We start from the raw sequence: 57,671 nt of genomic DNA on the forward strand, positions 1-57,671 counted from the left end.
ACAGAGGGGATGATCATTGCGGTATTGTTGAGCAAAAAAATCTGTTTTTAGCTCATCAGCGACTTTCGATCACCGATACACCCTCGCGTTCTCATCAGCCGATGAGAAGGGGAGAGGTTATTATCAGTTTTAACGGAGAGATTTACAATCATCATGTGCTTCGAAAAGAGCTAGGGGCTCAAAAATGGGAGACGGAGAGTGATACTGAAGTGATCTTGAGAGCCTATGAAACATGGGGAATCGGGTGTGTTGAGCGTTTTGAGGGGATGTTTTCTTTTGCCCTGATTGATGGGAATAAATGCTATTTGGTTCGAGATCGTTTTGGAAAAAAGCCCCTTTTTTATCATCAGGCTAAAGAGGCGTTTATTTTTGCCTCAGAGATCAAAGCGATCAAACCCTATTTAGCTTCAGTCCAAATGAATAATGAAGCACTGCATTCGTATCTCTCGTTTTTAGCACCGGCTCCACCTCATACGTTTTATCAAGGGATTGAGAAAGTGGAAAGCGGCGAGTGGCTCTGTGTAGAACACGGCACTATCACCAAGCACCGCTATTATGATTTGCTCAATACTCCCTCTTCGGTGATTACCGACCGCGATGATGCACTTGAACGGATCGAAAAAGAGCTGCATCGTTCCATCGCAATGCGGCTCGATACCGAAGCGCCGATAGCCGCACTTCTCTCAGGCGGTTTGGATAGTGCTATGATTTGTGCGATAGCCTCAGCTCGGGGGAAAAAACTCCCCGTTTTTACCCTCGGATACGATGAATACGGTGCCTATGACGAGAGGGCGAATGCCGCAATAACCGCAAAGTATTTGGGATTAGATCATACTGAAGTCATTATTTCACAAAACAATTTTGATGAGTACTTAGATGATTTGCTAATTCATATGGATGAACCGCTTAACGATCCTGCCGCACTGCCGCTGTATCTGCTGATGAAAAAAATCGCTTCGGAAGGGTATAAAGTCGTCCTTAGCGGTGAAGGTTCGGATGAACTTTTTTTAGGATATCGGCAGTATTTTGAATACCTCGACATTGAAAAAGCAGCCTCCTTGCACCACAAAAACTGGCTTAAAAAATATTTTCACAGCCATTTTTCGATGAACCGCGAATGGGAATGGTACAAACGGGTGTTTGACGAGTCGTTGCTTTTTCGAACATCGGGGGAAAAATTTACCGATTTACAGCAAAATAAACTTTTTCGTCGTAATGTTCGAGATAACGAATCGCTCCGATTTTTACAAAAATATCGAGACGAGTTTGAGCAAAGTGGACATACTGACCCGAGCCTATGGTACAGCATGATTGATCTGAAACTCTTCGTCGGGGAGCATTTTCTCACCAAGCTCGATCGGGTTTCTATGGCGCATACTCTCGAAGCGCGTACCCCGTTTTTGGATCATACTCTAGCTGAAACGGTACTCTCTGTTGACCCGCGTCTGCGTATCGGCGGTGGCGAGAGTAAAACACTTCTTAAACAGATCGCCCGAAACTATTTGAGTGACGAGATAATCGATCGAAAGAAAAAAGGGTTTGCCAACCCCTATATGGAGTGGTTGATTACATCGGGGCGCTTAGAGCTAATACGGGAAGTGAATGATAAGACGGGGCTTTTTTATCCCGAAGTGATCGAAGAGTATTTAGAATTAGCGCGTCGAGGAAAATTTAAACAACACGTATGGGGACTTTATGTCCTCAGCCACTGGATCAATAGAGAGTTATTGTAATGTTTATGCAAAGCAATATTAAGCGTTAAGAAAAATGAGTGTGAGAAAAGAATATCCCCTCCGTTAGAGGGGGAAGATTAGAGGCTGTGTGTTTTTTTGTATTCGACGATCATTGCATATGCTTCGTCTTTGAGTAACAATTTCTCTTTTTTAAGTTTTTCAAGTTCGAGATCAGACATCGGCACTTCACCGTTTTCAGCTTTTGTGATTTGGTTGTCAAGATCGTTATGACGATCAAAAATTTTCAAAAAGTGGGCATTAGCCGCATCATTTTGTTTCATATGGGTGATAACATCGCGGTATTCGTGCAACATAGAGAGTCCTTGCGTGGAAATTTATCGCAATTGTACCACTAGTTATTTTAAAATCCGTGGAAGAGTGATCCCTTCTTGTCCTTGATACTTGCCGCTTTTATCCTTATAAGAGGTTTCACACATTTCATCTCCTTGTAAAAAGAGCACTTGCGCAATCCCTTCGTTAGCATAAATTTTTGCGGGAAGAGGGGTCGTATTGGAAATCTCAATCGTAATATGTCCTTCGAATTCAGGCTCGAAAGGGGTAACATTAACGATGATGCCGCAACGTGCATAGGTTGATTTTCCCAAACAAATTGCCAAAACGTCACGAGGAATCTTAAAAAATTCTACGGTACGCGCCAACGCAAACGAGTTGGGAGGGACAATACAAACATCTCCGACGAAATCAACAACATTCATATCATCGAAATGTTTCGGGTCCACCACGGTAGAATTGAGATTAGTAAAAATTTTAAATTCATTGGTCACACGGATATCGTACCCGTACGAACTAAGGCCGTAGCTTACGACTCCGACTCCCACCTGATCTTCGCAAAATGGGGATATCATCCCCTCATTTAATGCTTTTTCTCGAATCCATCCGTCACTTTTGAGACCCATAGTCAATCCATTGTTAATTTTATTTATGGTAGTATAACACATCTATTAACCTACTTTTAGGAGCATTTTCCGATGGATATGAAACAAATTAAAGCCCTTTTGCAAGAGTTTGATGCGAGTACTCTTTCAAAATTAAAAATTACTCAAGACGCTTTTTCAATTGAGCTTGAAAAAAATATCGGTGTGGTTGCCGCACCGGTTATGGCGGCACCCGTAGCGGTTACAGCTACCCCAATGGCAGTATCTGAAGCTCCGGCACCTGCCGCGGCTGTTCATACAGGTGACATGATTGTTTCCCCTATGGTAGGGACATTTTATGGTTCTCCGTCACCGGATTCAGCACCGTTTGTAAAAGTGGGTGATCGTGTGAAAAAAGGTCAAGTTATCGGTATCCTTGAAGCGATGAAAATTATGAATGAACTTGAAGCGGAATTTGATTGCAAAATTGTAAGTATTCTTGTCTCTGACTCTCAGGCTGTCGAATATGATATGCCTCTTTTTGCGGTTGAGAAGCTCTAATCATGGCGGAAATCAAACGTATTTTAGTCGCGAATCGGGGTGAAATCGCTCTGCGCGCTATCCGAACGATTAAAGAGATGGGTAAAGAGGCGGTAGCCGTTTATTCGACTGCGGATAAAGAGGCTTCGTATCTTAAACTTGCGGATGCGGCGATTTGTATCGGTGCGGCTCCGAGTTCTCAAAGTTACCTTAATATTCCTGCTATTATCGCTGCATGTGAAATCAGCGGATGCGATGCCGTTTTTCCTGGATATGGATTTTTATCTGAAAATCAACATTTTGTAGAGATTTGTACGCATCATGGGATTAAGTTTATAGGTCCTACTCCTGAAGTAATGGTGATGATGTCGGATAAATCGAAAGCGAAAGATGTCATGATCGCGGCAGGTGTTCCGGTAGTTCCCGGCTCTGATGGTGCGATCAAAGATATCGCGGAAGCCAAAGTTCGCGCTAAAGAGGTCGGTTATCCGGTTATTCTTAAAGCGGCAGCCGGCGGCGGTGGACGCGGGATGCGCGTTGTCGAAGACGAAAGTTACATTGAAAATGCCTTTTTAGCGGCAGAAGCTGAAGCGATCGGTGCGTTTGGTGACGGCACGATTTATATGGAAAAATTCATTAAAAATCCTCGCCATATCGAAGTACAAGTAATCGCCGATTCTCATGGAAATGTATTACATATCGGTGAGCGTGACTGTTCAATGCAACGCCGTCACCAAAAATTGATCGAAGAGTCTCCTGCTGTGGCGTTGACTCCTGAAATCCGCGCTGAATTACACGCTTCGGCGGTTCGTGCGACCAAATACATCAAATACGAAGGGGCGGGTACCTTCGAATATCTTCTCGACGCGGATAAAAAATTCTATTTTATGGAGATGAATACCCGTCTTCAGGTAGAACACTGTGTCTCCGAGATGGTAAGCGGTTTGGATTTGATTGAGATGATGATACGTGTTGCGGAGGGGGAAGCGTTACCTGCACAAGATAGCGTCGTCCTTACCGGGCACTCGATTGAATGTCGTATTACGGCGGAAGATCCGATCAAGTTTTTACCGAGTCCCGGAAAAATAACACAATGGATTGCACCGGGCGGACGTAATATCCGTATCGATACTCATGCGCATGCAGGGTATATTGTACCGCCGACCTATGATTCGATGATCGGAAAACTGATTGTATACGGTAAAGATCGTGATGAAGCGATTGCACGTATGCACCGAGCACTGAGTGAATTTACAATTACAGGGATAAAAACAACGATCCCTTTCCATTTGAAAATGATGAAGAACCCTGATTTCATCAACAACCACTTCGATACTAAATACCTCGAAAAGTACAACGGCTAATTGCCGTTGTACTCTACACTTTTTCTACTCTCTTTAAATTTTTTCTTAGTGAAATAGCAATATACTTGATGGTATAACGAAGTTATAACTTTATGCTATACATAGCACATCAAGGGGTTGAGTTGAAAAATATGACTATTGCGCAAAAAGTGCATGTTCCGCTTATTGCATCGATTGTAATCGGATTTATCGTTGTTTTGATTAATTATTGGATGTCAGTGGATCAAATTCGTGAAGATATTTATGCCAGCCAATCCAAAGAGATGGCAACGGTTTTTGATGAAGCAATTGAAGCTAAAAACAGCGTAGGTATTACCAATGCAATCGGTATTTCAAAAAACAGTGCCGTAGTAAACGGGCTTATAAGCGGAGATCGTGAGGGGACATTAAAAAGCCTGAAATCACTCTCTAAAGAGTATAAAGAACATACCAAATTTGGCAATATCAAAATTCATGTTCATGATAAAGAGGTTCATAGCTTTATTCGTGTATGGAAGCCGGAGAAATTCGGAGATGATCTTAGCAGTTTTCGTAAAACTATTCTTGCTGTGAAGGAGACTAAAAAACCTTTAGTAGCTATCGAAATCGGTGTTGCAGGATTGGAATTACGGGGGATTGCTCCTATTATTTCAGGGGGAGAATATGTAGGGTCGGTTGAGTTCATGCAAGGACTTAATTCTGTTGTTAAAGATATGAGAAAGAATTTTGGTACAGAGTTGGTTATTGCTTTGGATAATCGCTTTTTAGAGAATGCCAAAGAACTGATTGATGCACCTAAAATCGGCAAAAATTTTACCCTTGCCGTAAAAGAAGATGTGGTTGATAAAGGGTATGTGTCTGAATTAAATTTGGCCCACTTTGATCCGAAAGCGGGTCCATTTACAACAGAAAATTATTACGTTAAACCGATTGCCATTAAGGATTTTTCGGGGGAAGTAGTTGGATATGCCTTTTCAGCCAAAAAACTTGAAACCGTCGAAAATCTGATTAATCAGTCTGAAGATTCATTGCTGCGTCAAGTGGTAATTATGACGGTCATGGATGCTATTATTCTCATTTTACTGATTGTGATTGTACGTCGAGCGGTGACTGAACCGATTGAAAATCTTGATACTATCGCTAAAGAGTTAGCAAGTGGTGATGCCGATATGAGCAAACGGCTCCATGTCTCATCCAATGATGAAATCGGTAAAGCGGCAATGAGCTTCAATATATTTATAGAAAAAGTTCAAAATATTGCCAGAATGGCTGAAGATCGGGCACAAGAGGCAATGACTGCCAAGGCAAAATCTGAAGAACAGATGGAAAAAAATGAAATGTCATTGACCCTTGCCCGCCAAATGATTCAAGGCTCTATACATAATGCCGGAAGTCTTAGAAGTTCCCTTCAGAACAATATGACAAATTTGAGAGATGTCAATACGCTTAATCATGAGACAGGTCAAGTAGTTGACAGTGTAAGCAGTCAAACGGAAGAAATTATGAGCAGTATGACGAAGATTACGGAGATGATTAATGATTCACGTGCCAATTCGGAACAGCTTAATCATAACGTGAGTGAGATTTCAAACGTCATTACATTAATTAAAGATATTTCGGATCAAACGAATCTCTTAGCTCTTAATGCAGCTATTGAAGCGGCACGTGCCGGTGAACACGGTAGAGGCTTTGCGGTCGTTGCCGATGAAGTTCGGAAGCTGGCTGAACGAACGCAAAAGGCGACGAGTGAAGTGGAAGCAAATATTAGTGTACTCAAACAAAATTCGGTAGGGATGTTAGAAAACAGCGAACGGGTTGAAGAATATGCGCTTGACTCGGTAGAAAAGTTGGATCAATTTAAAATGGTGATGGAAAAACTGATCCAAAATGTTGAGCAGATTAAAGAGGATTCTCAGTCAATCAGCTATGAGATATTTACCAATATGGCAAAAATTGACCATATGATATTTAAAAATAATGCCTATGCTGCTGGATTCGAAGGAAAAGTAGAGCATGAATTTAGTGATCATCATGCATGTGCACTCGGCCAATGGTATGAAAAAGGTGATGGGAAATCGGTGTTCTCTTCCAGTCCTGCATATGGGAAATTATTAGAGCCGCATAAAAAAGTGCATGACGAGGTGAAAAAAGCGATTCATTTGTTGAATGATGACCCGTTAGGGCATGCAAAAGCAATTGCAGGGTGTTTCGAGGCCGCTGAGAAAGCGAGTATTGAACTCTTTGATATCCTCAACGAGATGGTGGCTTCATAAGCCGCCATTCAACTTTTACGGTAGTCGTAAAACTTTTATATCCGCACTGAGGCGCAGTCGCGTAAAGTAATCATTCAATACTTGATTTCGTTTTTCACCTAAAATGGCATTTGCAATCTGAGGGCGAAGGGTTTCAATATTCTCAGTGACGACATTTACTTTATCCCGCATGTAAAAAGACATAAAACCGTTTTGTCCGTTAGGGAGGATAGCACTGAAACTTCCTTCCGGAATTTTGTTGAGGATTTGTGCCAGTTGAGGGTTGATTTTTCCAAAAGGGATATTTTCCTCTTTCATTTGGATATTTTCAACATGGCGCATCGGATCGGAAATCTGCATTGCAAGCGCTTCTTTAGATTTGGACGTGTACGTAGTGACGGCAAAACTCTCAGGGCGTGAGAATTCATCCAGATGGAGTTGATAGTATTCATTCTCTTCTTCCGCACTCGGTTGAGCCATTTTTGAAAATGCGATAGCCGAATAGAGTTTTTGCCCTTTGATCGTCTCTTCTACTTTCGCTCTAAGATCTTTTTCGCTGAGACCGCGTACTGTCTGCATCGCATTTAAAAATTGCTCCAAAGAGAGATTGTTTTGAGCCGCCATACGTGCGAGTTCTTCATTGATTTCCGTGGAGGTAACCGTGATCTTTTTTTCGGTTGCTTCAAGCTGTTCAAGCTTTTTTCGAATGAGGGTATCGGCACTCTGGGTAGCATTGGTACCGCTTTGTTTCATCTCTTGTTGTACCTCATAGAGGGTAATAGGGGTATTTTTAACTAAAACACTCACGCCACCGATGGGGGCGCTCCATAAAAAAGTAGATAAAACGACCGAAAGTGTGAGAGAACGCATTCATGCTCCTGAGTCAAAGTTTTCTATTTTACCCGCTTTTAACATAGCCTTAACTAAAATTGCGCAATTGCATCCAATAAAGGATTTTAGACATGGTAGTAACCAGATTTGCCCCAAGCCCTACGGGATATCTTCATATCGGCGGATTACGCACGGCACTCCTTAGCTATCTCTGGGCGCGCCGCAACAACGGAAAGTTTTTGCTCCGCATCGAAGATACCGATTTCAGCCGTAACGATGAAGCCGCCGCATTGGCGATTGTTGAAGCGTTTAAATGGGTCGGATTGGAGCATGATGGGACAATCGAGTACCAATCGAGCCGTTTAGCAATCTACCAAGAGTATGCTCAAAAGCTCCTCGATAGCGGTAAAGCGTACAAATGTTATATGAGCCGCGAAGAACTAGATGCCTTGCGAGAAGAGCAAACCGCCCGCAAAGAACGCCCTAAATATGACAACCGCTACCGTGATTTTACAGGGACACCTCCTGAGAATCGTGAAGCGGTTATCCGTATCAAAGCCCCATTAGAGGGATCGATCACGGTACATGACGGCGTTAAAGGGGATGTTGTTTTCAATGTCGAGGATATTTTGGATGATTTCATTATCGCCCGTGCCGACGGAACCCCGACGTATAACTTCGTCGTTGCTGTTGATGATGCACTGATGGGAGTGACCGACGTTATCCGAGGAGATGATCACCTCTCCAATACCCCAAAACAGATTGTGGTTTATGAGGCGCTCGGCTTTGCAATACCGCATTTTTTCCATGTTCCGATGATCCATAATCATGAGGGGAAAAAGCTCTCCAAGCGTGACGGTGCAACCGATGTCATGATGTACAAAGAGATGGGATATGCCCCTGAAGCGCTTCTCAATTTCCTCGTTCGTTTGGGATGGAGTCACGGCGATCAAGAGATTTTTTCGATGGCAGAGATGTTGGAGCTGTTCGATCCGAGCGATATTAATCGCTCCGCGTCGGTGTACAACGTGGAGAAACTTGACTGGCTCAATGCCCACTATATCAAAAATACCCCGAACGACAAACTGTGTGAACTGTTGGAGTTTCACGGGGTGATGTTGGTGAGTCACGATAAGCGCGAGATTTTGCTCGATGCCCTCAAAGAACGTTCGAAAACATTGGTCGAGATGGCCGCTCAGATCAATGAGATTTTGGTGCGTCCAGCAGGATTCGATGAAGCGGCACTCAAAAAAGGGTACAAAGAGGAGTCCAAAGCGATCCTCCAAGCCTTTGCTGAAGCACTCAAAAACGGAGGTGAACTCCACTTGCCGAGTGACTATCACCATGTTATGGAATCAGTTGTTGCACAATTGGAAATCGGTTTCGGAAAAATCGGTCAACCACTTCGTGTTGCCTTGATGGGGAAACTCTCAGGACCGGGATTGGATACCGTTATGGCGATCATCGGTGTTGATGAGACGTTGGCGCGAATCGATGCACTTTTAAATCACTAATATCTAATCTTTCCGAGAGAGGGATTTAACCCCCTCTTTTTCGCTTCACTCACAAACCGTTTATATCCTCTCTCTTCTTTGACCCCCACCTTATAACTGATAAATTTTAAATAATGGGTGATTTGCGCAGGGCTTAAATTGCTCCGTCGAGAGGCTTCCATCAGTATATAGTAAGGAATTTTCACTTTTTTGGACACAAACGCGCGGCTGAGACGACGAAGCTCGTCAGTGTGATGATGGGTACAGAGAAGGGCAAAGACGAACGGTAACCCTGTTTGTTCATACCAAAGAGCACCTAAATCGGTATGTTCCCCTCCGCTGTAATAGTACCGTAGTGCCTTGTCTCCGATCAGTACCTCTCCGTGGACGTTTAAAATCTGTGCGAGGAGGTTGGAGGTCGCGGAATCGGCATCCGCTTTGTTGGCATTGGGGAGTGAGAGGACGCTGAGTACTTCGCGCTGAGCGACAATTCCGACTCCGAAATGGTGGCAATTTTTGGCGGTGATGCTAGATATAAACGCCGCATCGATTCGGCGAGTGGCAAATTCACGGTTGAGCTCAGAGGGAACACCCTTGTGATAATGGAGGCTTTGTTTAGATTGGGTACTTCTGGCGTAACGTTTCATGAAAACGTGAAAAGGTAAGAGGTTTATAAAATCAATTTTTCCAAAAATCACGCTAAAGACCTTTTCATATAAGAGGTGCTATTATACTAAATAAGAAGTTGATTCAGAGGCAATTTTATGATAACAGTAGAATTTTTAGGGCCAATTCAAAAGGCTCCGTTGACATTGGAAGCAGGATCATTGCGTGATGTTGCTAATGCATTAAAGCAAGATGCTGAAATGGCGCAGTGGCTTGAAACTTGCGCCGTAGCGGTCAATGATCGACTTGTAGCATCTCTTGATACCCTTCTCAATGATGGTGACAAAGTATCTTTACTCCCTCCAGTCTGCGGTGGATGAGGATGGTAGAGCTTTATAACGGTGCTTTGAATGTCCCAGAAATTATTACCCGATGGTATTCTGAAGAAGCAGAGTATAACTACGGTGCTTATATTCCCTTTATCGGTACGGTACGCGAGGAAGACGGAATCGAGGGGTTGAGTTTCGATGTGTATGAGCCAATTTTAAACGGATGGTTTGACGTATGGCAAGCAAAAGCGAAAGCTCTTGGGGCAAAGCTCAAAATGGCGCATAGTCGAGGGGATGTGCTGGTACATGAAAGCTCGTATATCGCAGCGGTATTTTCTCCGAAACGGCGTGTTGCATTGGAGATGATCGAGACATTTGTTGAGGATTTCAAAGCTTCAGCTCCCATCTGGAAATACGATCTCAAAAACGGCCAGCGTCTTTATGCACGTGATCGCTCTACCGCGATTGCGGGGGCGGGCATTTTGGGAGAGAAGTAATGATATCTTACGAGACCTCTCAAAATATGATCAGCCTCCTCAGTATAGGCACTGTTCGAAGCGAACGGATTTTTCTCTCTTCAGCGTTAGGGCGAATTTTAGCCGAAGATATTGTTGCGGATAGCGATTATCCTCTCCATCCCACCTCGGCAATGGACGGGTATGCGATACTTCAGCGCGATTTAGAAGAGTATAAATCACTCGAAATTTTAGGAGATAATCCTGCGGGAGCGGGGGAGATCGGCAGTGTAATAAGCGGAGCCTGTATCAAGACCTTTACCGGTTCATTGATGCCGCAAGGCTCCGATACCCTTATCCCGATTGAAAATGTTCGTGTTGAGGGATCACGCATTATCATCGAAAAGCCGGTTCCGCTCGGTTTTGCCGTCCGTCCGGTCGGTGAGAGTTACCGTGAGGGTGAGGTTTTAATTACGGGTGGAACCAAAATAGGATTTGCAGAGATCGGTGTGTTGGCAGGAATTAATCGGGTGATGATCCGTGTGGCACAGCGTCCCCGTGTGGCGATCATTGCAACGGGAAGCGAGATTCTCGACATCGGAGAAGTTGCGCGCCATGCGGGACAGATCCGAAGTTCTAACAGCTACACCCTCCAAGCCCTCGTCGATGCTCTTGGAGGTGAGAGTGTTCAAATGGGAATTGTCGGAGACGATAAAGTGGCGATTATGGAGCGGTTCGAAGAGGCGATTAGATCGTGTGATATCGTGGTGAGTACGGGAGGGGTGAGTGTCGGAGATTACGATTTCGTCAAACATATCGTCCCTCATCTCGGTGCCGAAGTGATCTTTAAAGGGGTGAACATCAAACCCGGTCAGCACGTCATGGTGGCTCAGCAGGGAGCGAAATTTATCGTCTCACTTCCGGGATTTGCTTACTCATCAACGGTCACCTTTATCCTCTATGCCGCACCTCTGATCGCTCGGATGTTGGGGGTTGAAAATCCTTACGACGTGATCGAAGCGACCCTCAAAGTACCGTTCGCCAAACGCTCGAACAAAAGTGAATTCACGGCGTGTAATCTGACATTTGAAGAGGGGCGTTATTGGGTCGATTTCGATGGGAAAAAGACAGGGAGTTCAGCAATATTGACCAATTTGCTCGGAAATACGGGATTGATGATTTGCGGTGAAGAGGATGGGGATTTGGAAGCAGGAACGCTCGTTAGAGTTATTAAACTCTAACGTCATTATTTCACAATTTTTGCTTTAATCGCTTCTTCTTCAACCATATCTTTACGATATTTTACCGCAACAATATTTTCAGTTTCGTTGATATACCACTCCGCAATATGTTCATGTTCCAAGTTATTTAATTTTTCCATATCGACATGATCTAGCGAGATATACAGATGCGAATAGCGATGCGGATTCGACATTTTAAATGTCCACAAAAGCCATAACGTTGTTATGATGATAAGTCCAATAGCAAGTGTCTCGCGGTTAGAATATTGCAATGCGATACCGGCAACAGCCCCGCCGATAAAAGTCATAAAATAGGCGACCCCGTTGGCGATCCCCAGAGCCGCCCCTTTTTGATGAACACGAGCGTATTTACTGATCATTGATTGAACGAGCGGCTCCATCATGTTAAATGCCATAAAAAAGGCGATGACACCGAGGACAAACTCCCAGCTTTTTGTCGCAAATCCCATGAGGGTGAATGAGACAATAAACAAGACGATAGAGAGCAAAAATATTTCGCGCGGTTTGTTATATTTTTCACCGAACACTGCCGCTGGTCCCATGGCGATAAGCCCCATAAACATTGCCGGAACATACACCTGCCACAGCTCTTTGGCTTCCCATTTGAAAACACCCGCACTGTCTAAGAGCAAGATCGGGATGAGGACAAACGCGACCGTCATCAACCCTTTTTGCATTCCGTTGGTGATGATCATACTGAGGAGATTCGGATCTTTTAGAATATCAGCCGTCGTAGTGGTCGAGTGGTAAATATGACGAATGCGCGGAGGGGTAGGGACTTTGGTAAAGAGTACCAACATCGCTAAAATTGAGAGTACCGCAGTGATCCAAAAGAGGGATGCAACACCTGCGTATGCACTGATGACGGGACCCGCTGCCATGGCAAGGGCAAAACTGATTGCAATGGTTCCCCCCATCAGCGCCATCGCTTTACCGCGTGACTCTTCGCTCACGAGATCGCTGATCATAGCGGGGATAACCGCACCGATGGCTCCCGCACCTTGTAAAAAACGTCCCGCCATAAGGGTATAAATATCGGTACTTACTGCACAGATGATGGAACCGACCAAGAAAATAACGAGTCCGACGAGGAGTGTCGGTTTACGGCCGATACGATCGCTCATAACCCCGAACGGAACTTGGAAGATCGCTTGAGTGAGGGCATATCCGCCGACGATAACACCCACTAAAAATGGAGTTGAACTCTCAAGTCCAAGAGCATAAGCTGAAAGTACCGGAAGAACAAGAAAGAGACCGAAGAATCGGAGCGATAGAATCGCGGAGAGTGGGAGAACTGTTTTAAACACGTTGTCACCTTAGATAAGCTAAAATTTTCGTCATTATAGTACATTCACTTTTGAGGCGGATGGCTGAGAAAATATTGCTAAGACTAATCTAAGGAATGAAATGAAAGTTGTACTGGCCACTTCCAACAAAGGAAAAGTACGTGAGATTATCGATCTTCTCCATGATCGGGAGGTTTTTCCCTACACCGAGGTGATAGAGGGATTTGAGATTATCGAAGACGGCGATACGTTTAAAGAAAATGCACTTATTAAAGCCCGTGTCGTTTATGCGGCATTGGGTGATTCCGATGTGATCGTCATTGCCGATGATAGCGGTATCAGCGTCGATGCACTTGAAGGGGCTCCTGGGATTTACAGCGCCCGTTACGGCGGAGAGGGTGCGAGTGATCGAGACAATCTTCTGAAACTGGTAGAGGCGCTAAAAGAAAAAAGGTTAAATACTTCTCCGGCTCACTATACGGCGGCAATAGCGATTGTTTCACGGGAAGGGGAGAACTGTGTTCACGGATGGATGCACGGGGATGTGATTAGTGAGTTACGAGGGGAAAATGGATTCGGATACGATCCGATCTTTATTCCTGATGGATATAAACAAACGCTCGGAGAACTGCCGAATGATGTGAAAAAAGGGCTTTCGCACCGCTCCAAAGCATTGGAACTGGCAAAAATTTTGATTGATCAGATTAAGTTTTTACGCTCTCATGCCGGAAGTGCGGTTATCAGATAAAAGAAAATGACCCCTACAGCGATTCGATAGATCGCAAACGGGGTAAAGGTATGACGGCTGACAAAGGAGACGAAGAGTTTGACCGTTGCGAGGGCAAATACAAATGCCGTTATAAATGCTACCGAGAGCATGAAATAGTCATCCACCACCATTTCGTTACGATGTTTGAGAAGATCGTATGCGGTAGCAATAATCATCGTAGGGATGGCGAGGAGAAACGAAAACTCCGCCGCACTTTTACGACTAAGCCCCATTACTAATCCGCCGATGAGGGTCGCACCGGATCGGCTGGTACCCGGTATCATCGAGAGGCTTTGAAATACCCCGATGGTAAAGGCCTGCTTAAAATTGAGTTCTGAAATATCTTTTCCTGCATCGATGGGTTTGTCGCGACGGAGATACTCAAAAAGTAAGAATACTATTCCCCCCGCGATGAGCATAATGCTTACCGTTTCGACACCGAAAAGGGCTTTGATCTGTTTATAGAACAAAAATCCCAAAACACCTGCCGGTAAAAAAGCGACACCGATTTTGAGCCACAACATTTTGTCCTGCATTAGCCGTTTGGCATATAGGAATAAGACGGCGAGGATACTTCCGAGTTGGATGGAGACCTCGAATGCTTTGTGGGCATTGGTTTGTTCTAAGCCAAGCATGTGCGAAGCAAGAATCAGGTGCCCTGTTGAAGAAATCGGTAAAAATTCGGTTATTCCCTCGAGTGCTCCGAGGATGAGTGCGTCAAATAAGGTCATAATTGAGCTCTTTTTTTGGTGCAATTGTACCATAGCCTCACCCCTTAAACCTCCGCTAACCTCACATAGGATAAAATGCGCGGATTTATGACACTTTCCCTCAAGGAATTTTTGAATGTTACTTTTTACCCCCGGACCAACCCCGGTACCTGAGTCGGTACGTATCGCTATGGCAGGTGAGACGCTGCACCACCGTACACCGGAATTTGAAGCGATTTTTGAGCGAACCCGCACATTGTTATTCGAACTTCTTGGAATGGATGAGGTGTTGATGCTCGCTTCATCGGGTACCGGAGCGATGGAGGGGGCAGTGATCAACCTTGCTCACTCCAAACTCCTCTCGATCAATTCGGGAAAATTCGGTGAGCGTTTCGGTAAAATCGCCGTAGCTCACTCTATTGCCAATGTAGAGATCAAACACGAATGGGACACTCCGGCAACCGTAGAGGAAGTCCAAGCGGCACTCGATGCAAACCCTGATGTCGATGCGATCGCGATCCAAATCTGTGAAAGTGCAGGGGGATTGCGCCACAGTGTCGAAGCAATTGCGAGCGCGGTTAAAGCGCATAATCCAGCCATTATGGTGATTGCGGACGGTATCACGGCGGTGGGCGTTGAGAAAATCGACGTCACCAATATCGATTGTCTGATCTCAGGGAGCCAAAAAGCGTTAATGCTCCCTCCGGGACTCGCGATTATGGGTCTAAGCAACGCAGCGATTGAGAAAATCGGAAGCGGCAAAGGGTATTATTTCAACCTCGCTACCGAGATCAAAAATCAGCGTAAAAACACGACCGCATGGACGGCGGCAACGACGATTACTATCGGGTTGGAGTCGGTACTCAACCGTATCAAAGCCGAAGGCGGTTTGGATAAACTCTACGTCGATACGGCGCGCCGTGCGAAAGCAACTCGAGAAGCGATGATGGCAATCGGTCTTTCCATCTATCCGACAAGCCCAGCCGATTCGATGACGACGGTAGGGGACGTCGAAGCGAAAAAAATCCGCTCAACCCTCAAAGCGTTCGATATAAACGTTGCCGGTGGACAAGATCACATCAAAGATTCGATTTTCCGTATCAACCATATGGGGCTCATCGCTCCGTATGAAGCGTGTTGGGCGGCTAACGCGGTGGAATTGGCTCTCGATAAAATGGGACGCCGTGCCTATGACGGAACCGCTAACCGCGTGTTTAATACCGTCTATTTTGGACTCTAAAACAATGGTTTTTGAACACGAAATTCCCGAAGGCTCAAAGCTTTACTTCGCGGGAGCGGCAAAGACAAAGCGTGAAATCGAAACCAAAGCGAGCACATTGCTGAGCGATGCCGGATTTGAAGAAATTTTAACCCCGCTTTTTTCGTATCACCAGCATATGAGTGTTTGCGATCAGCGTGAACTGATTCGTGTGAATGACAGCGAAAATCATCCGATCAGCCTCCGTGCCGATTCGACGATTGACGTGGTTCGTATCATTAATAAACGTCTTGGCGGAAACACTGAACATAAGAAATGGTTTTATATCCAACCGGTCTACCGTTATCCTGCGCATGAACAGTATCAAATCGGAGTAGAGATTATCGATGAGCCGAATTTATCGGTGGCTCTTATTCAAGCAACACGAATTTTAAAAGAGTTGAAAATTGCGCCGTTATTACAGATCTCAAATATTAATATTCCCCGTCTCCTTTCGGAGATGTTAGGACTTCATTTAGATGATTTCCGCCACGTGAATATCGAGAAATTTTTATCGCTTAAAATCGATTGGCTGACACGATTGGTTTATATGCAGCACGCACATGAGATTGATGAAGTTGCCGCAATTGTTCCTGAGGTTATTAAACCCGAGCTTGTTAAAATAAAAGAGCTTTGCGAGGGATTAGAATATCCGAATACCGTCATAGCACCCCTTTATTACGCTAAAATGCTCTATTATGATGAGCTTTTTTTCCGTGTTATTGAAGGCAATGAAGTTTATGCCATGGGCGGACGTTATAAAAGCGATGAAACCGTTTCGGTCGGATTCGCCATTTACACCGATGCGTTGATTGACGCATTACACCAATAACTAAAGTAGGATTATTTATGAAAGCAGATTTGATTGTCGGTATCCAGTGGGGTGACGAAGGAAAAGGGAAAATCGTCGATTTACTCGCGCAAAAGTACGATTGTGTTGCCCGTTATCAGGGGGGGCACAATGCCGGACATACGATTGTTGTGGATGGAAAAACGCATGCCCTACACCTAATTCCATCGGGGATTTTGAACCCAAAAGCGATCAATATAATCGGTAACGGTGTCGTTGTCTCTCCCGAAGCCTTGATCAAAGAGATGAAGCAGTTTGATAATCTTCTCGGACGTTTGTTCGTCTCTGAATCGGCACACATGATCTTGACGTTTCACACGTTGATCGATCAAGCCAAAGAGAAACTTCGCGGTGAGAAAGCGATCGGTACGACAGGTCGCGGTATCGGACCTGCGTACAGTGAAAAAATCGCCCGTGCGGGATTCCGCCTCGGAGAGCTTCGAGACGTTGCAGCCCTCACCAACCGTGTTATGGAGTATTTTGAGCAAAACAGTGCAATCTTTCAAGCGTTGGAAATTGCTTTACCAACCAAAGAAGAATTAACCGTTGAATTAACAACCTTTTCAGACGCGTTGGTACCGTTTTTGGCGAACACGACGCAGATGGCGTGGAAACTGATGGATGAGGATAAAAAAATTCTCCTAGAGGGTGCTCAGGGGACGATGCTCGATATCGATCACGGAACCTATCCGTACGTTACTAGTTCATCGACGATTTCAGCGGGTGCGTGTACGGGTCTTGGGGTCAATCCTAAAGATATCGGCAAAGTAACGGGGATCGTCAAAGCGTACTGTACCCGCGTTGGAAACGGCCCTTTCCCGAGTGAAGATCATGGTGAGATTGGGGAGCGTTTGCGAAAGCAAGGGCATGAGTTTGGAACCACTACGGGCCGTCCTCGTCGTTGTGGATGGTTTGACGCGGTAGCATGTCGCTATGCAAGCCGTTTGAACGGGTGTGATGATCTCTCCATTATGAAACTTGATGTCCTTGATGGTTTCGAGACGATCGAAGTGTGTGTTGCCTATGAAGTGAACGGTGAAGTGATCGATTATATGCCGCTTGATCTTGAGAACGTGAAACCGGTCTATAAAACGTTTGCCGGATGGGACAAAACCGAGGGTGTTCGCCGCTTTGAAGATCTTCCAGCTACGGCACAAGAATATCTCCGTGCGATTGAAGAGTTGACACAGACTAAAATCGGTATGATTTCTACATCACCGGATCGAAACGACACAATAACATTGTAATCTTACCCTCAAGGAGCGCTTATGAGCAAATCGCGTTACGCCCCGCTGGTTAAACTCAAAAAAAAGAGTTTAGACACTGCTGAACGTGCGCTTATAGCTGCTAATAACGCTCTTTCCTCCGCGACCGATAAACTTTCTCAAGCTTACGAAGAACTTTCCCGAATGGGTTTACCGACGCACGGCGCTATCGGAGAATTTACTCAAGCTGCTGCTATGATACATGCACAGCATCTTACGATAGAAGAGTGTCAAAATGCATTGCAATCCGCACAACAACGCCAATACCAGATGCGAGAACGCTTCAAAGCGGCGATGATGGATTATGAGAAATTTAAATATTTAGAAGTTCAAGAGATGAAGCTACACCTTAAAAATCTTAAAGCACAAGAGGCTAAAATGCTTGATGAGATCGGGACTATGAGTTATAAAAGAGAGATTTTATGAAAATATTTGGATTATTAGCGTTAGTGATAATGAGTTTACTGCACGGAGCACCCGCTACCAAATCGTATGAGTGTACTAAAATTTTTGAAGATCGCAAAAATGAGCTGTTGGTAGAATTGGAGCGGATTGACGAGCAAAAGCAATCCCTTGATTCACTAAAAAGGGCAACGGAAGATCTATTACGTAAAAAAGAGGCGTTGTTACAAGGAAAAGATACCAAAGTCGATCAAAAGCTAAACGAGATCAAGGCGAAAGAAGCATCGATTAAAAAAATGTTAGAAGAGAACAAAAAAATACTGGATCAAATCAAACAGCTTAAATCGGATAAAGTTTCTCAGACGTTTGCGAAAATGAAGCCTTCCGCATCGGCACAAATTCTCTCTCAGATGCCCTCCTCAGATGCCGCGGATATCATGAGTACCCTCAACAGCAAGGTAGTAGGGCAAATATTGGCCAAAATGGATCCGAAAAAAGGGTCTGAAATTACCGATAAATTACGCAAACTTCCTGAACCGCCAAAATAACGCTTCATTTCCTCTAAGCGATTTAAGAGGTATTTTAGGCTAAAATGCAGAAAATTTCACTCAGGGCTGGCAATGAAGGTTTCACTGACACACGTACCCCATATCGCGACACGAATTGCTGTCGATCTTAGCCGTAGCGGATTGGTCACGATGACCAAAGGGCTTGAGAGTACCGCCAAAGAGGCTGAGGGCGTTCTAACCGCCAATATTAAAAAAGAGATGGCACTCGAAGAGAAGGTCAAAGAGATCGTTAATGCGAATGAAGAGCAGATCGATTTCTATCTTGCCGATGAGCGACAACTCTTTTTCATGATCAAAAAGAAATTGGCACCTGAATATGGGGTCGTATTATCGTATGAAGACCGCTATTCTGATATTGCCCATCAGATTTTAGATGTATTGTATGAAGAAGATATGATTAATTATGATGTGAGTGAAAACCGTATCAAAAATATTATTTACGATGCGATTACCGGTTCTATCGCAGATTCGAGTGAAATCGAATCTGCCGTATACCAAAAATTGAAAAGCTACAAACGTAATTTGATTCCGGGTACCGATGAATACGAAATTGTATATGAGAAACTTTATAAAGATGAATTGGTTCGAAGGGGGATGGCATAATGTTGCGTGACGCGTGGATTTATCTTGAAAACGGCACCTATCTGAGTGCCAAAAGTTTTGGTGCCGATACGACAGCGGTAGGCGAGATCGTTTTCAATACCTCAATGAGCGGCTATCAGGAGATTATCACTGACCCTTCGTATGCCGGGCAATTTGTCACTTTTACTATGCCGGAAATCGGGAATGTCGGAGTGAATGATGAAGATATGGAGAGCACAAAAGCTCACTGTAAAGGGATCATTGTTCGTCAGTATCAAAGTGAATATTCGAGTTTCCGTGCCGAAGAAGCGTTACATACCTTTTTAGAAAAACACGGGATTATCGGAATTTGCGACATTGATACCCGCTACATCACTAAAATGCTTCGAACACAGGGAGCGATGATGATGATCGCTTCAACAAAGGTTTCGGATAAAGAAGAACTTAAAAAAATGTTAGAGAGCTCTCCTCGTATTGAAGAGGTTAATTACATTAAAGAGGTGAGCACAAAAACGGCATATACTCATCGTAACGGGATTTATGATCCTTTTCATTTCCGTTATAACGATGCCCCTACACCGAAAGCGAAGATTGCGGCAATCGATTTTGGGGTTAAACGCAATATTTTGAATGAACTCACTGAAGCGGGATTGGAAGTGGAAGTCCTTCCAAATAGCTTTAGTGCCGATGAATTGATCGCGCGCTATGACGCTAAAGAGATTGACGGTGTTTTCCTCTCTAACGGGCCGGGAGATCCTTTGGTGTTGAAACGTGAGCAAGAAGAGATCAAAAAATTGATAGCGCGTAAAATTCCGTTGTTCGGGATCTGCTTAGGGCATCAGCTTCTTAGTATTGCGCACGGATACGATACCCATAAACTCAAATTCGGGCATCACGGCGGAAACCATCCAGTTAAAAACGTTAAAACAGGGATGGTCGAGATTACGGCTCAAAACCATAATTATAATGTTCCAGAATCGGTTCGAGAGATTGCGGAAGTGACCCATATCAATCTTTTCGATAATACGATTGAAGGATTACGCTATAACAGCGGACATGTATTTTCCGTACAACATCATCCGGAATCAAGTCCGGGGCCAAAAGAGAGCCGCTACATTTTCAGTGAATTTCTTCAACTTCTCCAACGATAACCATAAGTAAGGGGAAATTCTTTTCCCCAAGCAATCTTTTTTTCTTCTCAAGTGTTACTTTTCTTCCCCAAAAACTGTAAATAAACTTAAATTTATCGTTAAGTTTCAATAGTGTGAAAAACATTTAATAATTTAAGATTCCTCAAATACTGTGATTGCTATTATTAGAGTGTCTAATAGCCTACTTTTGTTACAAAAGTGTTAAGGGCACTTCTAATTTCACCGGATATTTCAGGTGTGAGATTAGAGGTGCCCTAATAGGCTCTTATGCTTTGAATCTTTAAGGAGGTCGTAAATGGAGAATCGTCCATTGGAGTATGATTACACGGTTGCGAAGTGGTTTATGCTTACAACTGTTGTTCTCGGTATTGTCGGGATGCTTGTCGGCGTTATTTTGGCGTGGCAAATGGCGTTTCCAGCTGTGAATTTGATGGCGGGAGAGGGATTGGCAGAGTACACCAACTTTAGTCGTCTTCGTCCGTTGCATACTGACTCAGTTATCTTTGGTTTTACCCTTAGCGGTATCTGGGCTACTTGGTATTATGTAGGTCAACGCGTATTGAAAGTATCAATGGCGGAATCAAAATTCTTGATGGTCCTTGCTAAATTGCACTTTTTTATCTATCTATTGGTAGTAGTTGCAGTAGTCGGTTCATTGTTACTCGGTATCTCTACCGGTAAAGAATATGCAGATTTCGAATGGCCGATTGATATCGCGGTAGTCGTGGTATGGGTTATTTGGGGTATGTCAATTTTCGGTTTGATCGGTATTCGCCGTGAAAAATCATTGTACATCTCTATTTGGTATTACATTGCTACTTTCTTGGGTATTGCTATGTTGTATCTTTTCAACAATATGGAAATTCCAACGTATTTTGCTTCAGGCGGAATCGGTGCATGGTATCACTCTGTTTCAATGTACTCAGGTACAAATGATGCGTTGGTACAATGGTGGTATGGTCACAATGCGGTTGCATTTGGATTTACCGTACCTATCGTTGCGATGATCTATTACTTCCTTCCAAAAGAATCAGGTCAAGCGGTTTATTCATATAAATTGTCTCTTCTTGCGTTCTGGGGATTGATGTTTGTTTACCTTTGGGCAGGCGGACACCACTTGATCTATTCTACCGTACCGGATTGGATGCAAACTATGGGTTCTGTATTCTCGGTTGTATTGATTCTTCCTTCATGGGGTTCAGCGATCAATATGCTTCTTACGATGAAGGGTGAATGGCAACAAGTTGCTAGCAGTCCATTGATCAAATTCATGATCTTGGCTTCTACATTCTATATGTTCTCTACTCTTGAAGGTCCAATTCAAGCGATCAAATCAGTTAATGCTTTGGCTCACTTTACAGACTGGATCGTTGGTCACGTACATGATGGTGTTCTTGGTTGGGTTGCATTCATGATTATGGCTGCATTGTTCCACATGGCTCCACGTGTATTCAAACGTGAGATTTATTCTAAATCTTTGATGAACACACAATTCTGGATCCAAACTCTTGGTGTTGTTTTGTATTTCACCTCTATGTGGATTGCAGGTATTACACAAGGTATGATGTGGCGTGCGCATGATGAATTCGGTAACTTAGCTTACTCATTCATCGATACAGTTACTGTATTGCATCCGTATTACACTATTCGTGCTGTTGGTGGTACTTTGTACCTCGTAGGTATGTTCTTGTTTGCGTACAATATGTACAAAACAATGACAAGCTCTCGCCGTGTTGAAGAGAGTGAACTTCAAAACGCATCGCCTATGGGCGCTTAATAAGGAGGGGAAAAATGTTTCACTGGTTAGAAAAACACCCGTTCTTTTTCGCGGTAGCAGTATTCTTAACAATCGCGTTTGCTGGTCTCATTGAGATTTTGCCAAACTTTGCGCAAGCGTCTCAACCGGTAGTAGGGACTAAACCTTACACCACGTTGGAACTTGCTGGTCGTCATGTTTATATTAAAAACAACTGTATGGGATGTCACTCTCAGCTCATTCGTCCGTTCAAATCTGAAACGGATCGTTACGGTCACTACAGCTTGAGCGGTGAATATGCGTATGACCGTCCATTCCTTTGGGGCTCAAAACGTACCGGTCCTGACTTGATGCGTGTAGGTAACTACCGTACAACAGACTGGCACGAAAATCACATGAAAGATCCTGCAGCGGTTGTTCCGGGTTCAATCATGCCGGCATATCGCTGGATGTTTAAAAATGCTGCGGATATCGACACTGCTTATGCAGAACAAATAACCGTAAATAAAGTGTTTGCAACACCGTATAACACTGAAATCCCAATGGCAGACGGCACAAAAGTGACTGTACCGTTGGCAGCGACATTAGATGAAGCAAAAGCAGCAGCTTTGGAAGAAGCAAAAGTGATTGCAGCAGATATGAAAGACCAAGACGTTAAAGATGCGGTTGCAGCGGGTCAAGTCCCTGAAATCGTAGCGATGATCGCATATCTTAACAGTCTGAAATAAGGGAGAAAGCGTGGATCTCGGTACACTTCAAGCGTATGCTTACTTTTTCTTCGTTGCGTTTTTAGTGGTGGTGTTGTATTCGTACATTTATCACCTCTACAGCTCGCAATGGAAAGGGAAGCGCGATTATGAAAAGTACGGAAATATCGCGCTCCACGACGATGTTACCGATCAACCGATCGAAACAATCTCGAAAAACGATGATAAAAAAGTAGGAGGCATAAATGAATAAGACAGTACTTGCTGCTATCATAGTTGTAATTGCAATGCTTGGCTTCACCTACGTTGCTGTCGGTGCAGCCGGCGGTATGGGTGGTGAAGGTGACTGGGTTAATAAACTCGCCGTATTGGGCGCAGTTGTTCTCGTCATCGTAACAGCATTCGTAGTTACCAAATATGTTCGACAAATGCAATTCGACAAAGCGAGCGGTAAACTTGCGGATGAGAATTGGGACGGTATCGGAGAATATAAAAACGAACTTCCTTTTGGATGGGCGATTATCTTCTTGGGTCTCACTATTTGGGCGATTTGGTATTTCCTTGCGGGATATCCGGTCAATTCGTATTCACAAATCGGTGAATATAATGAAGAAGTTGCGGCACATGACGCGAAATTTGAAGCTGAACATGCTAATATGGATGAAGCTACTCTTAAAGAGATGGGCGGATCTGTATTTATTGTACAATGTGCTCCGTGTCACGGTTTACAAGCTGACGGTATTGATGGTAAAGCAGCAAACTTGAACGTACGTTTGGAAGAAGCAACGGTTAAACACGTTATCAATAACGGGTCAAACAATCAACTTCTTGGTATGGAAATGCCTATGCCGGATCGTAATGGATTGTTGAACGCTAATACCGGTGCATTGGTTACCGATGCAGAGATCGATGCGGTAGCAAAATATGTTTCAGGCGGAATGAAAGGCACTGTTGGTGCAGATGTATTTGCCGGAACATGTGCTGCATGTCATGGGCCTGACGGTAAAGGTATCGATATGGTAGGACCTAGCATTGCTGAGTTCAATCCGACTTTGGTTGCTAATGTTCTCAAGCATGGTAAAAAAGGTTCAATCGGTGCAATGCCAGCATTTAACAACTTGACAGATGTTCAAGTTAAAGCGCTTGGTGCTTATGTCACCGATCTTAGTAAATAAGGAGAGCCAGAATGGAAAATCGTAGTATTTTTGCATTAGACGGTATCACCGGTATGTTAATTGCGACCGTGTTGCTTCTCTCTATCCTTGCCGGTTTGACCGTGTGGGGATTGGGTGTACAACAAGGGTCTGCGGCTAACTATTACCAAGTTGAAAATGAAAAAGACATCAAGATGTTCAGCACAGAAAATGCTACACATCGTGTTGATGTAAAATAAGGGGTTTAGTATGGCAAGTATCATGGATAAACTCATCACAATCGCATTAGTGGTTTCTGCAGCGGTAACGTTGTGGGCGGTGATAACACCAAATCACCTTTACGTCGGTTAAGGGTAGCTTTTGTTACTCTCACGAGGGCTAGCGGCCCTCACCCTCACCATTTTATTCTCACTCTCTCTTCATGCTGAATATTTATATAAAGATGATGTTGTCAAAAATCCTCAATTTTCTGAGCAGATCAATGCTATCGGTGCGGAACTCAAAGCTAAAACGGGCGTGTCGCTCTATTTGGTAATGGTACGTGATACAGATGAAAATCAGAGTATTGCCGATTTCGAAAAACAGCTCTCAACTGAGCTTAAAGAGCCTGCAGTCATTATGACGTTTATCGAACTTAAACAAAAAGTTGATATTTTGGCGCGTCCCGTCTCTTTATACGAATATTTTAACAAATCTCAGGTCTTAAGTCCGAATGCAACCTTCATGGGCTCAGTAGTGAGTGCCGTAATGTTTGCACGCAGTTTTGATGAAGCTTCAGAATTAATTAGCAACCGTGGCGGGACTATCTTGCCGATTTTGGCAGAACGTGCCAAGGGGGCAGAAATTGTCTCAAAATATTCGGTGGCCATGTTTAACGGCTACAGCGATGTCGCTGAGCAAATTGCGGAACATCACAATGTTACCTTAAGCTCATCAGCGGGTAGCGGAAGTAAAAACTTCATTGATATTTTACGAGTAATCTTTTACGGTATCATTCTTTTTGCAATTTTGAAATATCTACGCGGGAAATTTTTTCGCAAAAAAGAGGAAAAAGAGAATGTTTAAAAACCCCGGAACGAAGTGGCCGATTATTATCGGGCTCTCTATCGTCGGTGTTATCGGCGCATGTGTATGGACGATAAAAGTTGCACTCAATAATCCGGTTGAATTGTCCAATTACGGGATGCAGGGGTATCATGACTATGATGCCAATGCGAATGAAATCATTAATGCTAAGATTGCGTTTGACCAAAATTACACGATTGAATTTTTAACCCCACAAATCACTGAAAAAGGTTCAATCCTTGAGTATAAAGTGAGTGATAAATCGGGTAATGCCGTTAATGATGCAAAAGTCGAAATCATCCTCACTCGTCCGGATCTTAAAGAGTTTGATATGAATCTCAGTAATCCGAGCGTTACAGAGGGGAAATACACCTTTACTCCCGTTGATCTACCAAAAGCGGGTCGATGGGACATCATGGCAAAAGTCTCTGTGGGGACTTTACAACGTTACTACAACCTCAAAGCGGATACTCGTAACCCTATCACTTCCGAATTTTAATCTCTATTCATATATCTTCTCCCCTTTAGGGGAAATTCACTACAATAGCTTTAATAGTAAAAATCATAATATCCTTATGGGGTAGTATGTAGAAAAATTGGGGAAAACTCTGTATGAATAGAGAATGTATCGTTTATCCAACTGCACGGTGTATTCGTGAAGCTGTAGCAAGCTCTTCTGAGAGTTTTATTCCCCACATGATGAGTATGGGAGAATTTCTATCCCGTGCCTACGTTGCGGTGGGAAAAGTTGTACCCGATGAAGATTTACGCCTTTTGGCGATGCATGAAGCGTGTGATTTCTCAGGGTTTATGGCACTCAATATCGAGCGAAACTTTTTCAGTTTTATCCAAAACTCCGAATATCTATTCCGATTTTTCGAAGAGCTTTCCAGTGAGCAGGTCAGTGTCGAAACTCTCCAAGCGGTCGATGTGTACGGCGAGTATGAGGAACATATCGCGATTCTTACAAGACTGCGTGAACGATACGGCGAAATATGCGCTCGCGAGGGGTGGGCGGATAGAATATTTAACTCTAGTCATACGACCATCCAGCACGATTTTTTGCGTAACTTTGATCGTATAACGATTGTTGTCGAGGGGTATCTGAGCCGCTATGAGAGCGCACTCTTGCGAGAGTGTGCTACGCATTTGGAAGTAATACTTCTGTACAACACGACGGCGTATAATCGTAAAATGACGGCTCGTTTAGCGGAGATGGGGTTTGAACTCATCGAGGGTAGAGAGTATCACTTGTCGCTAAGTTCGATACAGATCATTTCGGATAAGCCTCTTTATATGAATCGTGCTATTACGTGCGAAGTATTTCACACCCGACTGGCGCAAATCGGATTTATCAAAGCATCGGTTGAGGCGTTTGTGGAGGAGGGGATCGCACCGGAGAAGATTGCCATCATACTGCCCGATGAAGATGCGGCGCAGATGATAAAAGAGTTCGACACGGAGGGGAATTTTAACTTTGCGATGGGGGAGCCGTTTTCCAATAGCGCCCTCTATCGAGAGATCGAGAGTATTACCCTCTTTTTGGATGAGATGAGCGTGTTGAATCGTGAGCGGGTACGCAATGTCAAAAGTACTACGATAGAGTGGTTCAAAACCCATTATCCCCAAAAGTTTCGCTTAGGCGATCTCGAAGAGCTGATCGTGATGTTCGATGATGCCGATGAAGGCTCACTCGAGATCATCCGCGATGAGATCCAACACATTAGCCATCTCTCCCATGCGCTGGAGCAGATGGAGTTTAGATCGGTATTGCGAATCTTTATGAATCGCTTGCGTCAGCGGAGCATCGACGATGTACGAGGGGGGAAGGTAACGGTGATGGGGCTGTTGGAGACACGTGGGGTCGCATTTGATGGGGTGGTGATCGTCGATTTTAATGAGGGGTATGTTCCGCACAAGAGCGAAAAAGATCTCTTTTTAAACACCAAAACCCGCGAGTACGCCGGATTGCCGAGCGCCCATGATCGCGAATCGCTCCAAAAACATTACTACGCAATGCTATGTAACCGCGCACAAAAAGTGGTAATCGGGTGTGTCCAAAACGCCGAGTCGGTGCCGTCTCGTTTTTTACTCCAATTGGGGATCAAAAGTATCCCTGCCGTATACCGCTATGAAGAGGTTCTTTTTCCGACTCCCCATTTTAATGAGCGGCATGTTGGAGTAATAGAGGGAGAATATGATTTTACTGCTCATCTCCTCTCTGCGAGCGGGATCAAAACCTTTTTGAGCTGTAAACGCTCCTTTTATTATCGCTACATAGAGCATATCCGAGAGCATGAGTTGCCGCGTGATTTGTCGCAGGAGCGCGATATCGGTAATGAGCTTCACAGTGTTTTGGATAAGCTCTATGCCGAGAATGATCGCTACTTGGAACCCTCTGCGATCAAAGACTCTATTAGCAGATTATGGGAAGAGAAACACAGCGATGACCCGCTGGAGCGGTACATGAAACGGTTGTGGATCGATAAGCTGGAAGAATTTTATACATGCGAGGTCTCTCGATTTGCATCAGGGGTAAGGGTACTTCACCGTGAAAAAGAGGTGAGTTGCGAAGTTGAGGGGATACGACTCACAGGTCGGATCGACCGTATCGATGAGAACGAGGGGACTCTCGAAGTGATCGATTATAAAAGCGGCAAGTATCCCGAAACCGATAAAGAACCCAAAGAGAGCGATGTCGATTATCAGCTCAGTGTCTACGCATTACTCGCAGGGGAGTTAGGAGAGGTGAGAGCTTGCGGCTATTACGATTTGGGGAGCGGTGAGGTGAAGTTCGAGCGGTTTTTAGAGGCTAAAATTGCCAAATTACGCGAAATATTGGCCGTGATGGCATCTCAAAAACAATGGAGCTGGGAGATGTGCGAGGATTTGAGCCGATGTCGCCACTGCCCCTACACCTACCTCTGTCATCGGGAGGTGATGCGTGGAGTTTGAACCGTTTTTGGCTTATGAGGCGAGCGCGGGGAGCGGAAAGACGTTTAACCTCGTTGTCCGTTATCTGAGTTTGCTCTTTATGGGGGAGGCTCCCTCGTCGATCGTGGCATTGACCTTTACCAATAAAGCGGCAAACGAGATGTTGGAGCGGATCATCCTCACCCTCGAAGAGTTGCCCTCGCGGAGTGAACTGCCCCAAATCGCCCGTCTTTGTGGAATGAGCGAAGAGGAAATTTTACAAGAGCGCCCTAAAGTTCTATCGAGGTTTCTCCGCTCCGATATTCAAATTTCGACATTGGATAAGTTTTTCGGTCGAATCTTGCGCAAATTTGCCCTCAATGCGGGGTTGATGCCGACGTTTAAAACGGTGCAGAACCATCATGAGAGCGCTTTGTTGGAGCGATTTTTGAATGAAGTGGAGGTGTCACAAGCAACTGGGGCGCTGGTTCATCTCTCACTTTTGAGCGATAAACGGCTCGGGGATCTCTTTACACTCCTCTGCGCCCTCTATTCCAAATACAAAGAGCTCGATATTCAGCGTTACGATGGGGTAGATGCTCCGGAGGAGTCTATAGGGTATGCGTTAGAGTGTGCTCGTGAACTTTCAAAGCTGACTCTCTCAAAACCGCTCAGTGATCGCGCCCGAAAAACGATGGAGTTTGAGAGTTATGAGGAGCTGTTGGAGAAAACGTGGCTTTTTAAACCAAGTATGGAGTACTGGGATTTTAAAAAAACGTATGAGCCTCGAATGGATGAACTGCTCAATGAATTGCAGCGTGCCGTTGCTTCACAAATGCACCGTCGCGAGGTGCTCTATTTCAAAGAACTGTTTACAATCCTCAAACTCTATATCAAAAGCCGACAAAGTATGGCAACGCAGAGTAATGAGCTCAGTTTCGATGATATAACCCTCAACGTCCACACGCTTCTGAGGGAAAAATTGGAGAGCGAATTTCTCTATTTTCGCCTCGATTCTCGCCTCAAGCATCTCCTCCTCGATGAGTTTCAAGACACGAGTGTCATCCAGTTTGACATCCTCCGTCCGTTGATTGAAGAGATCCGCTCCGGCGTGGGGGTGAACGAGGGGGGGAGCTTCTTTTTTGTCGGGGACGTGAAACAGTCGATCTACCGTTTTCGCGGTGGGGTGAGTGCCCTCTTTCATCAAGTGGCACAATTGTTTGATGTGAAGCTCGAACCGCTCAAGGTGAACTACCGCTCCCGCAGTGAGATTGTCCATTTTGTGAATCGTGCCTTCGAGGGGAAAATCAAAGGGTATGTTCCTCAGCAAAGCCCGCAAAGCTACAGCGGAGGGTATGTCGAGGTTCTGTCTAGCGATGATCTGCTCGAATCGCTGAGCGAGAGGGTCGCACTGTTGATCACTCAAGGTGCCGCACCCGAAGAGATCGCTATTTTGACCGCGACCAACAAAGACGGGAGCGCGGTGGAAGAGGTACTCAGTGAACGGGGGTATGACGTCGTGACCGAGACGACCGCACGTCTTATCGCACAGCGAAGTGTCCGCGCTATCATCGAGTATCTGCGCTATTGCTATTTCGGAGAGGAAATGTATCGCTTCAACTGCGCCGCACTGCTGGGGGTAGAGAGCCAAAAGATAGAACGGGTGGCTGTTGATGAGGTGGAGAGTGCCGTGATTACGTTTATCAAACGTTTTCGCATTGCCGATAAGAGCGCATTGATGTTTATCGAAGCGTTGCGAAGCTACCGCGACATCGAAGAGGTGGTGTTCGAGATTGATCGGTTGGAGAGCACTTCGCCACAGAGCGATATGCGGGGGATTCGGATCATGACGGTTCATAAATCCAAAGGGTTGGAGTTTGAGCACGTTATTGTTCTCGATCGTCTAGGGACTTCTCGGAGCCGTAACGATGCGATAGTCTATGAGTATGAGGGGGCGGTGCTTCGCGGAATGCATTATCGGATCAAAGGGCGTGAACTACTCGATCCCCTCTACTCTCGTGCTCTCGAAGCCGAAAAAGAAGCTGCAGGAGAGGATCAGCTCAATGCTCTCTATGTCGCCCTGACCCGCGCGGCGGAATCGCTTAGTGTACTAGCGAAAACCAAAAATTCATGGTTTGATCCTCTCTGCCTTACCCCGTCACATTGGGGTGCGTTGGAGATAAAAACGCATCGCACTGATGTGCCGCTCGTGCAAAAGTCTTTGAATTTTAAAGCCCTCTCATTCGGGCGACAAGAAGAGAAACCGAGTTCTCTTAAAGAGGAAACGTATGATTATGCGGCGGTGCAGTTTGGGTTGGCACTGCACTATACGCTGGAGATGATGGGAGAGTTTAGTCACGAATCGCTGAAGGTTTCTCTCGAATCGACCCGCAACCGTTACGGTGCGTTTCTTCAACCCAGTGCAATGGAGGAGATCGAAAAGCGGATCGGTCGTTTAATAGACAATGAGTACTTTGGTACGCTAATCCAAGGTGATTGTTACAAAGAGCAGATGATACGCCACAAAGGAAACATCGGGGTGATTGATTTGTTAGTGAAGGGTGAAAACGGCTGGAAAATTATCGATTATAAAAGCGGACGTGAAGAGGAGCAAAAGCATCGAGATCAGATTGCACGGTATGTAGAAGCGGTCCGTGTATTTACGGGAGCTAACGTACGGGGATATTTGTGCTATCTCTTAGAAGATCGAATCGAATGGGTAGAGTGCTTATAAAAAACTTAATTTAAGTAAATTATAAGTTTATACTGGTACAATTGCGCCACTATTTATAGAGACTTTAGAAGGAGACTCAAGATGAAATTTACTAAAATTGCTTCACCTGAGCAAATCGACCGTAAATGGGTTTTGATCGATGCAGAAGGGAAAACATTCGGTCGTCTGATGACTGATGTTGCTGCCCGTCTTCGCGGAAAAGACAAACCTTATTTTACCCCAAATGTTGACTGTGGTGACTTTGTTATTATTATCAATGCATCTAAAATCGTCATCAACGGCGGCGGAAAATTGGCTACGAAAGAATATCACACGCACAGCGGTTACTTCGGTAGCGTTAAAAGTGTAAAAATGACAGAGCTTTTGGCGACTAACCCAGAAAAACTCTTTAAACTTGCAGCACGCGGTATGCTTCCTAAAACAAAATTAGGTCGTGCGATGTTGAAAAAACTAAAAATCTATGCAGGTGCTGAGCATCCTCACTCTGCACAGATCGCTAAGTAAGGATAAACGATGGCAAAAACGTATGCAACCGGCAGAAGAAAATCTTCGATCGCTAAAGTATGGCTTGCTCCGGGTACAGGTAAAATCACTGTAAACGGTCTTTCACTCGATGCATGGCTTGGTGGTCTTGAAGCAAAAAAATTGCGTGTTACTCAACCGCTTTCTTTGACAAAGCAAGATACATCAGTTGATATTGTTGCATCTACTACCGGCGGCGGTTTTTCTGGTCAATCAGATGCACTTCGTCACGGTATTTCTCGTGCTCTTTGCACATTTGATCCAGCTTTCCGTGCTGTATTGAAACCGTTTGGTATGCTTACTCGCGATTCACGTATCGTTGAGCGTAAAAAACCGGGTAAACGCAAAGCGCGTCGTTCACCTCAATTCTCAAAACGTTAATCGTTTTCTCCTCAGATTCCTGGGGAGCCTTCTCTTTCTTCATCTTCAAACCGTCCTTTTTAATTTAACAATAAAAAACTTAAAAATTAATTTTTCTTATATTTTAAGCTGTCGCTTATCTATTAGCTTATAAAATCATTACAGTTTTTACTATAAGGAATATGCCTATGTTTTTTGGAAACGGTCAACATCGTGTTGACGTAGAGCCGCTTAATGCCAAGATTGCGGAATATGAACGAGAGAATGAGCGCCTTAAAGATGAAATAGAGCGGCTAAAAGAAGAAAATAGCCGTTACCGTGATAGTGCAACAATGTCGGACCTGATTCGTCATCTAACAGATGAATTAACGAATGCATGCCAGCGTGATCTATCAATCTTGCAAAAAGATCTTGCAGATAATGTGCAAGAACTTGAAGAGATTGAAGTATTGAACAAAGACAATCGAAACAATGCTCAAGACATTAACGATGAGATCAGTGCCCTCTTTCAGACACAAGAGGAGCTTGTAGGCAACATTACCGAAAACTACGGTTCTGTTTCGCAATTGAATGAAAGTGTCGGTTCAATCAGCCAAGTTATTAATCTTATTAAAGATATTTCGGATCAAACTAATCTTCTGGCGCTCAATGCGGCGATTGAAGCGGCACGTGCAGGTGAACACGGACGCGGATTTGCGGTTGTTGCCGATGAGGTGCGAAAGCTTGCGGAACGTACACAAAAAGCAACTCAAGAAGTGGCGATGAGTGTCCAAAGTCTTAAACAAAATGCGGTAGAAATATATGAACGTTCGAGCACAATGGAAACGATTTCAACGGTATCCAGCGAAAAGTTGGAACGATTCCGCATTACATTGCAAGATCTTGGAAGTCGGACGGATACCATACACAACGATTCAACTAATATTTTGTATTCCGTCTTTATGGTACTTGTAAAACTAGATCATCTCCTCTTCAAATCCAAAGGGTACAAAAGTGTCTTTAACCTAAAACTAGAAGGGGAATTTGTCGATCATCACCATTGCCGACTCGGCAAATGGGCTGATGGTGGCAAAGGTGCTGAAATCTTCGGTGCGACATCAAGTTTTAAAAAATTGGAAACACCGCATAAACTTGTTCATGATAATATTTTGGCAGCTATAAACTGTGTTACAACAAATACCTGCATTCAAGAGTCTGCAAATATTCAAAAGTATTTTGCGAACGCCGAAGCGGCAAGCCAAGATGTAATTCAAACTCTTGGTGCAATGTTAATTGAAGAGCGTCAGAACCGAACACGCCATTAATCGATTCAGTATTGAGTACGATAGAGTTTTTTATTGTACATATCATCCATGACGGTTACAAATGCTAACGCATCACGTTCGAGCTCTGTGTTATGAAGAGCCGATACAAGGTGCTCATTTTCATAGTTAAACGTCATGGCCTCTTTATTGGGTTGAATAATTGCGATTTTATTGTGATCTCGTAGTGCAAAGGAATCATTGAACATCATAAGCGCCACCTCTCGTTTTTCATCACTGAAAATAGAGTGACCTAAAATCGGATAGGTGAGATTTACGCCGATGAGATCGAGTGCTGTTGCTAAGACATCGGGTTGGGTAGCGAGAGAATTGCATTTTTGCGGTTTTACCCCATCCGCAATAATGAGTGCGGGAATGTGGAACATAGTGACCGGAACCAGATCATCTCCAAAAACACGGACATTGTGATCCGCTACGATAACAAAAACGGTATCTTTATAGTAGGTCTCTTTTTTGGCTAACTCAAAAAAGCGTCCGATAGCAAAGTCCGCGTATTTAACTGCATTTTCAGTTCCGTATTTGGTTTTTCCCGAAATAAAGTCTATTTTCCCCTCCGGTAGTTCAAACGGTGAATGATTTGAGGATGAGAATATTACACTGACAAATTTTTCCTCTTTGAGGGCGTGCGCTTTAAATTTTTCGTGTGCTTTTAGGACTAAATCTTCATCACTAACCCCCCATGTACTGACGAAATTAGGGTTTTCATAATCTTTTTGTTCGATCACTTCATCAAAGCCGTTTCCCATATACCAGCTGCGCATATTGTCGAAACGTCCCTCTCCGCCGTAGATAAAGCTTGATTTATAGCCAAGTGGTTTGAGAAGAGAAGCAACGGTGAAAAAATCACTTTGAGATTTATTTCGCTTTACAACTTCTTCACCTGCAAGTGGAAGCCATCCTGACGTCATGGCCGAGAGTCCTCGGATGGAACGGGTTCCGTTACTGTAAAGATTACTAAAGGCTATTCCTTCTCGAGAGAGCTTTTCCATATTTGGAGTAATGGTTGCATCCCCTCCGCTAAAGCCGACGAATTGGCTCCCCATTGACTCTTGGATAAAAATAACGAGATTTTTAGGGTTTGAAGAGGGAAAATGGGTTGGTTCGGATCGTATAAAGGGTATTTCTGAAATATAGGAGATATTAAGCTTCTGTGAAACGCGCGAGTAAGCTTCATTTAGGGAGATATTACCGTAGGATAGCACAAGTTTTTCTGATTCTTTTGAAAAACTGTAGTAAGCATAACCGATAGAATAAAGGGAATTCTTGGCGATTTCATTTGCGATACGGTTGGTGCTGTAAAGGGCGTCAGAAATATTGGCGGGACGATGACCGAATGAAGAGCGAATCCCTATGAAAAGAACTACAGCAATGATAGGAAAGAGTAACAGTCGTTTCCATAGGGGTGTTTGAATCGCTTCTGATAGCCGCAGGGGTGAAAAACGGAGATATCCCCATGCGGTAATCAAAAGAGTGCTCAGCGTAAGTATCAGTTGTATCGGATACTCTTTGAAAATCATTGAGGATACTTCTTTAGGATATTTGAGATATTCGATGAAAAGATAATTAGGTCGGGCATCAAACTGTGCCATAAAAGGAAAAGAAGCATGTTCTATGTAAAGGGTAATTAAAAGAAATAAGAGGACATATCCGCTAAGAAAACGCCCCACATATTTCGCGAGAACCTGAGGGGTGATGGCGAGTAAAAGTGTCGGAATAATGAGAATGATGGAGGCGGTCATTGTGTCGAATTTTAAACCGTATACAAAAGAGAAAAGGGACTCAGTAAAGCTGATATCGTCCAAACGATCGAAATAGAGGCCGTAAAGTCCTAGCCGACCAAGAAAAAAGAGTGTGATAAAGAGTAGGTATATTTTGAAGAGTTCACGGAACATGTATTAAGTATCCTAATAATATGATCAAGAATTATAGAATATAAACGGATAACAGAAATCGTTTACGAACTATTGTTCTGATTCGATTATGATGCGGTACTTTTTTATTGGAGTTACCGTGTTCTTATCTTTAAAATCGATTCAAATGCGTCAATGGAAACTAATTGTTTTCATATCGCTTTTTTTAACACTTGTTACCAATATGACATTCTTTAAACATGTCATAGAGGTGTATCCTCTTTCGTGGAGTACTTTGCCTTTTATAATATCACTTGGGATTTTGTTGGCAAGTGTCAGCACAATTCTATTGACACTTTTTTCATGGCAGCGTGCCACGAAACCTTTATTGATAACGGTCGTAATGCTTTCAGCTTTTGTCGCTTATTTCATGGATACTTACGATATAGTTATTGATACTCATATGATTGATAATGTGCTTCAAACAAACTTTAATGAATCGGCAGATTTATTTAGTGTTACATTGATTTTCTATGTACTTTTTATGGGGCTAATACCTTCCTACCTAATTTATCGAGTAAAGATTCAGTACGAAAGTCTTAAAGCGATATTGATTGAAAAAGGGAAAATGCTTGGAATAGCTCTGGGAATAGCACTGGTTGTTTTAATGGCATTTAATAAAAATTATACCTCCTTTTTTAGAGAACATAAGCCATTGCGTTATTACGCCAATCCTGCCTATTATTTTTATTCAATAGGTCATTTTATTCAAAAAAATCTTACTCATCACTATACAGGGTTACAGCAAATCGGTGAAGATGCCAAAATACCTGTTACCGATGTAGATCGGGAATTGGTGATTTTGGTAGTTGGAGAAGCGGCACGATGGGATCATTTTTCTCTCAATGGGTATTCGCGTGAAACTAATCCATTATTGAAAAAAGAGAATATTATTAACTTTGACCAGTTTAGTTCATGCGGAACGGAAACAGCAGTATCGGTGCCATGTATGTTTTCTTCTCTTACACGTGATAATTATGATGGAGAAAAAGCACAGCATATTGAGAATGTTTTGGATGTTATAGGTCATGCGGGAGTTCATGTATTGTGGCGTGACAATAACTCGGATTCCAAAGGTGTAGCCCTTCGGGCTACCTATGAAGATTTTAAGTCTCCTCAAAAAAATACAATATGTGAGGAGGAGGAATGCCGTGACGAAGGGATGTTGATTGGACTGCAAGAGTATATTGATGCTCATCCGAAAGGGGATATTGTCATTGTTCTTCATCAGATGGGTAACCATGGACCAGCATATTATAAACGTTATCCGAAGCAATTTGAAAAATTTACCCCTGTATGTAAAAGTAATCAGCTTGAACAATGCAGTGAGCAGGAGATTAAAAATGCGTATGACAATGCAATACTTTACACCGATTACTTTCTCTCTAAAACCATAGCTTTTTTGAAACAAAACGATGAGAAGTTTGAAACGGCCATGTTTTATGTGAGTGATCATGGAGAATCACTTGGTGAAAAAGGGCTTTATCTTCACGGATTTCCTTATGCTATTGCACCTGAAGCACAAAAACATGTCCCTGCGATGATGTGGTTCGGGAAACATTTTGAAGTGGATCGAAAGAAGTTGAATCAAATAGCAAAAAAGCCTTGGTCGCATGATTCTTATTTTCATACCGTATTAAATTTTTCAGAAATAACCAGTAAAATCTATAAACCTGAATTGGACATATTACATGACATCCACGAATAAAGCAATTATACTAACATTCATTCTCTTGGGAGGATTGATTTTATTATTTGGGTTAAATAGTGATATTGATGTTTGGATACAAAACCATTTTTATAATGTGCAAACCCATACATGGCTAATTGTAAAAGGAGAGCGGCCTTGGCTTGATTTTATTCTGTATGACGGCATTAAAAAACTACTAATTATAATATATTCTCTTCTACTGATCTTTTTGATTATTGCTTATAAGAACAAATGGATCAAACAGTATCGTCGAGAAATAATCATTTTGATACTGTCGGGGATTTTTGTTCCTATGACAATCGTAGGGCTTAAAACTGTAACCAATGTTCCCTGCCCAAGAGATTGGCAAATGTATGGGGGAGAGTATCCGCATGTCGGAGTTTTAGATCGCTATCCAAGTGATTTTTGCCAAAAAAGTAAAATTCGCTGTTGGCCTGCAGGACATGCAAGTTTCGGGTTTTCGTTATTGGCACTTTATTTTGTGTTCAGAACAAAAAAAGTTCAATATACAGCACTTGTTTGTGCTCTTGGGGTGGCGTGGAGTATGGGGTTGTATAAAATTTTTAAAGGAGATCATTTTTTAAGCCACACAATCATTGCTATGGTAATGGGTTGGCTCATTATTTTACTCATTGTACGGGGTGTTGATAAATTCATAGAAACAAGAGAACTGAGTAAAGCAGTAGCATGAAATTAGATGCTATAATCTCACCTAAAAAACGGGTAGAGATTGAAATTTTTAGTGCTTCTTTTACAGAGTGTTTGGCTGATTGCTTCGACGCTTCATCTCAGTGCTTCTTCCAACCCCGCGCGCCTTAATCCCCTTATCGCTACTGATTCGGCAAGTTCAAGTATTGCCGGATTTTTATTTAATTCTCTAGTGAAATACGATGAGAGCGGTCAAAAAATCATCGGGGATTTGGCCGAATCGTATCGCTTTATTACGCCAACCGTTATTGAGTTTAAACTACATCGCGGCGTGAAGTGGCATGATGGGAAACCTTTCACGGCTCAAGATGTTCTGTTTACCTATAATCTGATTAAATCCCCCACAACCATTACCCCCTATGCATCGGATTTTAGGGTTATTAAATACGTTAAAATCATTGATGATTATACCCTTCGTGTTACTTATGAAAAACCCTATTTTAAAGCGTTAGAGATATGGATGATGGGGATTGTCCCGTACCATATTTTGAAAAATGAAAAAGATATTATGGGCTCATCTTTTAATACGGCACCGGTTGGAACGGGCCCTTATATTCTGAAAAAATTAGAATTTTCGAAACAGATTGTGTTAGAGTCCAATTCACACTACTTCGAGCATCGTCCGAAAATCCAGAAAATCGTCTTTCATGTCATTGCTGATCCGATGACCCGCTTCTTGATGCTTAAATCGGGTCAAATCGATGTGGATACTCTAGAGCCGATGCAATTTGAACGGCAATTGGATAACTCTTTTCACAAACGTTTTGTTACGCTCGAACTCCCCTCCCACAGTTATACCTATCTTGGATTTAATCTCAGACTGAAAAAATTTCAAGATCCGAAAATACGTGAAGCTCTCTCGTTGGCGATTGATCGGGAGGCCCTCATTGATGTGTTGTTCTTAAAACACGGCAACGTTTGTACAGGTCCGTTTTTGCCGGGAAGCAAAGGGTTTAATGGGGAAGTCAAAGCTCCAAAACGGGATTTAGTTCGTGCAAAAGCACTGTTAAAAGCGGCGGGATATGATAAAACTCATCCGCTTGAATTTGAAATTGCCACTTCTAACTCTAACGCAATCCGCCCGTATGCGGCCGAGATACTACAACGTCAGCTCCTTGATATCGGGGTAAAAGTGACATTACGGGTGATGGAATGGCAGGCATTTTTAAACACGGTCGTTGCCCCTCGAAAATTTGATGCGGTACTATTAGGGTGGTCTCTCTCATTGAGTCCTGATCCTTATGCATTGTGGCACAGTGAAAGTGATGTTCCCGGAGGCTTTAATCTTGTGGGGTATCGCTCCGATGTTACCGATAAGTTAATTGAGCAAATGGAAAACTCAACCGATACGGAGAGCGTTGCCTCTTTGCAACGTCAAATTTTTGCACGGATTACGGCAGATAACCCCTATCTCTTTTTGGTTATCCCAAATCAGATCAATGTCTATAACCGATCCATTAAAGGGATAAAACCGACACTAAACGGCATTTGGGAAGATTATATTGACTGGGAAAAACATTGAAGAAGATCATTTTATTCGATTTAGACGGGACACTTATTGATTCGACAGAAGCGATATTAGAGAGTTTTCACCATACTATGAAAGTGCATGGAGCGCAATCATCTCTTAGTGATACGATGATTACCTCACAAATCGGACATACGTTAGAGACGATGTTTAGCGGTGTCGGGGTGGATGATGCACAAATTCAAGCTCATATCGCAACGTATAAACTTTATTATCGCGAGATATCCAGAGAAAAGACTATTTTGCTCCCTGAGGCAAAAGAAGCGATTCAAGAAGCCGCCTCTTTTGCACGGTTAGGAATTGTGACGACAAAAACAGGACTCTATTCACGTGAATTGATGGAGCACTTCGGATTGATGCACTATTTTGAAGTACTGATAGGGCGTGAGCATGTTGAGAATCCAAAACCCCATCCTGAGCCTATTTTTAAAGCCTTGGGAGAAATGGGAAACCCAAAATTAAACACTTGGATGATCGGAGATACACGGCTGGATATTGAAGCATCTAACCGTGCCGGGATAGAGTGTGTTGCCGTGACGAGCGGATATGATAATATTGAACAATTACAAACATTAACAGATATTATAAAACCTAATGCTTTTGAAGCGGTTAAATACATCGCTAAGAGGGTTTGAAAGTAACACTTTCTCTTTGGTTTTAAACCTCATAATGGCTGAAAAGCTACATTTAAGAGCAACTTTCATAGAATACACGTATTGATAAAATTCAACTTAAACTTAAGTCAGAGGGAGAATTCATGCTAGAGATTCGATGGCATAGTCGAGCCGGACAAGGTGCCGTAACCGGTGCAAAAGGTCTAGCTGACGTTGTATCTACCACCGGTAAGCATGTACAGGCGTTTGCGTTTTACGGTTCAGCCAAACGTGGAGCGGCGATGACGGCGTACAATCGCGTCGACGATAAAGTGGTTATGAACCATGAAAAATTTATGAGACCTGACTATGTTTTGGTTATTGACCCTGCATTAGTATACGTAGCAGATATCACGGCAAACGAAAAAGATAATACTATTTATATCGTTACAACCCATATGAGCACTGAAGAACTGATTGCCTCTCAACCGAAATTGGAAGGGAAAAAAGTTTATACGGTCGATTGTATTAAGATTGCGCAAGAAACCATCGGTAAAGCGATTCCTAATACGCCTATGTTGGGTGCTTTGATGAAAGTATCGCAGATGTATGACATTGAGTTTTTTAAAGAGAGTATGATTAAAGTTCTTAAAAAACTTCCCCAAAAAATTATCGATGCCAACATGATCGCGATTCAACGCGCGTATGATGAAGTGAAATAAGGAGCACATGATGGAAAAAAAAGGATGGGATGAGTTCGAAATAGGTGCCATGCTCCGAACGTTTGACGGTGCTGTACGCGATATCGCAACAACACTTCCCGAAAATCGCCCCTACTCACAATCAAGCTCATTTACCGCGAGTGTAGCGGATTGGCGTATTGAAAAGCCTTTGTTCAACAAAGACTACTGTATCGATTGTCAGTTTTGCTGGGTATATTGTCCGGATATGTCGATTATCGCCCGTGATAAAAAAATGATCGGAATTGATTTTGACCACTGTAAAGGGTGTGGGATTTGTGTCGAAGTTTGTCCTACAAACCCAAAATCATTATTAATGTTTCCTGAACAAAAAGATGAAGAGAGTGCTCTAGCCGAATGGCCTAAAAAAGAGAAAAAAGACCAAGCAGAAGAACCAAAGGAAGACTAATGGCTGATACAATGGAACTACGCGATATTGAAGTTTGGGATGGTAATATGGCGGCAAGCCATGCACTTCGTCAAGTACAAGTTGACGTCGTTGCCGCTTACCCGATTACCCCATCGACCCCTATCGTAGAAAATTATGCAAACTTTACGGCAAACGGCTATGTTGACGGCGAATTTGTTATGACCGAATCTGAACACGGTGCCATGTCATGTTGTATCGGTGCGGCTGCCGCAGGCGGACGTGTCGCTACGGCTACGAGTTCACAAGGGTTTGCGCTGATGGTAGAGACACTCTATTCCGCATCAGGCATGCGTTTACCGATCGTCCTAAACGTGGTTAATCGTGCTATCGGTGCACCGCTTAACGTTAACGGGGATCATTCGGATATGTATATGGGACGCGATAGCGGTTGGATTCAGCTCGATTCGTATTGTCCTCAAAATGCGTATGATTTGAACTTCATTGCCTTTAAAGTTTCCGAAGATCATGATGTACGATTACCGGCAATGGTTCACCAAGACGGGTTTATGACGTCGCATACGGCACAAGGGGTTCATACTCTTCCTGATGATATTGCATTCAAATTCGTCGGCGAATACAAACCGATGAACGATATGCTTGATTTGGATCATCCGGTTACCCATGGGGTGCAAACGGAAGAAGATTGGCATTTTGAGCATAAAGCACGTCAACAACATGCCCTTATGACAGCAGTTATCCCGAAGATTGAAGCGGCATTTGATGAGTTTGAAAAATTAACAGGTCGCCGTTATAACATCGTAGAATCGTACGATATGGAAGATGCGGAAGTCGCGGTTGTTTGTATGGGAACTTCGGTTGAAACGGCGCGTGAAGTAGCTGAGGAGATGCGTTCACAACACGGTATAAAAGCGGGTGTCGTCGGTATTCGTGTTTTCCGCCCTTGGCCATTAGAGCAAATTGCAGCCGCATTGAAAGATGTTAAAGCAATCGGTGCATTGGATCGTTCAAGCCCACACGGTACCGTCGGTGCATTGTTCAATGAAATTTCAGGCTCACTTTTCAATACCGATACTAAAGCGGTTCTTACCAACTATATTTATGGATTGGGTGGACGTGATTTGACCAAAGCACACTTAGTGAGTATCTTTAGTGATCTCAAAGCAAATGCGGATGCGGGTAAACCGACAACTCCATTGCAACAATATATCGGTCTTCGCGGACCGAAACTCTCTTTTTTCTAAGGAGCCCGTATGTCAGAAATGAAAAAAATTAAAAACCTCAAAGATTTTTCCACTTCAGCGGATCGCTTTGAGGGGGCTAACCTTCTTTGCCCGGGCTGTGCCCATTCGATTATTGTTCGTGAAGTGCTCAATGCCACGAATGATGATTTGATTCTTGCGGCATCGACAGGATGTTTGGAAGTGTGTACGGCAGTTTATCCGTATACTTCATGGGATGCGTCATGGATCCATATCGGATTCGAAAACGGCTCATCTGCGGTAGCGGGTGCGGAAGCGATGTATAAAGCGCTTAAAACAAAAGGGCGGTTGAAACAACCTGACCGTGTACCTAAATTCGTCGCATTCGGCGGCGACGGTGCAACATACGATATCGGGTTCCAATGGATTTCAGGTTGTTTTGAACGCGGACACAACATGATGTACGTTTGTTTGGATAACGAAGTCTATGCCAACACGGGCGGTCAACGTTCTTCTTCGACTCCGATCGGTGCATCGGCGACTACTACTCCTGCGGGACGTGTAAGCTACGGTGAGAAGAAAAACAAAAAAGATATGATGGCTATTATGGCGGCACACGGTGCTCCGTACGTTGCGCAAGTTGCTCCAAACAAATGGAAAGATATGGTGGCTAAAATTCAAAAAGGGTTTGCGGCTGAAGGTCCTGTTTATATCAATGCGATGTCGGCATGTACCACCGAGTGGAAATTTGCTCCGGAAGATACCATCTCTATCTCTGATTTGGCAACCGATTCATTGGTATTTCCGTTGTATGAGATTATCGACGGTACACAGCTTAACATTACGTATCGTCCGAAAAATATTATTCCGGTTCGTGATTATCTTGGTGCACAAGGGCGTTTTAAACACCTTTTCACCAAACAATATGAGTACCTTATCGATGAGTGGCAAACTCGCGTCGATGCGAAATGGGATTATCTCCAACGTCGCGAAGAGGCAAGTGTTTAAAAAACACTTCCTCTCCCCCTTTCTTCTTTCCTCTCTTTATACATTTTGGAACTCTCTTTGCTTCTTATGCCAAAATAACAATTTTGGATATCACAATGTACCGTATGACCTATAATCATTTAAACAATACCGGATGTTCCGCTCGCGGCATCGCTAAACGAGAAAGCAAAGAAGAACTTCTTAAGCTTGCTGAAGAGCTCAAGGGATCAATATGCAATGTAGAGATTCATCCTATCGAAGGGACGATTGAGAAGCGGATCCCTATGGAACTTTTCGTCAACATGAAAGAGCTTCGGTGAACCGTTACTTTCTCGTACTTGATGCGGGAACGGGGAGTATCCGTTCCATTATTTTTGATACCCTCGGAAATCAAGTAGCTATTGCCCAATATGAGTGGGAACATATCGCCGAAGCAGGCGTTGCAGGGTCGATGGGATTTGATTTTGTACGCGGTTGGGAACTTGCCAAGCGATGCATCCGAGAATCGATTGCTACCTCAGGGGTCAATCCTTCTGAGATTGCGGCGGTATCGGCATCGAGTATGCGTGAGGGGATTGTCGTATATGACGGCGAAAAACGTGAGCTTTGGGGAGTCGCGAATGTAGACGGTCGCTCTGGTGCAGAAGTATCTTATCTCAAAAAAACATTCCCCTCTCTGGAAGCGCAGAGTTACCGTGTAAGCGGACAAACCTTTGCCCTTTCTGCCGCACCGCGTCTGTTGTGGCTCAAAAACAATCGCCCTTCTCTGTATGAAAAAGCTCACTATTTTACGATGATTAGCGATTGGATACTCTTCAAACTCAGCGGAGAGTTAGCCTCTGATCCTTCCAACGGCGGAACGGCGGGAGCTTTTAGTCTGAAAAATCGTACGTGGGATAAAGCTGAGTTCGAGCAATGCGGGTTGAAAGATCTATTTGTCCCGATCAAAGAGAGCGGAGAGGTTTTAGGACATATCAGTTTAAAAGCTGCCGAAGAGACGGGATTAAGCGTAAAAACCCTTGTGGTGATGGGGGGCGGTGACGTTCAAATCGGGACGGCGGGGTTGGGAGCATCCAAGCTCGGTGATGCAGTAGTGCTCGGAGGGAGTTTTTGGCAGCAGGTGGTCAATATCCCATCCGATGCGACGCTATCAAATGAGATGCTGTTACGGGTCAATCCCCATGTCGTTCGAGGGATGTCTCAGGCGGAGGGGATCACCTTTTTTACGGGACTGGTGATGCGGTGGTTTCGTAACACGCTTGGATGCGGTAAAAGTTACGCGGAACTTGAAGCAATGGCTCAAAATGTACCTCTCGGCTCGTATGGAATTACCCCGATATTTAGTGATCGGATGAATTACGGCGAGTGGATACATGCATCCCCCTCCTTCATCGGTTTGGGGTTGGATGAATCCAAATACAATGTAGCCTCGATGTTTCGCGCATTGGAAGAGAACGCCGCTATCGTCAGTGCGATCAATCTGGAAAACATCAAAGCCTTTAGTGGGATTTCTCCTGCCTCGATCACTTTTGCGAGCGGAGCATCCAACGGGGCATTATGGTCTCAGATATTGGCCGATGTAACGGGCCTAGCGGTAAAAGTTCCTGTGGTGAAAGAGGCGACGGCATTGGGTGTCGCAATGGCGTGCGGGATCGGTGCAGGGGTCTATAAAAGTTTTGAGGAAGCGGGGAAAGAGATTGTTAAAATCGAACGTACCTATGAGCCGAACATGACCAATCACGCACACTATGGTGAAATGAAAGAGAGATGGCTCAAAATTTACTCCAAACAGATGGAGTTGGTTAAAGAGGGTATTTTGGAGCCGATGTGGAAGGCTCCCGGGATATAGCCTTTTTAAAACCCATATGCCTCAGCATCGAGGATATCAAGATCTTCAGAATATTTGTGTTCCACAAACGGCTCATAATTGGCTTTGTAGTGGGCATAATGAGCCGTTTTAGTATGTCCTGCAAGGGCATCTGCATTTTCCCATGATTCGACCGCAAAAAATTTGCGTGGATTCTGTTTTGACTGGACAATATAGTAAAAAAGGCAGCCTGCCTCTTTAATCGAAGGGGCAACCATATCGGTAAGCAGTTGTTTAACCTCTTCAATACATCCCTCTTTAGCGATAAAGGTCACTTTTTTCGTAATTTTCATGTTTTTCCTTATTTTTTGAGTTTGGCTTGTTCGAGTTCCCAGTATTCCATTTCGAACATCTGAGCAAGTGTGAGTGAACCCCATCCGCCGAGCTGTTCAGCAGAGAGGATAGCGGTGATGGTGTGTTTGACGATATCGCCAATGATACGGGACTCTTTTTCATCTTTACCTAGTACCACGATACCCACCCCTTTGATCACCGCGTAGCGAGGGGCGAGATCGAGACAGATGTGTTCCGAGGAGGCATTAGCGTCGAAATAGCTTTTGTACTCCTGCGCAAAGTGCTCAATCCCCTTAGCGATATCACCGTCGAGGATCGCGGGGAACGGTTTGATACGGATAACGTGTTCGGGAGTCAATCCCCCACATTTTACCAGTGTTTCGAGATTGGGGAGGATGCTAAAAAGCTGAGCGCGTGGCGAGTCGATCAACAAAGGAAAGAGATCACATCCTCGAAGTTTTGCCGCTTCGATTCCGACCGCTTCGGCGATAGATTTGTCCCCTTTTCCCTCACAGTCTCCGCACGCGAGTGTAACGTGTTCTGAGAGATACGCTTCGGCAACGGTGACGATGTCGATCATTTTCTCATAGGCGCGCTGTGCATCGTTATCAAATGTGAAAACGCCGTGGTGCATCAGAACCATCCCCGTAAGGGTGTTCCAATCGATGGTACGGGTGATTTCATAGATATATTTTGCCAGCTCAAATCCGGGCATTACATAATCGATGATGAGCATATTTTCCCCGTATAGACCTTGTACCAACGCTTTTCCATTCGGGGTATTGGTGAGGGTAACGACAGCATCGGCATGGGTGTGATCGACGTAATCATAGGGGATAATGGCATGGAGGATCGCTTCGATGGAGGGATTCGGGAAACTCTGATCTGACATGGCGGCACGTTGCTCCGCAACCATTTGGGTATCGCTTAGGCTCTCTCTCGTAGCCATTTCCAGCAGTACACCCAGATCGACGGGGGAGAATCCTGCTTTCTCGATGGTATCAAGATTCCAGCCTGATCCCTTGACGTAGAGGGTGTTATCGATTTTTACCGAGGTATTTCCGCCGCCGTGGAGTACCAACTCCTTACTTTGACCCAAGAGTTGAGAGGTATAGACCCTCATCCCCAACGGGTCGTTTCGGTATTGGGCGGCGAGTGTATCGTCAAAGAGGCTTGTCATAATGTTAGATCCTTCTATTAGTGATGAAATTATAGCGATGCAAGGATGAAATATGCTAATATTGCTCCCATTAAAGTTAAAAATTGAAGGATTTTCATGCCGTTACTCGATAGTTTTTGCGTAGACCACACCATTATGCCTGCTCCCGCCGTTCGTAAAGCCAAAGGGATGAAAACACCTAAAGGAGATGATATTACCGTTTTCGATTTACGTTTCGTCAAACCGAATGAAAAAACACTCTCACCTGAAGGTATCCATACACTAGAGCATCTGTTTGCCGGATTTATGCGTGATCATCTCAACTCAGGAAGTACCGAGATCATCGACATCTCTCCGATGGGATGTCGCACCGGATTTTACATGAGCGTGATCGGGACGCCTAGTGAAGAGGTCGTTGCCGAGGCATGGGAAGCGTCGATGAAAGATATCCTCGAAGTAAAAAACCAAAATGATATCCCTGAACTCAACATCTACCAATGCGGAACGTACAAAATGCACTCCCTAGAAGACGCGAAAGCGATTGCGACCGAAGTACTCCGTAAAGATATCGATATTATGGATAACGAAGCATTAGCGCTTGACCTTGCAAAGGTAGAACAATAATGCTACTTCTGTTGCCGATGGATGGCGATGATACACAGGAGTCTGAACTCACGGGTATTTTAAGCGCATCGTTTTGGGCAACGGTAGAGGTGGAAGAGGGGCGTGTCGTAGAGATTAATTTCTATACGGATCGTTCCGAAATCGAGGGTTGGTTGGATGCGGTAATCGTCACCAACAATTATGAACCCGTTATGGAGTTCATCGATAACCAGATGATGGTTCTCGTTGCCCATACACAGCGCACCATCGATGATATCGTCGAAGCATATCTTTTCCGCGAGTTGCACGACCTCGCGTTATAGTTTATACGCCATCGGAATACATCCCGATTGGCTACGTTAACGCTGAGTTCTCTTCGGCAGAGTGCCCACGCACGCTTGCGTGCTTTTTAGATCACCGCATTAAGGTTTTAGCATGATCACCTCACTTCTCCATCCGACACCCCATACAAAAATTATGGTGGTGACAAGCCATTTGGATTCTATGACGGAGGAGATGGGTGATTTCCTCGCTCCCTATGAGGGATTGATCGATGTTTCACTTTTCCCCGGGGATCATCAGAGTTTAAACATTTTTCATAAAACTTTTACGATCAAAGATTATAAATCTCCCGCAGGGGGAATCCCCCGCGATTATGCCGCGGTGATCGTGCAGGATGTGTTGCATCTGCACGAATCTCCGCACAAATTTTTAGAATTCCTTTACCGCACACTTTTGAATGCTTCCGAGATTATTATTCTCCAAAAAAACGGTTCTATGCCGATTGCTGAGGTCGAATCGCTCCTCGATCAGGTCGAATTTCGAGCGATCAACGCAATTACTGATTTGATAGAGGGATATGATGTCATTGTGGCAAAAAAGATGCATATGTGGGGTAATGGATTATAGCATTAGAATGTATGTCACGATTCTTTTTCTTGACAAATTCTATCAGATATAATACATATTCCAATAATCATTAAATTTGTATGCATCTTGACTCTTATCAGTATAAAATTTCAATTCTGATACTTCATCTTTAAATTTTGATAACTCCTCTTTCTTAAACCCGATTTTTTCAAGATAATATCCAACGCATTGAAAATACGGATAGATTAGATCAAACTGATCAACGATATCGAATATTTCTGTTATGTCTAATTTTTCCTTCAAAGGGATAAAAGTATCTATGATTTCTAATGAGTTTCTAAAATATTGGACATTTATTATCATTTCCACAAAAGCTCTATTGATTGAAGAGATTGACCATTGTTTTTCAATTACAGCATAATTTTTTGTATATTTTGGGCTTAAAAAGACAATATTTTTATCTTCATATTTACCAACTGAATGAGTTCTTCTGTAAGGCTTTGCGAAAGCTTTATCGATAGCTTCTTGAGTGAGTTCAATATCGTCTTGTTTGTTTTTTTCGCTGAGTTCACTGGAAACAAATATAAAATTATTTCGGTAGTTGCTATACCCTTGAAGATTTAATGAAGTGCTCATAGAAAAAAAACTATTTTTTTTAAATGAGCTTGCAAGGGCATAAATATTTATCTCTTTTTCAAATGAGTATTTTGTTAAATATTCAGAACCTAGAGATATTGTAAATTCTTTTAGCCCCATATCGATTAATCTCTTATAGAATGAATCAAAAGAGTATGAAAGAGGGATGAGTCTTTTATCTTCTTTAATGGTTTTAAATAATGTTCTAAGCCCTATAGAACTGTAAAAATGATTGCTTTTAGCGATAGCCTCAATTTGAGCAATGTTTTTAGTGAACTTATCTTTTTTCAATGTTAGTCCTATTAATACTTAAGTATACATACTTAAGTATAATGTAATAAATAGTTTTTGTCAAGTCTGTTTTGCGAAAAGGTTCCTTGACTTTTTGTCTTTATTTGTATATAATTAAGTATATATACTTAATTAATATAGGATTGCATGGTGAAAATATTTGTAATTAAAAATAATATTTCTATCGGAACACTAGCAGAAGACAAAAAAGGCAATATTACATTTGATTACGCAGAAAGCATAACTTCTAGCCAATACCTAATTGGGCTAAAAGATAAAACAAACAAAAGCCAAACACTTTTTCCAGTATTTGAAAATTTATTGCCTGAGAATGAACAACTTAATAATATACGATATAAGCATAATATAAAACGAACGATAGATTTGTTGTTATATCTTGACAATATTCATGGAAGCCTTGAATTTTATAGTGAAAATGATTTTAAAAATATCCAGCATAAAACGACTGAAACATTTGTCTTCACAGAGGTAAAATCGGAGATACTTCAAAGTGATTATGTTTTCCCCAATATACTCAATGATTATCACTTGAATATTCCAAATGACAAGCTCTATCCTGCGGGGTTGAGTGGCAGTAAATTAATAGGACTGAGTGGATTCCAATATAAATTCAGTATCCATAAAAATGATACATTAAACGAGATTACATTTGATAGTGAAGTAAATAGTGAAGTAAATAGTGAATACATTATGAAGCCTTATAATATACATTATTCAAAACACACTCCAAACATTAAAGAAAGCGCTTATATTCCGTACCTTTTAATCAATGAACATATCTTTATGACGTTAGCGAGGGATTTTGGGTTTGATGTCCCCTATAATGCGATTATAAAACATAATGATGACTACCACTATATCATCAAACGATATGATAGATTCAATGGATTAAAGATTGATCATCATGAAATACTGACCCTAATAAACAAGCCATCATCAGAAAAATATAAGGTTTCTTGTAAAGAAGCTGTAAGTGCTGTCTCGGAATACTTGAATGAAGAGGAAATGCTACAGCTTTTCAGATTTATAGTTTTTTCAATCGTAATCTCGCATGGGGATTTACATGCTAAAAACATTTCATTGATCCGTCTAAGCAACTCTATAGATGAAAAAAGTATGACTTTGGCTCCTCATTATGATATATCAACGATTGGAATATATAAAGATATAGACGATAATGATATTGGTATGATGGTGAAGAATAAAAAGAAAAATATCACTATAGATGATTTGTTATGGCTATCAGAGAGTATGGGTATTGGTAGTGATATGGCAATGGATGAAATCGACAGAATCGCTTCAAAATTTATAAGTGAATTTAAAAACTATATCACACTTTTACCTCAAGAAATTAGAGTTTTGCCCATCTATAAAGGTAGATATAAACAATTTGATACGCTTGAAATCGTATTTACTAAATTCTATGATAAAAGATGTGGATACATCAAAAAATATTTACTTAAAAATGTAGCAAAAGTAGATGATAATTTATGGGAGTAAAATATGAACCAGTGGGTTAAAAGCGAAGACGGCAGTTATACAGCGTACAGCAGTGAATACGATGAACACTACCATTCGACCAAAGACGGCGCCCTCAACGAATCGCTCAAAAAACACATCGAACCCGCTTTTGCCCTGCACTGCGAGAAAGATCATCTCCGTCTCATCGACATCTGTTTTGGTCTGGGGTTTAATACCCTCCTGAGCCTCTATTATCGTGATACCTATTTCCCCGATACGACTCTCGAAATCTACTCCCCCGAACTCGACGGCGAACTCATTGCTTCGCTCGTCGATTTCCCCTATCCCGAAATCTTTGAACCCTATCGAAATATCATTACCGATATCGCAACACTCGGTGGGTACGAGGATGAGCGAACGGTGATTACGGTCGATATTATGGATGCGCGGGTTGCAATGAGAGAACTGGAGGGTGAGTGGGATGTGTGCTATCAGGATGCCTTTAGCCCATCTACTAATCCCGCACTTTGGACAAAAGAATATTTTGCCGATGTGGCACGGCTGATGGGAGAGGAGGGGATCGTTACGACGTATTCGACCGCACTCGCCACACGGCTGGCTCTGTATGAAAATGGCTTTCACGTTTATCTCAATACGGGTGAGGGGTATCGGAACGCGACGATTGCCTCACGACGTGAGCTAGGGGAATATGAGAAAGTCGATATGGAGCATAAAATCGGGTGTAACCCGTCTATCCAAAGTCTTAGAGACGAAAATTCGGCACTTTAAGACGATAGTTCTGAATCAAATGGCGCAAGCGGTTTTCATTAAATCGCCAAAAGTGTTTGGAATCAAAGAGGGGGTGCTCCGTCATTTTTTGATACAACTCTTCTTCGTTGAGAGAGGGATTACTTTGGTCAGTTTCGACCAAAATCTGTTCTAATAAAGCAATCGATTCGGGAGTTGTATCATCATCGGCTAGAGCGGTTTTCGGAAAAAAGAGGTAAAGTTTATAGAATGAGAGTACCAATGCTCCGATAAAGGAGACCATCATAACCCATTCAACGGTCTTCATGGTTAGTAGAGTGAGCTGATATGGTCGATATCGTTCCAGCTCATTCCTTGAGATTTGGATGCGGTGAGAATATGGCGCATATAACGGGCGAATACGTCGGTTTCGATATTGACCCGTGTCCCTTTTTTGTAGGTGCCAAATAGCGTTTCGCGCATGGTGATCGGGATGATCGTGAGGCGAAATGCATCTCCCATCACCTCATTGACCGTCAGGCTGATCCCATCGATGGTGATGGAGCCTTTCGGGGGGATGAGGGGGATAAATGCACTATCCACATCGACGATCACATCATAGCTGTTACCGTTGTCGGTGATGGAACGGATGGTGCCGATCGTGTCGATATGCCCTTGGACGATGTGCCCCTCGAAGCGATCCCCCATCATCATAGCGGGTTCGATGTGCACCGAGCCGCTTAGTTTTTCGGTAGCAATATGTTCGAGCGTTTCGGGAGAGAGTTCGACGCTGAATCCATCACTCTCGATACTCACGACCGAGAGGCAGGTGCCGTTGATAGCGATGGAGTCACCGAGTTTAGGTTTGTGCACGGCTTTGAGGGATAAACGGTTTCCGCCGAAGCTCTTCACCTGTGCCATTTCTCGAATCAAACCTGTAAACATCTCACCCCTTTATTAAAAGACTATTTTACCCTCTTCTTGCAAAGAACGGATAATACTTTTTGCTTTTTCGTGGCCGTTGTAGGCTGCTTTACGACACCATTCGAGTGCCGTATCATTATTCATTTCGCATCCGAGTCCCTGATCGTACATAAGACCCAGATTGTACTGAGCCTCAGCGAGATTCATTGTAGCGGCGCGAGAGAAGCAAATAAAGGCTCTGGGGTAGTCTTGTACCACTCCATGTCCCTCCTTGTAGAGGACACCTAGGTTATTAAACGCATTGGCATTGCCACGTTTGGCTGCTTCCTCGTACCAAAATGCCGCTTCGGAGAAATTTTGTGCACATCCTAACCCCCGTTCCAGTGAGAGTGCCGTTTCAAACTGTGCCTGTGGAAATTCTAATACCGCGGCGCGGAGGAGGTATTCATACGCTTTAAATTGATCGTGCGCGACCACGACACCATCCGCATACATAAGAGCGAGATTGTAAATGGCGGCGGGTTCATTCAGTTCGGCGGCTTGGAGATAGAGATGATAGGAACGTTCCAACGAACTCTCAACGCCAAGACCTTTTTGGTGCATATACCCTAACGATGAGAGCGCCGTAGGATTTTTTTGAAGCGCAAGGGTTTCAAAAAGTTTTAATGCCTTTTCATAATCTCCGGTATTAAAAGCATCAAATGCACTTTCTAACATATACGGTAACCTCGATTAATTTTCGGGAGATTATAGCAAGGCGGTCTTAACGACGCACTTTTCTACTCTCTCGCTGTTTTTCTTTAAGTTTGCTCACAACGTCTTTAAGTTCCTCTTTTTTTTGGAGGAGCTGTTCTCGGATGAGGTACTCATCACCACCGTCGATTTCTGGGTCATATTCGAGAGGTTCAGGAGTGTAGTTTTTCAACATCTCTTCTAATATTAGGGTTTTGTCGTTGTTCATGGCAATCACTCGTCATCAAAAGTTTTGCTTAATTGTAGAGCATTTTTCCTTTGTATTTTTATAGGTTTCAACAAGGGAAGCTATAATTGCATTAATAATTTACGTAAAAAGAAGTAATAATGAATTATGACGTTATCGTCGTCGGCGGAGGACACGCCGGAATCGAAGCCGCACTCGCCTCGGCACGTATGGGGCAAAATACCCTTATGATATCTATTTTAGCCGAGCAGGTAGGGGCGACCAGCTGTAACCCTGCCGTCGGCGGACTCGCAAAAGGGCATTTAGTTCGTGAACTTGATGCTCTTGGCGGTGAAATGGGACTATTGACCGATGAGGCGGGAATTCAATTCCGTATTCTTAACATCACCAAAGGCCCAGCCGTTCGCGGAAGCCGTGCACAAATCGATATGGATCGCTATCGCATCATCGCCCGCAACACCATCTTGACCACTCCCAATATGTCATTGATCCAAGAGACGGTCAATGCCCTTATCATCGAAGAGGGCACTGTCGTTGGAGTACGTACCCATCTTCTCAACGAATACCGAGCTAAAAAGGTGATTTTAACGACGGGGACATTCTTAAACGGCGTCGTCCATATCGGTGAGATTACCCAAGAATCGGGACGTTTCGGTGAATTCCCTGCCAAAGGGCTTACCGATTCACTCCGCGAAGCGGGACTCAATGTCGGACGGCTCAAAACAGGAACCTGTCCACGCGTGGACAGCTCATCCATCGATTTTTCAGTAATGGAGATTCAAGACGGCGATGAATTGCCGAATCCATTTAGCTTCCGCACTGATCGAGGTGAATTCGCACGGACGAAAAAACAGCTTCCCTGCTACATCGCCTATACCAACGAAGAGACCCACACTCTCATCGAGGGGAACTTTCACCGTGCTCCCCTTTTTACGGGGCAGATCGAGGGGGTAGGGCCGCGTTATTGCCCGAGTATCGAGGATAAGATCAACCGTTTCCGCGATAAAGAACGTCATCACCTCTTTATCGAACCTCAGACGGCAGAAAATACCGAGTGTTATATCAACGGGATGTCAACATCACTTCCCCCTGATGTTCAACGCTCTATGATCCACTCCGTTCAGGGGATGGAGAATGCAAAAATCGTCCGTTACGGCTACGCTATCGAGTACGATTACGTTGATCCGACCGAGCTGAAACACACGCTTGAGACGAAAAAAGTCAAAAACCTCTATTGCGCCGGACAGCTTAACGGGACGACCGGATACGAAGAGGCGGCGGCACAGGGGATGATGGCGGGGATCAATGCCGCATTGTCTTTGCAGGGGAAAGAACCCCTCATCTTACGCCGTGATGAAGCCTACATCGGGGTATTAATCGACGATTTGGTGACCAAAGGGACGAAAGAGCCGTACCGTATGTTCACCTCCCGCGCCGAATACCGTCTACTTCTCCGTGAAGAGACGGCGGATTTACGTTTGGGACGCTACGGTCACGCGTTGGGATTGATCGATGATGCTCAGATGGAGCGGATCGAGACGAAACGGACTCAAATCGCAGAAGGGCTGAAGCTTCTCGAAGAGACGGTTTATACGCCGAATAAAGAGTTTTTGGCATTTTTGGCCTCCATCGACGAAGAACATATCACCGATAAACTTACCGCAACCCAGCTCGTTTCACGTAAAAGTTTTGAACTTGATAAATTGGTAAAACTGATTCCGAGTTTCGCGGAGCTTGACCCCTATATCCAAGAGCAGATTTTGATCGAGGCGAAATACGCCCGTTACGTCGAGAAACAAAGCGACGACATCGAGCGGATGTCTAAAATGCTCCATATCGCTATCCCGGAGGGGTTTGATTTTTCATCCGTCTCAGGGCTCTCCAACGAGATCGTGAGCAAACTCAACACCTTTAATCCACCAACCTTGCAGGCGGCATCGCAGATTTCGGGAATGACCCCCGCCGCGCTCGATATACTCCATATCTACATTAAAATGGCATGTCAAAAGCAAAAAAGTTTGATAATGCCCACTAAAGATTGATAATGAATTCAGTAAAGTTTGAGAATTGGCTTTTTTAAATGAGCAAATCAAAAGATCTGATTCCAGATTTTATGATGGACAGCCCTGATGATTCTTTTATGTTTTTGATACCGACAGGATTTAAGCCTGATTTGGTTGAAGACATAGGGAATAGCTCTTTAAATGTAATCATCAAAAATCTAACCAAAAACGAGACCCAAGCCCTTAATGAAACCAACACAAAAATCATAATGACTAAACGGCTTCGTGATCATAGGGAAACGGATGCTCTCAGTGAAGTGAGTGTGAAGCTTGAGGGGTTGGAACGTGAGCCGACGCTTTCTATCGAATCGATACAGCAAGCGTATGAAGCAAAAGCGCTGCAACTACAACATACAAAGGTAGATCAATGCACTGCGTTCTAATAATATTTTTATCCGCTGATGTACTAAGGAGCGTAGCATAAATGGAACAAGTAGTAAGTAGTAATCAAGACCACGATGTTGAATTTGTTATAGATAATACACAGTATGAAATTTCAGTTCAATTGCTTTTTATCATTTGGGCATATATATTTATGTTAATTCTTTTTTTTATGACTGGAAACTCTTATATAGAGGAAGGAAAAGCATACAGTTATTGGGAATTTTTTGTCAGTCAGTTAACCAATGGTAGATTTTTATCTATACTTATAGCTTTTCTTATATTTATCCCAATATTTATGATATTAGAAATAAGAAAAATCCGCAAAAGAGATAATGTGATTTACTTTTACGATGATGGGATTATGAAAAAGGATCTTTTTATTCCGATTGAGAAAATTAAAGAAATTAAAACTGGATGTTGTCCTCTGAATGGAGGAATCTTTAAATATATCTTTGTTTTTGGTATCGGTGGGTTTATGGGGATTCCGTTCACATTATTGGAAATGCTAACTTTTTTTCTAATGAAGTTAAGAGGTAGAAGTGATTTAAAGAGTATATCTTATAAGTTCTTGATTGCTCACACAGCTGATAAGTATGGGGATATTAGAGGTTATTGCTACGACGAAGCAACACTACAAAAACTCATAGCATTCAAAAATAAATTAAAAGCTGGAGAATAAAATGGCAGATGCCAATACAACACCAAAATTATGATGACCAAACATCTGTGTGATCATGGTGAGGTAGATGCCCTGAGTGTTAAGCTAGAAGGGTTGGAACGTGAGCCGACGCTTTCTATCGAATCGATACAGCAAGCGTATGAAGCAAAAGCGCTACAACTACAACACACAAAGGCAAATCAATGCACTCAATAAAGATGAGGAAATAGCGTGGATAAAATAAATAATCAAAATTTTAAGAATGTAAGGAGAGTAGCGAAATGGACGTATTAAATAATAAGTCGGTTCTAAAATATAAAGAATCAATCATGACATACCTTATTCCATCTCTTTTATTACTATTTTTAGGAGGTTGCACTATGAAAGCAAATCTCCCGTTCGACGATATCCGAAACCCTAGATTTTCCCCTGACGGCAAGCAAATAGTATTTGATATTGCTAATGCAAGCTTTTATGAGAGAATCCGAATCTATCTCTATAATTTAGAGACAAAAGAACTTAGTACCTACAAAGCACCTGATGGACAAAGCTTCGAGATGGCTTCATTTTCCGATGACGGTAAAAAACTGGTATTTATCACGTCGCCGATAGGTGATAGAAACAGTAGTGTTTACAAACAACGTAACGAAATATTACTCGATTATCAAATAGCCACCATGAATGTAGACGGGACGGATATGCAAGTACTTACCTCCGACAAACACCTGAAAATATTTCCGGCCTTTTCCCATAAGGGTGACAAGGTCATCTTTGCGATGGCTGAAAAAATACGAGACAAAGGGGCAACCCCTGCGTCATTTTATAACCTTTGGGAACTTGACCTTAAAAAAGGTAAAGGGACAATGTTTATGGGAAAAAGGTTCAGCTTCTACCAAATGGGCTACTCGACCTATTTTAACGATGATGAGACGGTGTTGATGGCGGGTGATGGACCTATGGACAATTTGCCTAATGGTGTTAACTTTCGTAGTTTTAGTGATGAAACAAATAATAGCAATGTTTATCAAATTAAGCGTGCTCAAGCAGAATTAAATATGCCGATACTGATGAAATTCCTAAGTTCAAATAATGCGACTATGGATAAAAATGAAAATATCTATTTTTATGCAGATGAAAAAAAAGAGGGGCTTAAACTGCGAAAACTTGGAACAAATGGTCAGTTTTCAAAGTGGGATTTCCCAATAAAGCAGGGAGGTACTCCAATGGGAATGTCAGTCTCTAAAGACGGTAAATATGTTACTTATTGTTTTACCTCTAGTATCAGTCAACTGATGCTCCTCGACACTAATACAGGGGTATGGAGTGAAATAGTTCTCCCAAAAACAGCAAAAGAAATTCAAGTAAAATCAAACAACGGAATTAGATAATGGCTACAACAACAATATATAATACTATCTCCTATTGAAAGTAAGGATATATATGCAAGTTTCTATTATCAAACTTTATTGTAAATAACAGGCAGGAAAAAAATGAGATACTTTTATTACGTCCATACGGGACACCGTATTGGATTGGATCGGTTTCACCGAGCCGTCGCCATCGTCAATGAACTCCAAAAAGAGATCGATATTACACTTCTTTGTTCCGATTTTCGGATTGCAGCAGAAGCAAAAGAATACGGGATTAAACGCTCCGTCGGAGTCGATCTCGTTCGTAACATTCCTCAAATAGCCCATCACGGGGATAAGATTATTTTTGATTCGGCTGAGATCAATCCGACGTTATTGGAGGATATGACCCAATTTTTTTCCCCATTCATCCGCATTAGTGATGACCCTAGCGATATTAAACATCCTAAAGAATTTTTGATATCACCGTATTTGCAGGGTGAGGGGATCTGTAATACGACGGTTGTGAATGATCGCTATTTT

Annotated in this window: 63 protein-coding genes and 1 pseudogene (2 of these 64 only partly in view); 50 read left to right on the forward strand and 14 right to left on the reverse strand. The window is 43.2% G+C overall.

The features are described from left to right. Nucleotides 1-1,733: the 3' portion of an asparagine synthase (glutamine-hydrolyzing) gene (gene asnB / locus RMO68_RS00595; protein ID WP_310438784.1), read on the forward strand. It extends 73 nt beyond the left edge of the window; 1,733 of the gene's 1,806 nt are visible here — the last part of the coding sequence; its start codon lies off the left edge, out of view; its stop codon occupies nt 1,731-1,733. Nucleotides 1,734-1,810: 77 nt separating this feature from the next. On the opposite strand, the gene RMO68_RS00600 is transcribed toward asnB, so the two are convergent. Both RMO68_RS00600 and dcd read right to left on the reverse strand, forming a co-directional pair. Further along, nucleotides 1,811-2,047 carry a DUF465 domain-containing protein gene (locus RMO68_RS00600; RefSeq protein WP_310438785.1) on the reverse strand — a complete coding sequence of 79 codons (237 nt, stop codon included), beginning with the start codon at nt 2,045-2,047 and terminating at the stop codon, nt 1,811-1,813. Nucleotides 2,048-2,089: 42 nt separating this feature from the next. Continuing rightward, complete coding sequence (dcd, locus tag RMO68_RS00605; protein WP_310438786.1) at nt 2,090-2,650, reverse strand: dCTP deaminase; 561 nt, start codon at nt 2,648-2,650, stop codon at nt 2,090-2,092. A 72-nt stretch (nt 2,651-2,722) separates the two neighbouring features. Between dcd and accB the strand changes: the two genes are divergently transcribed. The 3 genes from accB to RMO68_RS00620 all read left to right on the forward strand — a co-directional run bounded on the left by accB (nt 2,723) and on the right by RMO68_RS00620 (nt 6,764). Next, nucleotides 2,723-3,169, forward strand: a complete 447-nt coding sequence (accB, locus tag RMO68_RS00610; RefSeq protein ID WP_310438787.1) for an acetyl-CoA carboxylase biotin carboxyl carrier protein — start codon at nt 2,723-2,725, stop codon at nt 3,167-3,169. Nucleotides 3,170-3,171: 2 nt separating this feature from the next. Further along, nucleotides 3,172-4,512 (forward strand): acetyl-CoA carboxylase biotin carboxylase subunit, encoded by a 1,341-nt coding sequence (locus tag RMO68_RS00615; protein ID WP_310438788.1) that lies wholly within the window; start codon nt 3,172-3,174, stop codon nt 4,510-4,512. A 131-nt stretch (nt 4,513-4,643) separates the two neighbouring features. Continuing rightward, entirely contained in the window at nt 4,644-6,764 is a 2,121-nt protein-coding gene (locus RMO68_RS00620; RefSeq protein ID WP_310439101.1) for a methyl-accepting chemotaxis protein, read from the forward strand. 15 nt (nt 6,765-6,779) lie between these two features. On the opposite strand, the gene RMO68_RS00625 is transcribed toward RMO68_RS00620, so the two are convergent. Further along, nucleotides 6,780-7,613, reverse strand: coding sequence for a peptidyl-prolyl cis-trans isomerase (locus tag RMO68_RS00625; protein WP_310438789.1), 834 nt, complete (start codon nt 7,611-7,613; stop codon nt 6,780-6,782). 92 nt (nt 7,614-7,705) lie between these two features. Between RMO68_RS00625 and gltX the strand changes: the two genes are divergently transcribed. Then, nucleotides 7,706-9,088: a glutamate--tRNA ligase gene (gene gltX / locus RMO68_RS00630; protein ID WP_310438790.1), complete on the forward strand. Its 1,383-nt coding sequence runs from the start codon at nt 7,706-7,708 to the stop codon at nt 9,086-9,088. Here gltX and RMO68_RS00635 read toward each other — a convergent pair. Then, nucleotides 9,085-9,765 (reverse strand): MqnA/MqnD/SBP family protein, encoded by a 681-nt coding sequence (locus RMO68_RS00635; RefSeq protein ID WP_310438791.1) that lies wholly within the window; start codon nt 9,763-9,765, stop codon nt 9,085-9,087. The genes gltX and RMO68_RS00635 overlap by 4 nt on opposite strands. A 66-nt stretch (nt 9,766-9,831) precedes the next feature. Between RMO68_RS00635 and RMO68_RS00640 the strand changes: the two genes are divergently transcribed. The 3 genes from RMO68_RS00640 to RMO68_RS00650 are packed head-to-tail and all read left to right on the forward strand — an operon-like array spanning nt 9,832 to nt 11,698. Further along, nucleotides 9,832-10,053: a MoaD/ThiS family protein gene (locus RMO68_RS00640; RefSeq protein ID WP_310438792.1), complete on the forward strand. Its 222-nt coding sequence runs from the start codon at nt 9,832-9,834 to the stop codon at nt 10,051-10,053. Nucleotides 10,054-10,055: 2 nt separating this feature from the next. After that, the gene (locus RMO68_RS00645) at nt 10,056-10,499 is read left to right on the forward strand and encodes a molybdenum cofactor biosynthesis protein MoaE (RefSeq protein ID WP_310438793.1); all 444 of its coding nucleotides are present in this window, start codon (nt 10,056-10,058) and stop codon (nt 10,497-10,499) included. Then, nucleotides 10,499-11,698: a molybdopterin molybdotransferase MoeA gene (locus tag RMO68_RS00650; protein WP_310438794.1), complete on the forward strand. Its 1,200-nt coding sequence runs from the start codon at nt 10,499-10,501 to the stop codon at nt 11,696-11,698. The genes RMO68_RS00645 and RMO68_RS00650 overlap by 1 nt, the downstream gene beginning before the upstream one ends. A 5-nt stretch (nt 11,699-11,703) precedes the next feature. Here the strand turns inward: RMO68_RS00650 and RMO68_RS00655 are convergent, their stop codons facing one another. After that, complete coding sequence (locus RMO68_RS00655) at nt 11,704-13,026, reverse strand: MFS transporter (protein ID WP_310438795.1); 1,323 nt, start codon at nt 13,024-13,026, stop codon at nt 11,704-11,706. Between the two features lie 100 nt (nt 13,027-13,126). On the opposite strand from RMO68_RS00655, the gene rdgB reads away from it, so the two are divergent. Continuing rightward, nucleotides 13,127-13,753 (forward strand): RdgB/HAM1 family non-canonical purine NTP pyrophosphatase, encoded by a 627-nt coding sequence (rdgB, locus tag RMO68_RS00660; RefSeq protein WP_310438796.1) that lies wholly within the window; start codon nt 13,127-13,129, stop codon nt 13,751-13,753. On the opposite strand, the gene RMO68_RS00665 is transcribed toward rdgB, so the two are convergent. Next, nucleotides 13,726-14,505, reverse strand: coding sequence for an undecaprenyl-diphosphate phosphatase (locus RMO68_RS00665; protein WP_310438797.1), 780 nt, complete (start codon nt 14,503-14,505; stop codon nt 13,726-13,728). The genes rdgB and RMO68_RS00665 overlap by 28 nt on opposite strands. Nucleotides 14,506-14,620: 115 nt before the next feature. Between RMO68_RS00665 and RMO68_RS00670 the strand changes: the two genes are divergently transcribed. The 20 genes and pseudogenes from RMO68_RS00670 (at nt 14,621) to RMO68_RS00765 (ending at nt 33,076) form a co-directional block, all read left to right on the forward strand. After that, entirely contained in the window at nt 14,621-15,724 is a 1,104-nt protein-coding gene (locus tag RMO68_RS00670; protein ID WP_310438798.1) for a pyridoxal-phosphate-dependent aminotransferase family protein, read from the forward strand. Nucleotides 15,725-15,728: 4 nt separating this feature from the next. Beyond that, nucleotides 15,729-16,574 carry an ATP phosphoribosyltransferase regulatory subunit gene (locus tag RMO68_RS00675; protein ID WP_310438799.1) on the forward strand — a complete coding sequence of 282 codons (846 nt, stop codon included), beginning with the start codon at nt 15,729-15,731 and terminating at the stop codon, nt 16,572-16,574. A gap of 17 nt (nt 16,575-16,591) precedes the next feature. Further along, nucleotides 16,592-17,839 (forward strand): adenylosuccinate synthase, encoded by a 1,248-nt coding sequence (locus RMO68_RS00680; protein WP_310438800.1) that lies wholly within the window; start codon nt 16,592-16,594, stop codon nt 17,837-17,839. Between the two features lie 21 nt (nt 17,840-17,860). Then, complete coding sequence (locus RMO68_RS00685) at nt 17,861-18,283, forward strand: flagellar export protein FliJ (RefSeq protein ID WP_310438801.1); 423 nt, start codon at nt 17,861-17,863, stop codon at nt 18,281-18,283. After that, nucleotides 18,280-18,807 (forward strand): MotE family protein, encoded by a 528-nt coding sequence (locus RMO68_RS00690; RefSeq protein WP_310438802.1) that lies wholly within the window; start codon nt 18,280-18,282, stop codon nt 18,805-18,807. Before RMO68_RS00685 ends, RMO68_RS00690 begins: the two co-directional genes overlap by 4 nt. 72 nt (nt 18,808-18,879) lie before the next feature. Further along, nucleotides 18,880-19,431, forward strand: coding sequence for a DUF507 family protein (locus RMO68_RS00695; protein WP_310438803.1), 552 nt, complete (start codon nt 18,880-18,882; stop codon nt 19,429-19,431). Nucleotides 19,432-19,433: 2 nt separating this feature from the next. Beyond that, nucleotides 19,434-20,561, forward strand: coding sequence for a glutamine-hydrolyzing carbamoyl-phosphate synthase small subunit (carA, locus tag RMO68_RS00700; RefSeq protein WP_310439102.1), 1,128 nt, complete (start codon nt 19,434-19,436; stop codon nt 20,559-20,561). 295 nt (nt 20,562-20,856) lie between these two features. After that, entirely contained in the window at nt 20,857-22,338 is a 1,482-nt protein-coding gene (gene ccoN, locus RMO68_RS00705; protein WP_310438804.1) for a cytochrome-c oxidase, cbb3-type subunit I, read from the forward strand. A gap of 14 nt (nt 22,339-22,352) precedes the next feature. Next, entirely contained in the window at nt 22,353-23,045 is a 693-nt protein-coding gene (gene ccoO, locus RMO68_RS00710; RefSeq protein ID WP_310438805.1) for a cytochrome-c oxidase, cbb3-type subunit II, read from the forward strand. A gap of 10 nt (nt 23,046-23,055) precedes the next feature. Next, complete coding sequence (locus RMO68_RS00715) at nt 23,056-23,277, forward strand: cytochrome c oxidase, cbb3-type, CcoQ subunit (protein WP_294895083.1); 222 nt, start codon at nt 23,056-23,058, stop codon at nt 23,275-23,277. Beyond that, nucleotides 23,270-24,199, forward strand: a complete 930-nt coding sequence (locus tag RMO68_RS00720) for a c-type cytochrome (protein ID WP_310438806.1) — start codon at nt 23,270-23,272, stop codon at nt 24,197-24,199. Before RMO68_RS00715 ends, RMO68_RS00720 begins: the two co-directional genes overlap by 8 nt. A gap of 11 nt (nt 24,200-24,210) precedes the next feature. Then, nucleotides 24,211-24,417 carry a DUF4006 family protein gene (locus RMO68_RS00725; RefSeq protein ID WP_294895079.1) on the forward strand — a complete coding sequence of 69 codons (207 nt, stop codon included), beginning with the start codon at nt 24,211-24,213 and terminating at the stop codon, nt 24,415-24,417. A 121-nt stretch (nt 24,418-24,538) separates the two neighbouring features. After that, a complete protein-coding gene (locus tag RMO68_RS00730; protein ID WP_310438807.1) occupies nt 24,539-25,243 on the forward strand; it encodes a 3-dehydroquinate dehydratase in 705 nt (234 codons plus the stop codon). Beyond that, on the forward strand, nt 25,236-25,742 hold the full coding sequence (locus tag RMO68_RS00735; protein WP_310438808.1) for a FixH family protein: 507 nt from the start codon (nt 25,236-25,238) through the stop codon (nt 25,740-25,742). The genes RMO68_RS00730 and RMO68_RS00735 overlap by 8 nt, the downstream gene beginning before the upstream one ends. Before the next feature lie 113 nt (nt 25,743-25,855). Beyond that, the gene (locus tag RMO68_RS00740; RefSeq protein ID WP_310438809.1) at nt 25,856-28,198 is read left to right on the forward strand and encodes a PD-(D/E)XK nuclease family protein; all 2,343 of its coding nucleotides are present in this window, start codon (nt 25,856-25,858) and stop codon (nt 28,196-28,198) included. Then, on the forward strand, nt 28,188-30,890 hold the full coding sequence (locus tag RMO68_RS00745) for a RecB-like helicase (protein WP_310438810.1): 2,703 nt from the start codon (nt 28,188-28,190) through the stop codon (nt 30,888-30,890). Before RMO68_RS00740 ends, RMO68_RS00745 begins: the two co-directional genes overlap by 11 nt. 81 nt (nt 30,891-30,971) lie before the next feature. Further along, nucleotides 30,972-31,394, forward strand: a complete 423-nt coding sequence (gene rplM / locus RMO68_RS00750; protein ID WP_182729598.1) for a 50S ribosomal protein L13 — start codon at nt 30,972-30,974, stop codon at nt 31,392-31,394. 9 nt (nt 31,395-31,403) lie between these two features. After that, nucleotides 31,404-31,793, forward strand: a complete 390-nt coding sequence (gene rpsI / locus RMO68_RS00755; protein WP_182729597.1) for a 30S ribosomal protein S9 — start codon at nt 31,404-31,406, stop codon at nt 31,791-31,793. 311 nt (nt 31,794-32,104) lie between these two features. Beyond that, a pseudogene (locus tag RMO68_RS00760) lies at nt 32,105-32,638 on the forward strand (methyl-accepting chemotaxis protein); the annotation flags it as partial. 75 nt (nt 32,639-32,713) lie between these two features. Beyond that, nucleotides 32,714-33,076 (forward strand): CZB domain-containing protein, encoded by a 363-nt coding sequence (locus RMO68_RS00765; RefSeq protein WP_310439103.1) that lies wholly within the window; start codon nt 32,714-32,716, stop codon nt 33,074-33,076. A 5-nt stretch (nt 33,077-33,081) separates the two neighbouring features. Here RMO68_RS00765 and RMO68_RS00770 read toward each other — a convergent pair whose 3' ends face one another. Next, on the reverse strand, nt 33,082-34,986 hold the full coding sequence (locus tag RMO68_RS00770) for an LTA synthase family protein (protein WP_310438811.1): 1,905 nt from the start codon (nt 34,984-34,986) through the stop codon (nt 33,082-33,084). A 145-nt stretch (nt 34,987-35,131) separates the two neighbouring features. Between RMO68_RS00770 and RMO68_RS00775 the strand changes: the two genes are divergently transcribed. From RMO68_RS00775 to lsrK, 10 genes are all read left to right on the forward strand, one after another. Further along, nucleotides 35,132-36,712, forward strand: a complete 1,581-nt coding sequence (locus RMO68_RS00775) for a phosphoethanolamine--lipid A transferase (RefSeq protein ID WP_310438812.1) — start codon at nt 35,132-35,134, stop codon at nt 36,710-36,712. After that, nucleotides 36,696-37,406, forward strand: coding sequence for a phosphatase PAP2 family protein (locus RMO68_RS00780; protein WP_310438813.1), 711 nt, complete (start codon nt 36,696-36,698; stop codon nt 37,404-37,406). Before RMO68_RS00775 ends, RMO68_RS00780 begins: the two co-directional genes overlap by 17 nt. A 39-nt stretch (nt 37,407-37,445) precedes the next feature. Next, nucleotides 37,446-38,945: a peptide-binding protein gene (locus RMO68_RS00785; protein WP_310438814.1), complete on the forward strand. Its 1,500-nt coding sequence runs from the start codon at nt 37,446-37,448 to the stop codon at nt 38,943-38,945. Beyond that, entirely contained in the window at nt 38,942-39,586 is a 645-nt protein-coding gene (locus RMO68_RS00790; RefSeq protein WP_310438815.1) for an HAD family hydrolase, read from the forward strand. Before RMO68_RS00785 ends, RMO68_RS00790 begins: the two co-directional genes overlap by 4 nt. A 122-nt stretch (nt 39,587-39,708) precedes the next feature. Continuing rightward, nucleotides 39,709-40,266, forward strand: a complete 558-nt coding sequence (locus RMO68_RS00795; protein ID WP_310438816.1) for a pyruvate flavodoxin oxidoreductase subunit gamma — start codon at nt 39,709-39,711, stop codon at nt 40,264-40,266. 10 nt (nt 40,267-40,276) lie between these two features. Beyond that, on the forward strand, nt 40,277-40,693 hold the full coding sequence (locus tag RMO68_RS00800) for a 4Fe-4S dicluster-binding protein (RefSeq protein WP_310439104.1): 417 nt from the start codon (nt 40,277-40,279) through the stop codon (nt 40,691-40,693). Beyond that, nucleotides 40,693-41,916: a 2-oxoacid:ferredoxin oxidoreductase subunit alpha gene (locus tag RMO68_RS00805; protein ID WP_310438817.1), complete on the forward strand. Its 1,224-nt coding sequence runs from the start codon at nt 40,693-40,695 to the stop codon at nt 41,914-41,916. Before RMO68_RS00800 ends, RMO68_RS00805 begins: the two co-directional genes overlap by 1 nt. A gap of 9 nt (nt 41,917-41,925) precedes the next feature. Then, nucleotides 41,926-42,882, forward strand: coding sequence for a thiamine pyrophosphate-dependent enzyme (locus RMO68_RS00810; protein ID WP_310438818.1), 957 nt, complete (start codon nt 41,926-41,928; stop codon nt 42,880-42,882). A gap of 104 nt (nt 42,883-42,986) precedes the next feature. Next, nucleotides 42,987-43,181, forward strand: coding sequence for a hypothetical protein (locus tag RMO68_RS00815; protein ID WP_310438819.1), 195 nt, complete (start codon nt 42,987-42,989; stop codon nt 43,179-43,181). Continuing rightward, nucleotides 43,178-44,710, forward strand: a complete 1,533-nt coding sequence (lsrK, locus tag RMO68_RS00820; RefSeq protein WP_310438820.1) for an autoinducer-2 kinase — start codon at nt 43,178-43,180, stop codon at nt 44,708-44,710. The genes RMO68_RS00815 and lsrK overlap by 4 nt, the downstream gene beginning before the upstream one ends. Before the next feature lie 5 nt (nt 44,711-44,715). Here the strand turns inward: lsrK and RMO68_RS00825 are convergent, their stop codons facing one another. Together RMO68_RS00825 and RMO68_RS00830 are read right to left on the reverse strand one after the other, a co-directional pair. After that, a complete protein-coding gene (locus tag RMO68_RS00825) occupies nt 44,716-45,021 on the reverse strand; it encodes a putative quinol monooxygenase (protein ID WP_310438821.1) in 306 nt (101 codons plus the stop codon). A gap of 8 nt (nt 45,022-45,029) precedes the next feature. Further along, nucleotides 45,030-46,202: a class II aldolase/adducin family protein gene (locus tag RMO68_RS00830; RefSeq protein ID WP_310438822.1), complete on the reverse strand. Its 1,173-nt coding sequence runs from the start codon at nt 46,200-46,202 to the stop codon at nt 45,030-45,032. Nucleotides 46,203-46,298: 96 nt separating this feature from the next. On the opposite strand from RMO68_RS00830, the gene luxS reads away from it, so the two are divergent. From luxS to RMO68_RS00845, 3 genes are all read left to right on the forward strand, one after another. Further along, nucleotides 46,299-46,805: an S-ribosylhomocysteine lyase gene (luxS, locus tag RMO68_RS00835; protein WP_310438823.1), complete on the forward strand. Its 507-nt coding sequence runs from the start codon at nt 46,299-46,301 to the stop codon at nt 46,803-46,805. Then, on the forward strand, nt 46,805-47,107 hold the full coding sequence (locus tag RMO68_RS00840) for a hypothetical protein (protein ID WP_310438824.1): 303 nt from the start codon (nt 46,805-46,807) through the stop codon (nt 47,105-47,107). The genes luxS and RMO68_RS00840 overlap by 1 nt, the downstream gene beginning before the upstream one ends. A gap of 112 nt (nt 47,108-47,219) precedes the next feature. Continuing rightward, on the forward strand, nt 47,220-47,693 hold the full coding sequence (locus RMO68_RS00845; RefSeq protein WP_310438825.1) for a hypothetical protein: 474 nt from the start codon (nt 47,220-47,222) through the stop codon (nt 47,691-47,693). 42 nt (nt 47,694-47,735) lie between these two features. Here the strand turns inward: RMO68_RS00845 and RMO68_RS00850 are convergent, their stop codons facing one another. Next, nucleotides 47,736-48,581: a hypothetical protein gene (locus RMO68_RS00850; RefSeq protein WP_310438826.1), complete on the reverse strand. Its 846-nt coding sequence runs from the start codon at nt 48,579-48,581 to the stop codon at nt 47,736-47,738. A 150-nt stretch (nt 48,582-48,731) separates the two neighbouring features. Here RMO68_RS00850 and RMO68_RS00855 point away from each other — a divergent pair, with 150 nt between their 5' ends. Both RMO68_RS00855 and RMO68_RS00860 read left to right on the forward strand, forming a co-directional pair. Beyond that, nucleotides 48,732-50,102, forward strand: coding sequence for a type II toxin-antitoxin system HipA family toxin (locus tag RMO68_RS00855; protein WP_310438827.1), 1,371 nt, complete (start codon nt 48,732-48,734; stop codon nt 50,100-50,102). A 3-nt stretch (nt 50,103-50,105) separates the two neighbouring features. Continuing rightward, a complete protein-coding gene (locus RMO68_RS00860) occupies nt 50,106-50,852 on the forward strand; it encodes an MnmC family methyltransferase (RefSeq protein ID WP_310438828.1) in 747 nt (248 codons plus the stop codon). On the opposite strand, the gene RMO68_RS00865 is transcribed toward RMO68_RS00860, so the two are convergent. From RMO68_RS00865 to RMO68_RS00880, 4 genes are read right to left on the reverse strand one after another with little or no spacing between them, the layout of a single operon-like run. Beyond that, nucleotides 50,827-51,138, reverse strand: a complete 312-nt coding sequence (locus tag RMO68_RS00865) for a hypothetical protein (protein WP_310438829.1) — start codon at nt 51,136-51,138, stop codon at nt 50,827-50,829. The two genes, RMO68_RS00860 and RMO68_RS00865, sit on opposite strands and share 26 nt — an antisense overlap. Before the next feature lie 2 nt (nt 51,139-51,140). Then, nucleotides 51,141-51,755 carry a riboflavin synthase gene (locus RMO68_RS00870; RefSeq protein WP_310438830.1) on the reverse strand — a complete coding sequence of 205 codons (615 nt, stop codon included), beginning with the start codon at nt 51,753-51,755 and terminating at the stop codon, nt 51,141-51,143. Nucleotides 51,756-51,767: 12 nt separating this feature from the next. Further along, the gene (locus RMO68_RS00875) at nt 51,768-52,451 is read right to left on the reverse strand and encodes a tetratricopeptide repeat protein (protein ID WP_310438831.1); all 684 of its coding nucleotides are present in this window, start codon (nt 52,449-52,451) and stop codon (nt 51,768-51,770) included. A gap of 46 nt (nt 52,452-52,497) precedes the next feature. Continuing rightward, on the reverse strand, nt 52,498-52,695 hold the full coding sequence (locus RMO68_RS00880) for a hypothetical protein (RefSeq protein ID WP_310438832.1): 198 nt from the start codon (nt 52,693-52,695) through the stop codon (nt 52,498-52,500). A gap of 119 nt (nt 52,696-52,814) precedes the next feature. Between RMO68_RS00880 and mnmG the strand changes: the two genes are divergently transcribed. The 6 genes from mnmG to RMO68_RS00910 all read left to right on the forward strand — a co-directional run. Then, entirely contained in the window at nt 52,815-54,716 is a 1,902-nt protein-coding gene (gene mnmG, locus RMO68_RS00885) for a tRNA uridine-5-carboxymethylaminomethyl(34) synthesis enzyme MnmG (RefSeq protein ID WP_310438833.1), read from the forward strand. 38 nt (nt 54,717-54,754) lie between these two features. Further along, the gene (locus RMO68_RS00890; RefSeq protein ID WP_310438834.1) at nt 54,755-55,120 is read left to right on the forward strand and encodes a hypothetical protein; all 366 of its coding nucleotides are present in this window, start codon (nt 54,755-54,757) and stop codon (nt 55,118-55,120) included. Nucleotides 55,121-55,161: 41 nt separating this feature from the next. After that, nucleotides 55,162-55,800 carry a hypothetical protein gene (locus tag RMO68_RS00895; RefSeq protein WP_310438835.1) on the forward strand — a complete coding sequence of 213 codons (639 nt, stop codon included), beginning with the start codon at nt 55,162-55,164 and terminating at the stop codon, nt 55,798-55,800. 30 nt (nt 55,801-55,830) lie between these two features. Further along, complete coding sequence (locus RMO68_RS00900) at nt 55,831-55,995, forward strand: hypothetical protein (RefSeq protein WP_310438836.1); 165 nt, start codon at nt 55,831-55,833, stop codon at nt 55,993-55,995. A gap of 164 nt (nt 55,996-56,159) precedes the next feature. Further along, on the forward strand, nt 56,160-57,167 hold the full coding sequence (locus RMO68_RS00905) for a hypothetical protein (protein WP_310438837.1): 1,008 nt from the start codon (nt 56,160-56,162) through the stop codon (nt 57,165-57,167). A 102-nt stretch (nt 57,168-57,269) separates the two neighbouring features. After that, nucleotides 57,270-57,671 carry the 5' end (the start) of a hypothetical protein gene (locus RMO68_RS00910; RefSeq protein ID WP_310438838.1) on the forward strand. Its footprint extends 468 nt past the window's final position, so 402 of the gene's 870 nt are visible here — the first part of the coding sequence; it begins with the start codon at nt 57,270-57,272; the stop codon falls past the right edge of the window.

The sequence above is a fragment of the Sulfuricurvum sp. genome (genome assembly GCF_031427015.1).
Taxonomy (GTDB): Bacteria; Campylobacterota; Campylobacteria; order Campylobacterales; family Sulfurimonadaceae; genus Sulfuricurvum.

Coding starts and splice junctions, on each gene's coding strand:
- RMO68_RS00600 (WP_310438785.1), bottom strand. CDS start 2,047: ATGTTGCACGAATACCGCGATGTTATCACCCATATGAAACAAAATGAT.
- dcd (WP_310438786.1), bottom strand. CDS start 2,650: ATGGGTCTCAAAAGTGACGGATGGATTCGAGAAAAAGCATTAAATGAG.
- accB (WP_310438787.1), top strand. CDS start 2,723: ATGGATATGAAACAAATTAAAGCCCTTTTGCAAGAGTTTGATGCGAGT.
- RMO68_RS00615 (WP_310438788.1), top strand. CDS start 3,172: ATGGCGGAAATCAAACGTATTTTAGTCGCGAATCGGGGTGAAATCGCT.
- RMO68_RS00620 (WP_310439101.1), top strand. CDS start 4,644: ATGACTATTGCGCAAAAAGTGCATGTTCCGCTTATTGCATCGATTGTA.
- RMO68_RS00625 (WP_310438789.1), bottom strand. CDS start 7,613: ATGCGTTCTCTCACACTTTCGGTCGTTTTATCTACTTTTTTATGGAGC.
- gltX (WP_310438790.1), top strand. CDS start 7,706: ATGGTAGTAACCAGATTTGCCCCAAGCCCTACGGGATATCTTCATATC.
- RMO68_RS00640 (WP_310438792.1), top strand. CDS start 9,832: ATGATAACAGTAGAATTTTTAGGGCCAATTCAAAAGGCTCCGTTGACA.
- RMO68_RS00645 (WP_310438793.1), top strand. CDS start 10,056: ATGGTAGAGCTTTATAACGGTGCTTTGAATGTCCCAGAAATTATTACC.
- RMO68_RS00650 (WP_310438794.1), top strand. CDS start 10,499: ATGATATCTTACGAGACCTCTCAAAATATGATCAGCCTCCTCAGTATA.
- rdgB (WP_310438796.1), top strand. CDS start 13,127: ATGAAAGTTGTACTGGCCACTTCCAACAAAGGAAAAGTACGTGAGATT.
- RMO68_RS00665 (WP_310438797.1), bottom strand. CDS start 14,505: ATGACCTTATTTGACGCACTCATCCTCGGAGCACTCGAGGGAATAACC.
- RMO68_RS00670 (WP_310438798.1), top strand. CDS start 14,621: ATGTTACTTTTTACCCCCGGACCAACCCCGGTACCTGAGTCGGTACGT.
- RMO68_RS00675 (WP_310438799.1), top strand. CDS start 15,729: ATGGTTTTTGAACACGAAATTCCCGAAGGCTCAAAGCTTTACTTCGCG.
- RMO68_RS00680 (WP_310438800.1), top strand. CDS start 16,592: ATGAAAGCAGATTTGATTGTCGGTATCCAGTGGGGTGACGAAGGAAAA.
- RMO68_RS00685 (WP_310438801.1), top strand. CDS start 17,861: ATGAGCAAATCGCGTTACGCCCCGCTGGTTAAACTCAAAAAAAAGAGT.
- RMO68_RS00690 (WP_310438802.1), top strand. CDS start 18,280: ATGAAAATATTTGGATTATTAGCGTTAGTGATAATGAGTTTACTGCAC.
- RMO68_RS00695 (WP_310438803.1), top strand. CDS start 18,880: ATGAAGGTTTCACTGACACACGTACCCCATATCGCGACACGAATTGCT.
- ccoN (WP_310438804.1), top strand. CDS start 20,857: ATGGAGAATCGTCCATTGGAGTATGATTACACGGTTGCGAAGTGGTTT.
- ccoO (WP_310438805.1), top strand. CDS start 22,353: ATGTTTCACTGGTTAGAAAAACACCCGTTCTTTTTCGCGGTAGCAGTA.
- RMO68_RS00720 (WP_310438806.1), top strand. CDS start 23,270: ATGAATAAGACAGTACTTGCTGCTATCATAGTTGTAATTGCAATGCTT.
- RMO68_RS00725 (WP_294895079.1), top strand. CDS start 24,211: ATGGAAAATCGTAGTATTTTTGCATTAGACGGTATCACCGGTATGTTA.
- RMO68_RS00735 (WP_310438808.1), top strand. CDS start 25,236: ATGTTTAAAAACCCCGGAACGAAGTGGCCGATTATTATCGGGCTCTCT.
- RMO68_RS00740 (WP_310438809.1), top strand. CDS start 25,856: ATGAATAGAGAATGTATCGTTTATCCAACTGCACGGTGTATTCGTGAA.
- rplM (WP_182729598.1), top strand. CDS start 30,972: ATGAAATTTACTAAAATTGCTTCACCTGAGCAAATCGACCGTAAATGG.
- rpsI (WP_182729597.1), top strand. CDS start 31,404: ATGGCAAAAACGTATGCAACCGGCAGAAGAAAATCTTCGATCGCTAAA.
- RMO68_RS00765 (WP_310439103.1), top strand. CDS start 32,714: ATGGTACTTGTAAAACTAGATCATCTCCTCTTCAAATCCAAAGGGTAC.
- RMO68_RS00770 (WP_310438811.1), bottom strand. CDS start 34,986: ATGTTCCGTGAACTCTTCAAAATATACCTACTCTTTATCACACTCTTT.
- RMO68_RS00775 (WP_310438812.1), top strand. CDS start 35,132: ATGCGTCAATGGAAACTAATTGTTTTCATATCGCTTTTTTTAACACTT.
- RMO68_RS00780 (WP_310438813.1), top strand. CDS start 36,696: ATGACATCCACGAATAAAGCAATTATACTAACATTCATTCTCTTGGGA.
- RMO68_RS00795 (WP_310438816.1), top strand. CDS start 39,709: ATGCTAGAGATTCGATGGCATAGTCGAGCCGGACAAGGTGCCGTAACC.
- RMO68_RS00800 (WP_310439104.1), top strand. CDS start 40,277: ATGGAAAAAAAAGGATGGGATGAGTTCGAAATAGGTGCCATGCTCCGA.
- RMO68_RS00805 (WP_310438817.1), top strand. CDS start 40,693: ATGGCTGATACAATGGAACTACGCGATATTGAAGTTTGGGATGGTAAT.
- RMO68_RS00810 (WP_310438818.1), top strand. CDS start 41,926: ATGTCAGAAATGAAAAAAATTAAAAACCTCAAAGATTTTTCCACTTCA.
- RMO68_RS00815 (WP_310438819.1), top strand. CDS start 42,987: ATGACCTATAATCATTTAAACAATACCGGATGTTCCGCTCGCGGCATC.
- RMO68_RS00825 (WP_310438821.1), bottom strand. CDS start 45,021: ATGAAAATTACGAAAAAAGTGACCTTTATCGCTAAAGAGGGATGTATT.
- RMO68_RS00830 (WP_310438822.1), bottom strand. CDS start 46,202: ATGACAAGCCTCTTTGACGATACACTCGCCGCCCAATACCGAAACGAC.
- luxS (WP_310438823.1), top strand. CDS start 46,299: ATGCCGTTACTCGATAGTTTTTGCGTAGACCACACCATTATGCCTGCT.
- RMO68_RS00840 (WP_310438824.1), top strand. CDS start 46,805: ATGCTACTTCTGTTGCCGATGGATGGCGATGATACACAGGAGTCTGAA.
- RMO68_RS00845 (WP_310438825.1), top strand. CDS start 47,220: ATGATCACCTCACTTCTCCATCCGACACCCCATACAAAAATTATGGTG.
- RMO68_RS00860 (WP_310438828.1), top strand. CDS start 50,106: ATGAACCAGTGGGTTAAAAGCGAAGACGGCAGTTATACAGCGTACAGC.
- RMO68_RS00865 (WP_310438829.1), bottom strand. CDS start 51,138: ATGAAGACCGTTGAATGGGTTATGATGGTCTCCTTTATCGGAGCATTG.
- RMO68_RS00870 (WP_310438830.1), bottom strand. CDS start 51,755: ATGTTTACAGGTTTGATTCGAGAAATGGCACAGGTGAAGAGCTTCGGC.
- RMO68_RS00875 (WP_310438831.1), bottom strand. CDS start 52,451: ATGTTAGAAAGTGCATTTGATGCTTTTAATACCGGAGATTATGAAAAG.
- RMO68_RS00880 (WP_310438832.1), bottom strand. CDS start 52,695: ATGAACAACGACAAAACCCTAATATTAGAAGAGATGTTGAAAAACTAC.
- mnmG (WP_310438833.1), top strand. CDS start 52,815: ATGAATTATGACGTTATCGTCGTCGGCGGAGGACACGCCGGAATCGAA.
- RMO68_RS00890 (WP_310438834.1), top strand. CDS start 54,755: ATGAGCAAATCAAAAGATCTGATTCCAGATTTTATGATGGACAGCCCT.
- RMO68_RS00895 (WP_310438835.1), top strand. CDS start 55,162: ATGGAACAAGTAGTAAGTAGTAATCAAGACCACGATGTTGAATTTGTT.
- RMO68_RS00900 (WP_310438836.1), top strand. CDS start 55,831: ATGATGACCAAACATCTGTGTGATCATGGTGAGGTAGATGCCCTGAGT.
- RMO68_RS00905 (WP_310438837.1), top strand. CDS start 56,160: ATGAAAGCAAATCTCCCGTTCGACGATATCCGAAACCCTAGATTTTCC.